We start from the raw sequence: 57,508 nt of genomic DNA, 5'->3' as shown, positions 1-57,508 counted from the left end.
CTCCAGCCAAGCCGATTTAGGCGCGCTAGCCATCTGCTTGCCTGAGGGGAAGCCTCATGGCCATCTGAAGATATTTTCAGGTGCATACCCGAAATGATGAAGCGCACAGCCACGGACATATCCGATTATCAAACTAATGAGTTGGTGGGTGTTCGTCATAGAATCCTCAGTCAGATAGCGATCCGAAGATCATCCAATCTTGCCCATCCGCTCACAACTCAATAGCGTGTCTTTTCTGATGCTGCCTGGCTCATACAGCCTTACTCGATGCTGACGGCGCACGCCCTCCGGGGCGACATTGTGGGCTGTGCGTGAACCACTGCTATGCTCTGATCTCCAAGCGAATGGAGTCGATAACATGGTCGAGCAATATTCACTTCCCGACATGCTGGCAAGACTGTACGAAAATCAACTTGCCATCGAAGCAGCGCTGATGGAGCTCGTCCTGCTGGAAGAGCAACGCGGGTTATTAGAGGCGTGCGAAAATGCACGCGGGGCACTTCAAAAAATTGGTGAAAATGCCGGGTACATCAAGCAGGGGCTAGCAAGGCTTGGGGGAGTGGCAGGTGGTGCAGAATCCTAAACATTAGAACCATCGACCATCGTTAAACCGACCTGGATTTGCGCTCATCCGCTAATGCCTTCCCGGCTACTCCACGTGTAGGCATGCGAGTGAGCTTTGCCGCATGGCCATGAGACGAAAGCGCACCGTTTAGCCAGTTTCTATCAATTTTCCGCCTGACCATAATGACGGGAGATCAAGGCCAACATTTTCTCCTGATGACGCTCAATCGCTGACTCATCCCATTCACGATCAGCCTTGGCATTGAACATATGTGCGAGCTTGAGCGAGTCGTATCGACCTTTGCCTTTGAAGTCCTCTCGCTTTTTCCCGACACTCTGGTTGCTATAAGAGGAATTTTCACCAGGGCTCAAAAGCACTAGGTTACCGAAACTGTCCAAATGCTTCAGATCCATGAGGCGGCCGAACTCCTCCTTCCGAGGGTGAACATGCTCTACGGAATTCTTGGAGGTCACTCGATAGGTACCCAATTTCTTTGAGTCGTAGAAATTGAACTGGCCACGTTCACGCCAGAGTATGTATTCGAGTTTCTGGAACCAGTAGTGCTCAAAGCGTGTTCCCTGAGGCACCTTCAAGTCTTCCAGGACACCACCGATGTCACGCATGGCAGGACGATTGCCAGACAGCAAAGCAAAGCTCGCTTCTTTCTGGCTTTCTTCAGCTAGAGAAAGTTCGTTGTCGATACGCTCCAAGAGCGCTAGCACGCGCGCAGGCGTTTTGGCCTTGCCTGCCACCAAATCACCCAGGAAAGGTGTCAACCAATACTGCGCACTGCGCTCACCCGTGAAGTTGCGCACACTTTGCAGTTGACTCAGATCGCTGCTCTCTAGAGAGGTGCGAGCGAGCCTGTATCCTAGTTCGGTTTTACTAAATTGAACGTTTGTAAGACGCAGGTGCCAGGTTTCACTGTCGGGCTCTGGCAGCCACTTTACTACCCAGCGATCAAACTGATATCGCACCTGCCATAAGCATTCGATGAAGACCTTGGCCTCTTTCTCACCTGCGTGAGCTATGAAGTCTTCAAAATACTCGTTCAGGCGACTGTCATGCAGTCGCACCTCGACATCTTCATTACCATTCTGTTGCTGGTAGATACGATAGGTGTGCATCAACAGCAAGCTGAAACTAATGATTGGGCGACAGTATCGGACGCGTTCTGGCTTCTCTCCCGTCTCATCATTTTCCGGTACAGTCTGTTTAGCCAGTTGGGCAATGCTTACCCCCTGCTCCACCTGTGCGGCCGTATTCCGGAGAGGGAAACTCGCGGCGCTATACCGAGTGAGGTCATCATTTTTGAGATGTTTCCAGTCAGCGGAGGGGAAAACCCGCCGGAGATTGCGCTCGAAGAAGTCCTCCATGTTCTCACAGGCTTGCCAAATCGCATCGTAGCGAAGCTTGTGTTTTTCTATGACTCCCAGCAGCCGTGCCTTCAGAATATCGCTTTGTTCCAGCTGCACGCCGCTGTTGTTCATGGTCGAAAAAAGCCGATTCAGATCCATGCCAGAGGGCATGATGTTGTTGACCCATCTCACCTTCGAAAAAATATACTCAGCGATCTTGATGACATACTCTTCACCTTCCTGGTCGAGCAACGTATCCAAATGATCGGCGAGGGCTTTCCGGGCTGCAGCTAAATGCTTGAGATAAGCTTCGTCGGCAGGCGATGACCTCCTAGGGCCCTCTGCGGACTCGAGCCCGGCCCAGTCTCCGAACAGCCGCTGAACCTCATCACGAATGGCAAAAACGAGCCGGGGCTTATTGTCCAGAATGATGAATCGTGCGAGAGGATTGCTGGGCGCAACAGCAGAGAATGCGAGGGCCAGGAGCATCAACGTGGTCATGCGCTGCTGCCCATCAATGACTTCGTATGTTGTACGTGCGCCGCGAGGTGAGAGTTGAGTGACTGCGGAGGTCAATATCGTGCCGATGTAATAGTGAGGAGCTTCGGCATCACAAGCAGCAATGATCTGATTTAATAGACCGGTCACATCTTCGCTTGGCCAGACATACGGCCGTTGGTAGCTAGGAATGATCAGAGCAATGTCAGCAGCGCACAGCAGTGAAGGTGCCTGGACGTAGGAAAGTACACTCGCGTTCATTGCGCACCTGCTCGATTCAAGGAAGGAACTTCAAGCATGTGACTGATGGCCTGTTTTAGTTCGTTGTCGAATGTGTCACTCAGCGTCTCACCGGGTGAGATCAAAGGCATAGAAAAATAGCCCTGCACGGCTCGAACAAACCTGAATTTCACACTGTTTTCATCAAGTCGGCTGGCAATCGGGTAATCGAATTTCTTCAACGTCTCTATCAACTCATCGTGAGTGAAGCTGCCGGCAATCCAGTCCAGCACTGGGTACTTTTCGGCAAAACTCTGAGCCGTGCTTTCACGCACTGCTTTTTCGTTTATGAGCCTCGCGGCAAAAACCACTCGAAACAGCCAATACCCAGCTTCCAACAGCCGTTGGCGGCCGAACTGGCTGATGTACAACAACACAGCACTATCAAAAAGCTTTCGTAAAAACTCACTGCCATTCGCCTTAATCACCAAATCATCGTAAAACTGGTGAAAGGAGATAAGGCTGGAGTCATTGCGACTCACAAACACATTTATTCTCAACTGCTGAAAATAATCGAGATAATGAATGACGTTCGCACCAGCGTTCAGCGGCTGACGCATCGCATACCCCCGCCCTACCGCTTGGTGAGTCTCATCTTCAAGATGGTGGCTGATTTTTGCCATGCGGTAGGCCACATCGGCGCCGCGCCCTGTGCTCTCGGCCAATTCAGTGACGATTTCCTCGCGGGCCTTAATAGGTTGGCGATGGCTGGAGAGTCTGCGCCACTTAAGAGTCTGCCAATAGCGCGCTTTCATTACCGCGTCCATCGTGCCACTCAGCTCCCCCCAAGCCTCCCATCGTCTCGCATGCTCGTCCTGATCTGCCTGCGGCACCACGCGTAAATGGTGAGCCTTCAGAATCGCCGCACCGTCGAGCCTAACGCCACCTGTATTCTGCGTCTCAAAGAAACGGTAAGCATCATCCTCACGACGGGTCACGACCAAGGTGACATTCACCTTGGAAAAATCCACCTTGGGTAGAGTCTGTTGTTTGAGCCAATTAAGATTCTGCTGGGCACGCATCTGAGATTCCGGCGAAGCCAGTAACAGCCCGTTGGCCAGAACCCGATCCCCTAGCAAGTGAGCCAGCAATGCCAGGCTGATCAGTCGCTGTTGGCCATCAATGATGTTGAGCTGATCTTTGCGTCTACCCGGTTCGCGGGTCTGGTGCACGATAACGCTGCCCAGGTAGAAATCATGCTTAGGCGGAGTCGACCCTGCAGGAGGAGCAAAATATTCAGTCAGATCTTTCAGCAAGCGCTGAAGGTGCTTTATTTGCCAGCGATAGGGGCGCTGGTATTCGGGAATGTTTAACCGCCCTTCTATCGATCCGCCATCGCTCCCAACGATAGATTCACCACCTAACAACTCCGCGACCGATGTGCTGGCAACAACGATATCCGGTGTTACCAGGCCACTGACCAAGGTCAAAAATTCATCCTTGAGTCGTTCCGTCATTGCACCAACTCCCTAAGGTTGAGCAAGCCTGCCAATGGTGCCGGCTTGAAAATTCTTGACCATCGATAATGGCCAAATGATCTCAATCAACCTGTGCAAAGACAAGGTGCAAGAGCGCAGTTGGGCTACACGCAAGCCATCAACACTGCATACATGGCCGAAAACTGGTGCCACCATCCACTGACTCATGTGCTCCTAGAGCTTAATGCAGGGCTGCTGAACCCCGCCCGCTCTCTGCCTAGCGCCTCCAACCCCGAAAAAATCATGTGCCTCTCATCATAAAAGGTTTGAAAACCATGCCTGATCAGCGCATTATCTCATCACATGATGAGAAGAAAGGTTTTTACCCATGAACATCAATATTGAAGTAAAAAATGACATCCTCGCTGCTCTCCTTTCACGGAGTGCAGAAACCAACAGTTCCGTGGAAACCGTGCTGGATGAATTGCTGCGCGAAGCACTTGAGCAGCCGTCGTTCGTGGGGGTTGTCGTAGCAGACGTTCTCGAGGCATGCCTCAAAAAAGTCCGGCAGCTTAAGGTCGGCGAGATATTTACTCTCGACGATGTGATTTCACCGCAGACGTGGGACTCGATGTCTACCGGCGACAGAAAATCGTTCGGAAAGCGGTTCCGCAAGGAAGCAGAAAGTGCCGGCCTGGCCGAATGGGAAACTCGTAATAGCGCTAACAAAGCGATCTACAAACGCTCCCCTGATCAACCTACCCCTGGAGAAAAACAATGAGTCTTCGCACAGACCTGGTAGATGCCTTCATTGATGGCCTCATCGGAAATGGAACCGACTTCACGCGCCAAGAGGTTATTTCGGCCTTCCCGAATTTGAGTCCAAATTACACGGGGTGCTTCCTTTCAAATTCAGAAATGCGGACTGGGCAACATAGCCCAACCTACAAGCACTTCACGGTACGTGTGGCGCGAGGCGTTTATCGAGTACACCCTGCCGCCCTGCAGACCCGCGTGCAGGAAAGAGCGCTGCTTACTTACGCCACTCGGGCACCCGGCAAATAGTTGCACCCACGTGACAGCATTCGCTATCACCCTACCCGAACGCACCAAAGTTTCGACGTTTGCTGCTCATGAGAGTTACGAGCGGGGTCAATAACCAGGGGCAGATTGGACGAAGCCAGAAACAACAATGCCGACACGCACCTCAAAAAACGACCCGTAGGCCGTTTCGATAACGCGCAGGGCAATCTGTGCAGTACCCACACACTGATCAGGCTGCAGCAGAAGCACCGCACTCGGAGCAGAAGCGAGAAGTGCGAACCATGCTGGCATTACAGTTACCGCACGTTTTTGCACTCAAAGCCATGATCGCTTTTTGGCGCATGTAAGCGAGCTGCACCACACAAGGAACGGTCACACGATAGGCAGGGCTCGCCAGATCAGCAGCTGTCCAGAGCGCGGTGATAGCCCAGCCAATCGGGCCGATCGCGACACTGATTGTCCGCATCATCTGGCCAGTAACGGCAAAGGACAGACCTTTACCCAAGATGGCTTTTGCAATGGCGTTGGCAACGATGGCGGCGAGCTTGTAGGTTGCGAATCCACCCGCTTTCGCAGCGCAGATCGTGGCAATAGCGGCAGCGGGCCCTGCGGTGGAAAAACTGGTAACACCCAACTCATCCAGGATGATCTTGCGCTCTTCTTCAGACATCTGCTCAAACGCGCGGGACAGAATCTTTCCGAGGATTTCCTGCTCAATGACGTTGATAGGGTCTTTGCCAAAATTGACTTTCAGATGCTTGGCAACGTCTTCGACGATTTCCTGATATGGAACGCCGTCCTTGCGGAACAGGTTGAGAATGGAATTGCCACCAAAGAGCCGGACTTCTTTGGCGATCAATTCACGATCCCCCGCCGAGTACCGACCGGTATCACGCGCAGCAACCAGGCGCTTACAGACATCACCATCAAGTGCCAGGCGACCGGCGCCGTTGTCGGTCAGGTAGTTCACCAATGCGCTGATGTCGTCTACATCGGAAACAGCTAGAAGCTTTTCAATATCGGTGGTCGAGATAACGTCTTGCAGGTTCATGCTTGATCTCCTTGGTCGATAATACGAGCGCCCATGACGATGCAGAGCGGCAGTAACTGGGCATAGATTCCGTCTTGGAATTTGGGATGCATGGGTAACGCAGCGGTGGTCAAAATGCCTTGCTTCACCTTGCGTTGGGTTGGTGTTTCCACCTCGAACTCATGACGCTGTTTGACGCCGATGTGCTCCGCCATCTTCAGGACAGCATCGGCTCGATTAAGAGGATTTCTCTGGGAAGCCTGCCCAAGTTCACGGGCAATCGAGTCAAACTGCTCGTTATTGAGTGTCTGAGCTACCGTCACCAACCCATGTGCCAGGTGTAGCCAGTCGTCCTCAGTCATCAGCAAAAGCGCTGGTGAGATGTTCAGCGTGGCCGCGAGTCGGCAAAGAGTCTCCAAGTCTGGATTCGCTTCGGACTCTTGTGTCAGGTATTTGCTGATCGTGGAGCGAGCTACTCCGGACGTATCGGATAGTAGTTGTTGACTGAGCTTCTTAGGCTTGCCGTCATCTCGGCTGCCGGCGACCTGCATCGCTCGAAGCAAATTGGCGCTCAGGCCCTTCTGCGCCTTTTTGCGAATCTCAGTCCCGTGAGTAGATACTGCGAGCGATGTCATATAGCCACTTCCTGCCTAGTGGCGCAATGATATCGAGCGACTGATTGAAGTCCAGTCTTAACTGTCCTCCCACGCGGTCAATCTGACGTGATATTGAGAAACAGCCTTCGTGGGAGGGCAATTTAGTAGGAATGACAGAGCTCGGGAGTCGAGAAAGACACGTCTCAAGTGAAATCTCCCATAAGGGGCACAAAGTGCCCCAGGGCGTTGGAATCAGGATAAGCAACATTTCTTGTACTTCTTCCCGCTCCCGCAGAGGCACGGATCGTTGCGACCTGGCTTTTCGACTCGCAAGCTCCTCTCTAGGGTTTTGATCACAGACTCCATCCGCATGGGACTTTTCATGCCTTTGGTCAGCTCATCCAGCGCGGCGGAGCGAACCCAAGGTGCATCGTAGGTCATGCCGAACTGAATATCACCCGCCGGGCTTAGCGAGACTCCAAACCACACGTTCGCCCTCTGAACGTACTTACGCTTCTCACAGTGCAACTGCAGGTCGTTGATCGCTGACGAATCGGGATTTGGATTGCAGTGAAACGTGATGCCGGTCTTGCCCTCATCAACGACCAGCGTGAAATCATGACGTTTGCCGTCCTTCGCTGCCAGGGCCGTGATGCCGGCCAGGCCTTCGTGAATGTTCCGGCACGACCGATCGTTCATAGACAACAGCTCAAAGCCAAGCTCCAGCACACCGACATCAGCACGGCGCTCGATCTGCATGATCAACCGCTCGTAGAGCGTTCCCTGCATGTGCGTCAGGATGCCGGGCGGTATCCGCTTGCCAGGCACCCCTTCTCGCCTGACCGTCATGGCGACATCCAAGTCACCCGCGATGGAGTCATGCAGCGAGATCATGCTGAGGTCTGGGTCTAGCCAGAGGTTTTGATGCAGGTGGTAAGCCAGCGCCGTCAACTCGTGACTCGTCATCACCGATTTGACCGCCTTCGCCCGAAGCCGCACATAACTGAGCAAACGCAGCTGTGTATCAAGCATTTCCGTCAGAACGTCCAGCAGGAAGACGTCCATAACCAAGGGAGGTTGAACGATCTCGGTTGTCTGGTACTTGAGGTACTGGCTGACTTGGAACGCCAGCGCGGGGTAGTGATCAGAGACGACACAGAACGGGTAGATCTCCTTAATCGACTGGGGTGGAGTTATCTCCCTCCCCTTGTCATCGACCAGGCGGCATGTGCCGGAGAGGATGGCGGTGGCGCACTCCCAAGCTTGATCAGACGCCTTTTGGATTGCAGCTGCGAAATCGATCTTGAGTTGGCCGTCGTGGCCCTTACGAGCGGCCAGAGTGAGTTTTTTCGCCTTGGCCTGAACGATGATCATTCGATCGCCGAAGATGACCAAAACGTCTGCCTCTGCGACGACATCTTTTTTTATGAGATTGACGTTTGTGAAAACGTTGTCGGCGCCGAAGACTGCCGCCAATCGTCTGTAAGCAAACTGTTCGACAAATCCCCCCCTATTGTCGGACGCCTGTTGCCGGTAAAGGGGGTCAACGTTCATCCAGAAGAAAGGAGACTCGTAGAGCGCTTCGTAGATTGCGTAATGCATGAAGAGCAGCACTGACCCGCGACCAGTAGGAAGCAACGGTGTAGCGGCCACGCTGTTGAAATCACCAAGTTCCTGGAACGCAGCGTTGTCACCATTGAATGTCAGGGCATCAAACACGGCCTGGACGATGCCAATGTCCAATCCGGTTTTCTGACTGACTTGCTCTGCCGTGAACTCGAAATGAGCCAGAAGGCCATCGGCAGCTTGCTTAGCGACCTTGTCACCCAGGTACAGCTTGGAAGCACGCGAGTCCATGCTCGAACACATCGCCTGGGCAACCTGCTGTGCCTGACGGCTCGTGAAACCCTTGTTCTGTCGAAGCCAGTCATCATCGCAGCTGTGTTTTTCCAAGAAGAAGTCGCGGTATTGAAAACTGTAGGCGGACTCAGAGCCGTAGAAGATGGGCTCCCGCATCATGGCGCCCTTCCAAACGTTTTCGTGATCTGCGCCGCTTGCTGCATTGCCTATCAGCGTATCGAACATTGAGCCGCTCATGGCATCGTGCAACTCGGCCATCAACTCATCGCTGCGCGCGACATACGCTTTGATTTGGCTTGGCTCAGGCAGAGTGAGGTCGAGCGGCTGACGCATCATCAGTCCCAGCAACGTATTGATCTCCGTCCGGATCAGGCGCTCGGGGTCGTACAGGTCGCTCAGGTCATCGGCTGTGTACTCATTCCGGTAGGTGACTAGGGTGTCTCGATGGCAGATCTGCGCAATCGCGTAAACGTATCCAGGTTGCGCCGTGAGCGTGACAAGATCAGCAAAAACCTCAGACTCGTTACGATTCGTTAACCCCATGCTTAGAACTCCTTCAGTGACAAATCGGCGCTTTCACTACGAGCACCCTTGTCCGTAATCGGAACATTAAATCAGTCAAGCCCTCAAGAGCCTCAAGGGGTGAAACCAGCAGTTCACAATTAAGCACGATGCCAATCGATGAATCAGCGATACACAGTCACCGTTCGTAGTCGACAGCGGCTTCAAACTGACCATCCGGGAAAGATTTACCGACATGACTGTAAGCCACACGCTAAATCGCGTGATGTACCAGGTTGTCATTCACATACTCAATGTACGGCTTGCCGGAGGACTTGGGGTCGTTGATACCGTGGACTCCATTCAGCTCCCAGATGACCGACTTGGCAGGACACACCACGTGCGAGAACAATACGATGTTGCTTCCAGATTTGTTATGCACCGACTTGATGACCACGCCATCAATACGTGGCTTGCAGTGGCTAGCCAGGAAGCCGGTGATATGTATTGTCAGGTACTCCCGCTCAGAACCCGGGAGCATCGGGGCAGTGATGATGTTGTGAGTATATCGAAGGAATTCACGCCTCACGCTCTTGGAGAAATGCTTCGGGTCAAAGAAGCTGATCGAGAACCTCTCTCCTTTTGACTACCTGAGTCAGCTGGGCCACTTGTTGCTAGACTCAGTGCTTTTCTATCCCCGATCTGCTTGATCTTTGCTTTTCCAAAAGCTGATTGATATTAGAAGGGACGTCCTCTTCCGCGCTTTCGAACCTTGGGGAACTCCACCAACTGGGTCTTGCCCGCACCTGTGATCAGTAAGATCGTTACGGTTTTCGCAGAAGCGATAATGGCCCAACGAGGCATAGAGTTCCGCACGTTGAATCCCGCTTAAGCCTGGATAGTTAGCGCCAACAGTAATCTTCTCAAGGAGTTCGCTTCGCATCCAGCACCTTAAACGTCATATCGCCCGACTCAATCAAACGGTTAAACCGAGAAACCATATGCTCTATAAGCCTGATAAGCAGTTCAGGACTGACAACCCTGAAATTATCAAGCTGACTTAAAAAATCATTAGACCAATCGTAAAAAAAGTGCCCCAACAACACGTCAACCCTATGCCAGTCATATGTCGTGGGTTTTGCACAGTGTCTTTGATCAGTCAACGACAGCGTAGCGTAATCAGTATCCAACTTACGCTTAGCCAAGCTCAGATCACCCGCAGCACTGCGAAACATGTAATTTGAGCCTCCTGAGCGTGCACGCTTCTCACGAAGCGCAAGCATTCCAAGGCCGAGTAAGTCTGTACGAGCTAATCCATAGCTGAATGCATGCGATACAATACGTCCGGACTCCCAATCTATCGCAAAGCAAATAGGCGTGATCGCATAAAAATTTGAAGAGGAAGTTCGCACGCGCAGACTGGGAACCCAGTAAAGAGGGAAAATATATTTAAACATCAAAATACTCCCAACCAGCTATCATTGACACCCCTAGTAGTTCCGTACTGTACAGCTGCAGTATAGTTTTAATTCGAGTCGAATTTTTAACAGGACGCCAGAGGGTAGTGGCTGAGGTTGCCAGATAGATGTCATCGCTTGGCCTGGCATTTCCAGCTTGCTCCTCATCAATCCAACCTAACAGCAGCCCTATCAGATAGAATGACCGAGCACGCACCATGCCAGTTACACGCAGCGGTAGCTGATAGAACATCGGTATCTCTTCCATGCTCTCAAAATTTTCTCCGGCCTGGACTGTAAACTTTATGATCGACGAATAGTTACCCCAGAGTTTCGGCATGAGAGTTATGCGCAAAAGCGTCATTATAAAATTCTGTACTTTGTCGTGTATTACAACGTCTTCAGCTTGGCTCAGTAGAAAATCAATACGACTGACGACCGCCCTGCTCAATTTTTGAACTTCAGGATCTTTCGCTAGCCACTTTCTTTCCCGCTCTAACTGGTGTGGGTTAGAACAGCCATGCTCAAAAACACCCATGCCAAAATCGATCGAACCATATAAATATGCATTGGTACTTTGAAGTACACACTCATGCTTCTGGCAAAAAGGATTAAGCAACAAACGCCAACTTTTCAAATAGACTGGAAAACCGACTTCAGCGATCGACTCTTCCATACATTGCAAGCAATAATCTGAGCGAAACGATATTGGAATGGTTTTAGCACTAGCCGGTGAGAAGACACTCTTGATCCAATCCAGAGATATATCATAGGCTTGTGTAAACGCAAGAATCTCTGGACGCTCAAATCTGAAGTCCAAGTCTGCGCCCAGACTTCCTTGCACTTTCAGGTAAGGCGTCACCAAAGGAGAGCTCTCGCGGTCATGATCACTGATACCGCTCAGCGCCCGGATTGCCGGCTCTGGGATCATTTCCCGGACTCGATACATCCATGACGACAAAGCTTCATCAGGATAGGGCTCAGGAAGAGAAGATTGATTGAACATAGGACTCATACTCTTCAAGGTCGTTGAAATCATTCAAAATCTCCAGAACTCCTTGCTGCAGCAGGAAACACTCTACAAAATGCAATCGAAGTGTTCTGTTTACGCTTTGGATATCCAACCCATAGCTAGGCTTGAAGGATTCCAGGCTTATTTTCACCACATCGAGTGAGTGGTTTTCATTCAGGCCGTCCCACAAACGGTTTTCGATATCTCGATACTCTTCAACCGAGATCCTTTGTCGTATGCCATGGCTCCACCAGTTCGGTTGTGCATACTTGAAGTATAGATTTGCAAGTCGTTCGTTCCGCGTTGAGAGCACAAACGTCAAACCAGGCACTCCAGATGACAGCGTTCTGATTGTTCTAAACACCTGATCTACTTCGCCCTCATTAGCGATATAAATATCCAGGTCGTCGATCAGTATCGCCTTGCACTTAATAATCGAAAGCACCCTGAACAAGTACGGTGGAAGATTTTTTCTACTGTAGTTTCCGCGGCGTACATTTAACGCATCACATAGATGATCAACAAAATCCCAATTGCCGATATAAACATCTCCTTTTAATAGCTCTGTAACTGTAGGGTGCAGCGCCTCGAGCCTACTGAGCAAAGTGGTAATGCCGCAACCTGGGCTTCCTTGCAGTAGTACCACTTCACTTTTAGGTGAAAGAATGGATTCCTCTAGGCGCTGCATGAGGTTCAAATGTTCACTGGTAAAATAATGAAGGGCAAAATCGCCCTCCAATATTTCTCGAGCCACTTTTATGGCTTGAGATGGGTTCATTAATTGCGTTCCCTGTCCAACCCCACTTGCTCCAAACCTTGAAGGCTAGTGCCCAGCTCCTGAGCCATAATGTCTTCCACGTCAAGGATATGGTTCAGCGTGATACATTCCGTGCCGTCCGCAATAGCAGCCCAAGCAGAAGCTTGAAGAATCTTCACGATGTTATCGGTGATACCCAAAGACTTTTTCATGATCGCCAAGCACAGATTTTGATCACGAAAATCCGTAGGCTTTTTCAGCGGCAGCCGATGGATGTAACTGAAAACGAAGTTCCGAAAATCTTCACCATTCTCCCAAGACTCCAAGTTATGTACCGCATAGCGCCTTGCAAGTTGCGGATCTTCCCTCAAGAAACGGGCCGCATCTGGAACACCAAAGGCAAACACTGATAGGCCATAGGTCGCGCCAGAAAGGTTCTTCAGAAGAGAAAGATTGATCTTACGTTGGAACGGAGAAAGCGTGAGAGCATCATGTACTTCGTCGATCACAATAGCTTTGATGTTCTCGGACTTGATGATGTGTTGGAGCTCCGGGGTGATCCGCCTGCTCTGTCGAGCCCTACGACTCGTATCCAACCCCATCTCCGCAAGGATCAGCTCCTTCAGCCCCAAGTTGTCTGCGTTCTGGTGCATCGTGACGAATACGATTCGGTTCGAGGACGTCGCGTTCCTATGCTGAAGCTCCTCAACCGTAGTCGTTTTTCCTGCCCCTCCTTGCCCCAAACACAACAAACAGGGCGCAACCACTTTTCGCGGCATGGACATGATCATGTCCATCTTCTTGAACAGGCGCTCCGCAGAAGGATGGTGAATGAAAAAGTCTTTCAGGCAAGCTCGTGCTCGCTCCTGATCACTCAATTGAAATAGATGGTGGCAACTGCTGTGTGCATGAGAAAGATCCATCATTGTCTCCAAAATTAGTTTACGAAATTCTCATTTTGTCTTTCTATAGGCGCACAAAGGCCTCAGCTCATAAACTCTCGAGCCGAGTTATTAAGTTCTATGTGCGCAGTTTTACTTTCAGCGAATGCCGAAACAAATACCTTTCACGTGATAACCACCGTTGCTGACTTTCAAAATGCCAGCGTCAGTTATTCAACTGGCGCCAAAATAGCATTCAGTAAATTGTTGGCGGCGCATCGAAATCGATTTGCTCAGCCGTATTGCTCTTCGAAAACCCCCGCCAGCCCTGCTCGGTCACCGCTCGCGCTCCGTCAATGCTTTTCAAGCGAGCGCGCCCCTGTCGGCTCGAATTTCCCTGAGCTTTTCTTGGTTTAGCTGGCTTTTTATCAGTCGCTTGTTTCGCCTCTGAGCCGAGATGTTCCATTTGATCGACCAGAACCACTTCGTTCTGGTTCGCATACTGAGACTGCGCAGCCAAAGATTCGGTATATTGCTTTTGATCACGCTTACCAGCCTCTTTAGCCGCTTGCCGCTTACTTTTTGCTGTCTTGCGGTATTCTTCCTCTGCGATTGCCTCACCAAGCGCTAATGATGCAGTTGCTTCAGAAGAATAGGTTCCATCCCGCTCACCTTTTTGTTGCCTCTCTACCCTGTAATAGGCATAGTCTCGGCTTCGATTCGCCTCGTTCCGATGCTCCGGTATCCTTACATATTTCCCATCCTTCTCAAGGTCTACCAAAACATATGAGAGATCGTTGGGGTCAAACTTTACAATCAGCTCATCACGAATTTTATGCTGCAGGCATGGGGCATAATAAAACCTACCATGCATTTCGATCCCGCCGGCGCGAATCAGCTTCGGCTTTTCGGGATAGAGCACATACCTGAAGTGTTGATGAAGAGACTCGTCGATCTGCGATGGTGGGGCGTGATGCGCAAAATGCTCCTTCCACTTCGTGCTAGGAAACATTTTGATAGCACTATGCTGACGGTCGTTATACGCATGTATAGCGCATACGAAAAACTTCCTCAGCGCTGAAACAGTAAAAGATGCTCTACCTTCACTATCCTCATCACCGCGTTGCTGTGTGTTCGAATAGGTCGTCCCCCTCAGAAAATGAATATGTGAACTCATCATCGTGCCAATAAGGCGCTCGATGTGTCCCCCCTGATGCTTCTTGCCAACGTCTCGGTGTTCGACCTTGACGCCAAATCGCTTGAGGTTCGCCTTTAACGCCTCAGAGCGAAACTCCGCCGCGTTGTCTGCATGGATGACCTCGGGTACGCCATACATCGGCCACGTGCTTTCATCCAGCCCAAGGCTTGCCAGCATGCTGGTTTTCGGGAGAACGATGTTCTCGATCAGCATCGCTACCGTGACCCCGTTGGGTGGAAGCAAGGAGAGGTAGAAACCCACGATCGCCCGCGTATGGATGCAAATCGCGAAACTCACCCAGGGACGGTCGATCACCTTACGGTCTGTCTCGTCAACGACGATCAGATCAACACGCGTGTGGTCGATCTGTACCCACTCAAGCGGGCGCGTTGTAAGTTTGTAGCCTGGCCGCGCTTCGAAGATATCAGCTGCATCGACGTTACCAATACGCAACTTGGTCAAGAATCGCTTACCCTTTAGCAGCAGTCTTCGCCGTACAGCATGGTAGCTGGGCCGTTTGAGCCCTCTTTCATCGGCAAGAATTTGCGCTGTCACCCAAACCTTTTCGATCGTTGCGGCTTTTCCTTGGTAGGCCACTAGCGCGTCCACGATCAGCTGCTCCATCTCGGCGTGGAACTCCAACGGCGTATTTCGTCGCCCGGGGGCGGCTGCCGTCACCGCGCTTAGATCACCGCCATGTGCGCGTACCCTCCGGATGATTTTGTGAAACCCGGAAGGTTTAATACCAATAACCTGAGCCGCTTCTACGGCGGTGAGATCACCCTTGAGATACTGCTTGATAGTCGGCATCCGCTCACTTGCAAGTTCGTATCGAGCCACACTGCTCTGCGAGCTCTTCACGTTCAGTTTTGTCGCCGTCATGGTAGTTGGGCTCAACGGTGCGCTACCAAGCGACGACGATGGTTTACTCTTGTCTCTTGAAGGTTTGTTCTTGTTACTCATTCCGCCTACCTTTTTCATCGGACAGCCAATAGCCGAGGTTACCCTCAATCTATTCGCACCCTTTCCGTTAGTTGTAGGTGGTGGTTATCACTGACTGGCTTTTAAAGAGCGGCGTTGCGAAAGTCGAGCTAGTTTTACTTCCAAGACGGGTTGGGTCAAGAGTCTCGATCCAGGTGAAAAAGTGTTATTTATACATATATTGACAGACAATTTGTTTAAATTAATTTCGTAAAAATAAACCGCCCACGAAGAGGTGGAGCCTTACATGATGGGAGTTTTGCGGGTATAAAAATAACAACACACAAAAGTGCAGCGACATTAAACATGCAATAATAAACTATATATTGACACGTTTTTTATGCTCACCAACCAATAAGTCGCGCGATCTTTATTCCTAATCGTTCTAAAAAGTTTCCGTATTTTTTGGGATTCGGGGTTTTTCAGTGCCAGAAACTTACACTTATTTTGGACGCCTTTCCTAAAACATTGATGTTTTGCACTTATTTTGGACACTTCCTGAAAATTTGCAGAATATCTGGACACTTTCCGAGAGAAAGTTTCAAATATTCAGGACACCTTCCGAGAAAAAGTGTCCTGAGCGCAAATGGAGGCGCTAGAGACCACGGGTTTCGGGGGTTGCGGGAAGTGTCCGTAATTCGCGACGCTCACAACTAACCTCCGGTCACGTTTGCACAAAACCCCGTTTCTCAAAAAATCAGCAATTTGAAGGCTTATCCTCATCCCCTTTCCAATCTTTCCATCGTACGACCATTGGCAGCCCAACCAAGTAAAACGGTTCCCGGTCAATGCTTACGTCTCAGCCCGCCTGAACGAAGTTGACGAGTCGTGCCATCCATTCATCAATGCTTGGTACGCCGATAGGTACTTGAACTGGATTGCTCATAGTTGGAGTCCACAGACGCCACACCTTCAGTATTACAAGACCATCAACGGTCTGGAAAAGATGCTCAACTGGAGTTTCGCGAACAACCTCTCGTTGCTGGACTGGACAGACGCCGACTTCAGAGACTATGTGGGCTTTATCCAAAGCCCTGGCAGTGACTGGGCCAGTCCTAGCATTCAGCCGCGGTTCCTGGTCAGCCCCGGCAAGGATTACCACGATTACCCTATAAATCCTGAATGGAAACTATTCCATTCCACCCGTGCCTCGAAGTCCAGCGACGCCATAGACAGGAATGTTTGGAAGCGTGAGATCACGCTGACTATTGGCTGGAAGACTCCGTCGGCCCTCACCCACTCCTCTGGACGGTTGCGCTTGCGCGTCAGCTTCAACTTAAAGGAACTGTGGTTCCAGACGTTGTTGCCAATGTATTTTTCATTGATCAATACTTGGTGAACCGCACCTCGCGACCACAATGCGGATCGGTCATTAAGTACGCCCTGAGTATTGAGCCAATCAGCTATTTCGCGTTCGCTCCTGCCCTCTTCCACGAACAGCTGGTAAATGTGCTGCACCGTCGCGATTTCACTTGCAGGGCCAGGTATCAGGATGACTCTGTCTGTCTGAATACTTTTATGCTCGCCCAGACCCAATTCATTTTTGGGTTGTCCGGTTGCATCCACCAATTGACGTCTAAGCCCAAAACCCGCCGGCCCTCCCTGGCGATAGCCCATCTCGATCAATCGCGATTGCCCAGCAAAGACCTTCACCGACAACTCTCGACTGTATTCACCAGCCATCATGCGCTTAACGCTTTTGACGATATTCGAGACGGGGGAGCCATCGTTGGTGAATTGTTCTGCGCAATATTGGACGGAAACGCCCGCTTGGCGACATCGAACTTCATAGCTTGCGCTGACATCAGGATCCTGGAACCGACCCCAACGACTCACGTCATAGACCAGCACCGTGGAGTAATGCGCACAACCAGTCTCGACATCGGAAAAAAGCTGTTTGAGTGCATCACGGCCTTCCAGACGCAGGCCGCTTTTTCCGGCGTCCTTATAAACCTTGATAATCTCCAAGCTGTGCGTGACCGCGTACAGCCGAATGGTGTCCAGCTGATTTTCAGTCGAGTACTGCTGATGCTCCGTAGACATGCGGACGTATGCCGCAGCCAAGGCTACAGTCGATTCAATGTGATCCACACCCTCACCAATGAGCGTCCGCACTGGCATTACCCTCGTCCTGATCCACGGTCGACGTAACACGTCACAGGCCGCGAACAGTCACTGCGTTTCTTCGAAATAGCCCTTAAGAAGGTAGAAGACCGGGGAGCGAAAAATGTTCACTAAAACGGGCAATTCTTTTCTGACCCAAAAAAAGTATGCCGCTGAGATCGCCCGAGCTCTGCAAATGGAGCTTGGAGAAACCCATCAGGCGACCAAGACACTGATGCGCTGGACAAATGCGGACGAGAGAACAGTGAAAAACTGGATGGCGGGGAGCAACGGCCCCCGAGGTGAGCACCTAGTGGCCTTGGTTAAGCACTCCGACTTTGCTCTCGCTGCCCTTCTTGGCATGGCAGAAAGGCCTCATGCATTGACCGCTTCTGAACTGCCTCTACTCAGACAAAACCTTCAGATGGCCATAGATAGAATCGATTCATGCATGTGCCGAGCACAGACCTAACACCACCGAAAAAGCCAGTGACACACTTGCATCCCACCTCGGCAGGCCGTGGGTGATAGACCGCGTGACGCACCGGGCCAGCGGTGTCCGTCGTCCCCCAGCGCAACAACAACGACCAGACCTTGTCGGTGTATTGCAGGTCTTCGATGGTTTCTTGGGGAAGGTGAATGACTTCCCTGCGGCGATAACCAGGGCGGCCAGCAGCTGGTTGCGGGGCACCGGCGACAGCAACTGGCCCCGCCCAAAACTACTTCAATCGCCCCGCTCCATCCAGCCAACCTAGAGCTCCTTTTTACAACCATTCAGTGGCCGCGGGATTGTGTTTAATGCGGCTATCCAGAAACGCCGCACCAATTGCTGAATCGCAGCAACTTACTTGGGATCGGGGCCGGCTCGCCCACCACAGGGCTATAGACATCGCCGCCTAATTTGGCATTGCGCTTGTGCCCTCTACCTTTGAGAGCATCGCCGAACGAATCGCTACCCTTACGCCGTCACGCTGTTCGTGTACTTCTGATGCTTCTGGACTGGACATGTACTGGTGATCCGGCACTGGCTATTTCCCAGGCATCCCGGGGTTCGTCCAGGTCGCGATTGAGGGTTTCCGGGGTCTTGAATGTGGTGTACAGGGTGATCAGTGTGAGCAGAGTCAGGTAGCAGGCAATTGGCAGCCAGGCGCCGATACCTGCGCTGGCGTCGCCGTCATGGCTCGCCACCACCAGGGCAATGATGCCGGCACCGATCATCGGTGCAATGCCACCTGCGATCACTGCCGACGCTTCCCGGGCAATGGACACACCCATGTAGCGGTGACGCGAGCCGAACAATTCAGACATCAGCGCCGCTTGGGTACCGAACATGCCCCATGTACCGATACCCAGCGCGATGGAGATGGCAATGACGCTAGCTACGACATTGCCCAGGCTGAGTACCCACCACACAGGGAAGGCCAGAGCTAGTTGCACCAGCGCGAAGGCCCGGTAGACCACAACACGACCAAACCGGTCGCTGAGCTTGCCGGCAATCGGCACGGTAATCGCTCCAAGGCTGGCCGCGCAGATAAGGGTCAGCACGCCCACTGGCCCCTGAAGACCCACCACGCCAACGATGTAGCTCACCGCCAGGGCCTGGTAAATCGACGAACCACCGTTTTCTCCCAGGCGCAGCCCGATGCCGATCAACAACGTGGGTTTGGAGTGTTTCATCGCACTCTTCAACGGGTTCTCGCATACGCGCTTGAGCGCCTTGAGGCGGATGAAAGTCGGCGATTCCTTGAGTGACAGACGCATGTACAGGCCCAACGCAACGATCACCACGCTGCTGAAGAACGGCAACCGCCATAGCCCGCTTTCGATCACGTTGTCATTGCCGCTGACCACCAGGAAATACACCAGCGCTGCGAGGATGGTGCCCAATTGGATGCCAAGGAACGGCAGCGCAGCGTAGAAACCGCGCCGGCCCTCGGGGGCGTATTCGGTCATCATTACCGCCGCTCCGGCCTGTTCGGCACCCGCGCCCAGCCCTTGGAGAAGACGCAGGATCACCAGCAGCACAGGTGCCAGGTAGCCGACTTGATGGAAGCTTGGCAGTGCACCGATGAGCGTGCTGGAAATGCCCATCAGCAGCACGGTCGATGCGAGCACGAACTTACGCCCGACGCGATCCCCGATCATGCCGAACAGTACCCCGCCCAGCGGCCGTATCGCAAAGCCCAGGAAGTAGGTACCAAAACTGGCGATCAGGCTCATGGCGCGGGTCTGTTCAGGAAAGAACAGCGGCCCGAAAATCAGTGCCGAAGCCAGGGTGTAAAGCGCAAAGTCGTAGTACTCCAGGGCACTGCCCAGAGAGCAAGCCCAAGCCGCGCGGTGCAAGTCTTTCTTGTGCTCTTTCGCGTCGCTGATCGTGGCGATGTCGGATGCTGGATGATCATGAGTCATGGGGTAACTCCAGGTGCCTTTATGGCATCTTGTTATTGACAGGTAGTTGGATTGCTTACAATTTCAACCGCTGTATTTCCTGGAGCATGGCCTGCTCCATGATGTCGATGGGCGCCTCTTTCCCGGTGTACAACTCGATTTGCCGACACGCCTGGTGCACTAACATGCGGGTGCCGGCCACAGTGCGGCACTCCAGCGCTGTGGCTTGCAGCAGCAGCGCGGTTTGCACCGGCATGAACGCCACATCCATGACGATCAGGTGACTGGCCAGACGGCCGTCCAGCGGGTTGCTGTCCGGCTGCTTGAAGCCAACAGAGGTGGCATTGATGACGATATCGAAATTCCTGGCCGTGAACGCCTCGACGCTGCCGCCCCACCGGGCACCCAGATCCTCGGCCAGGACGGCACCGCGCTCGACACTGCGGTTGAATACGGTGACCTCGGCGGCCGCTTGCAAACATCCGTAAACCACCGCACGAGCAGCGCCGCCTGCACCGATCACGGCGATGCGTTTGTCTTTCAGTTCAGTGACTTCCTGCAGGGCGCGTATCGCGCCCAGGTAGTCGGTGTTATAGCCGGTCAGTACGCCGTCGACGTTGTTGATGGTGTTGACCGCGCCAATCACTTGGGCCGACTCGTCGATCTTGTCCAGGTGAGGCATTACTGCAGTTTTATAGGGCATGGAAACGTTCATGCCGCGCACGCCCAGAGCGCGAATAGCCGCTACAGCGGCAACAGGATCTTCGACGCCAAAACAGACAAAAGTATAGTCCAGGCCCAAGGCCGCGTAAGCGGCATTGTGGATCTTTGCCGAGAGCGAAAACGGCGAGCCCATGATGGAGCCGCAGAGGGTTGGCAGGGATTGAGGCATCTTGGAATCCTTTGCGAGAGTTAGACGACGCTGGTCAAGCCGCCATCGACGAAAAGGGTCTGACCGTTAACGAAGTTGGATGCTGATGAGGCGAGGAAAACTGCCGCGCCGCAGAGTTCTTCTACATTGCCCCAACGCCCGGCGGGGGTGCGCTGCACCAGCCATTCGGAGAAAGCCGGATCGTCGACCAGCGCCTGATTCAATTCGGTCTGGAAGTAACCGGGGGCTAGAGCATTGATCTGAAGACCATGACCGGCCCAGTCGGCACACATGCCACGGGTGAGCATGCGCACGGCGCCTTTGCTGGCGGCGTAAGGCGCGATGGAGCGTCGGGCCAGCTCGCTTTGCACCGAGCCGATGTTGATGATCTTGCCGCGTCGGCGCGCGATCATATGGCGGGCGACAGCTTTGGACACATTGAACACGCCATCGAGGTTGGTGCCCATCAGCTGGCGCCAATCTTCGGCACTGACATCTTCGAGCGCCTGCCGATGCTGCAACCCGGCGTTGTTGATCAGAATGTCTATTGGGCCCAAGTGGTTTTCCAGAGCATCTACCGCCGATGCGACGGCCTGGTGGTCGGTCACGTCGAACACCGAGTAATCGACGTCCAGCCCTTCATCGCGCAACTGCGCGCAAGCACCTTGGGCGCGCTCGGCATCGCGGCCATTAAGCACCACCTGGGCACCCGCTTGTGCCAACCCACGGGCCAAGGCCAGGCCAATGCCGCGTACCGAGCCGGTGATCAGCGCTCGACGCCCGTTCAGACGAAAGCTGTCGATCATGTAAGTCTCCCTGCGCTGAATTTTTGAGTGGGCTATGACGCCACTTTCAACCGCTATCGCGCTGGCGTTCCAATCGTTTATGGTGATGTCGTGATCACCCTTCGTGATCACCAAGCGGCTGTACTGCATCGGGAGAAGTTGTGGAACTCAAGCATCTGAAAGCGTTTGCAACCCTGGCCGAAGAGCTCCATTTCGGTCGTGCGGCGGTGCGCCTGCACATTGTCCAGCCGGCCTTGAGTGCGCAAATACGTGCTCTGGAAGACGATGTCGGAGCGCAGTTGTTCGAGCGTGACCGGCACCGAGTCGAGTTGACAGAGGAGGGAATGCTGTTTCTGCCCGAGGCCCTGGCGACCTTGCGCCAGGCTGGACGCGCCCTTGAGGTGTTACAGCAAGCGGCGGCCGGAGAGGTTGGGATCTTGCGTCTGGCATTTGTGTCTTCAACGTTGTCGCACTTATTGCCGCTACTCGTGCGTACGCTGGAGCAGCGCTACCCGCGTATCGAACTGGAACTCAAGGACATGCCTTCGCTACCACAGGCTCGGGCCTTGCTGGACAATGCCCTAGATTTTGGCTTGGTACGCCTGCCCTTGAACGTGTCTGGCGTGCACACACGAATGCTCTTCGAAGAATCATTGGTGGTAGCGCTGCCGCAAGAAAACCCGCTGTGCACTCAACGTCGTATAAAACCTCAGGACTTGGCCGGGTGTCCGGTACTAGTGCTGGCGCGTAAGTTCGCTCCGGGTTTGTATGACCAAATGCTGGCAGGTTTTCACAGACGCAAAGTTACCCTGACCATTGCACGGGAAATGGGCGAGTTCACCACCCAGTTGGCGTTAGTGGCCGCCGGTCTAGGTATCGGAATCTTGCCAAGCGGCGCCGCATCGGCACTGCCAGTCGGTGTAGTGACTCGACCACTGACTCTGCCCATGAGCGGAGCTGGTATCGGTGTGGCTTGGCTCGGTCTGGAAAACCCGCGCAAGCGGGCGCTGATGATGGTGCTAGACGAACTTTATCCCGCGTCGAGTCCTGAGCTAACTTAGGGGCTGTAGGGAGAAACCTCGACTCACCAGATCAAATACCTGGAAAGAGAGCCTAGGACTGTTGATTCTCACCGCCGGCCACAATTAGCAAAAAGCGTCGTTTGCTAGCTTGAAGCATCGCCGTCCAGCACTACCAGAATTCAGATAAAGCTGTTCATCGTGCGACCTAGTGCGTGGTTTAGGCGGATGAGCTTAAAAGTGGTGGGCTCGGGTCAGGCGAGCTTGATGGCTCCGCCTTGGATATCGTCCCGTGCTGTTCGCAAGTCATTGGCATCTTGGTTGAGCCGATGAATCAGGTTGAGCAATCGTTGCCGCAGCACCTCATCTTGGAGCTGCTCGGCAGCACGCATCACATCAAGCGCCGCGACCTCATTGTTGGTGGCTACGGAGTCAAGCAGTTTGCGCATGCTTCTTGATGGCCGATTCATCTCCAACCCTCCTAGGTTTCGGTGTCGCGAATCATATGGCCGGAATGTTTCATCAGTGTTTCAGTTGCACTAAATGGTTTTGAGTCACCGGTTCGGGCTGATTTTACGCAGCTGGAGGGGCGCCCAATGAGGGGGCGATTACGCTTGTAGCGCCGACCCGTGATGAATCTAAAGCGCTACCATCAAGCCGGGCCTAGCCCGAATGAGCGATTACAACAATCAACATCAGGTGCTACCGCTGAGTGAGGTACGTGACGAAGCTTAAGCGAGCCCTCCCCTCTCCAGTCGACCAATAGGTCGATAACACTCCCCCTAGTTCCAAACATGTCGAGTGGGCGCTTCGACCCCAGCATCGACCTCGACCGCAAACTAAAACCGAACGGACGTCGGCAATCCTCACGAGAGCCAGAAATGAATTACGTTGGGTTGATTCAGCATCAAGCCGAGCAGCTCTTTGGCAACAAAGCGAAAGCCGCCACATGGTTGACCCAACCGAAAACCACCTTCAGTGGACGCACACCATTGCAGCTGGCTTTCACTGAAGCGGGATATGAACTCGTGAAAGCGGAACTTGAAAGAATCGGCCATGGGTACGCCTGTTAGCGCCTCCCATCCTCCCACCGAACTCAACATGATCGTTTTTGATCTCAACACCAACGACAGCGAAGCCTTGATCCGGCATGTCGAAGAATTCAGACCTGCGTGGGGGGACGCGCGCGAAGACTCTCGACTGCGTGACGCGTTGCTCGAATTGAGAGAAGCTTTGGTGTCGCACCTTAAAGATTCAGCTTGCTAAGCTACGTCCCTTACCTCGTTTGTTTCGCAGTCGACCGAAACAAGGCTCCAGCCAAATCTTCATTTCGCGTGATGTTGTCGGTTGAAACGATTCCAGCAGCGAAACTCGCCTGTCGAAAAAAGCCCCGTATGACGGGGCTTTTTGGAGTACTCAGGCCACTTTTTTCTGCAGCGATACCTGATTGTAGTAGCTGATTAGATCGACCGTTTGTGCACCGGCCATGGCTGTCTGAACCTGATCCGACGACATGCCGTATTGGAGGTTGGCGTTGTTGACCTGCAAATCTAGCTGCAACGAACCCGCTTGCGCATAAGAGTCGTTCCATTCACTAATGGCTTCATTGACGTCGTTGAGTACTGCTGAGAAGTTGCTCGCGCTGGCGTCAGATATAGCGGATCGGATGTCGGTTACTGCCGCGTTGACATCATTTTCAAGAGTTTGCCACTCGGCCAGCACCGCCTGCAGGCTGGCCTCGATGGCCACCGACTGAGTAGCAAGGTCGGCAAAACTGTGCGCCAACACATGCAATGTAGCGACATCGGCAGTGATCCCTTGGATGGTGGCAAGGGTCGCAGTAATCGTCGCCTTGTCAGCTTCAATTTGCTTGGCGTCCAGCGCAATGTAGGTGCTTGCAACAGCAATGGCTGGGCCGAGCATAAACCAAACAAGCGCACCAACAGGCCACAGCGCGATCGTCGCCACTACACCCAACGTCAATGCCACACCATCAGCAATACCGAGTGCGATAATGGCAGCAGTGAGGCTCTTTATATCCGCCTTAAGCTGATCGATTTGTGCGTTGAGCGTGTCGATTTGGGTTTGGTCAGCATTGGCATCGACCGTCGATTTATCAGCGATGCTTTGAAGCTGAGCGGCCATATCAGGCAGCGTATCGCTCGACTTTTGTAAGGCGCTAATCGCCCCACTGATGAACGAGGTCACCAGTCCCAGCTGCCTAGTGAGCGTGGTCAGATCTTGGTTGAGTGTCGCCAAAGCTACCTGATTACTGGGTTGAGCGATGAGTGCCTCGCTCTGATTTTTAGCGTCTTGAAGAACCTGACTGATCACTGCGTTGTAGCCAATGACGTCCTGAGGAACATTCAGCAAGCGGGCCATAACCGTGTTGACCCAATTCAAGGCGTCGCCGTTGGCAGCTTCAAAAGCGCTAACAAACGCAGGCCAATCGGGAGGCACTTGGTTGAGGGTAGGCAGGCTGGATCCCAGCACGCTGGTCATAACAGTGTTAACCGCCACTACATTTTGTTTGTAGTCAGATTGCACTTGGGTGAGTGAAACGGAGTTTTTGCGGATTGCATGGGCGAGAGACAGCATGAGATGTTACTCCTTTTAATTGCTGCGGCTGGGTGATCCATCAACTGCAACCTAGAGTAGCGATACCGAAATGGGGCGTAGGAATAATTGGATTTATGGATGAGAACGAAAGGAAATGAAGCAGAGAAGTCTGCCAGCCAACACCCCCCAATGATTCCGAACTGAAGGCAAATCAAAAAAGCTTTAGCAGACACTGTAGTGGTCAACTAATCCCGGACACGACGTTAAGTTTTTCCTCGGCCCGAGCTGGCGTCAGCCCACCGTTGAATTGGTGAGGCCGAATCCAGTTGTACCGATGCATCAAAAAATGGCTGATGTCGCGCTGTGCTTCCTGCACAGTTGTTAGGCCCTGGCGCCATATTCAGGGCAAAGCAGGCGGGCAGGAATAACGCTAGCGTCGCAAGGTTCATATGGATATCCATAACCATTTTTCGTCAATCCTATTGAACTGCCGCATGTGCCACCGTCCTTAGGGTCATGAGCGGAGCACGTGCAGTCAGCACGCCGGCGCATTCAGAAAGGTGTGTCCCCCGGACGCTTACCGTTCTGCTTCGTATTGAAGCGGTACTGATTGGCCTCAGCGGTTGGCGGTCATAAGCCCAAATACCGTATCAACCTTGCTGGGGTAAAACCCTCGCAGGGAATGCTTCCTCTTTGAGCTTCTCCATTACCAATCCAATGAATGCTGATACCGCCAACGGCAAATGCTCCCGGCTTGGGTAGGCATACGGATCATGCCCATTCATGCGTGCTGACTGGATCAGAACTCATGATCGTCGCTATGCGCTCCCCATCGTTTTGGAGGCTGCAATCTCGACCATTGGTAATGGACGATCCTTCGAGCACGAACCGCGTTTACTTCCCAAGCGTCAGCTCAATATTCGCTTACGCTTAAGCGTGCTGTTTGGCGTAGTTCTCAATGGAACAAAAGCCGGAAGCGCTACTGGTGGTTGACCCCGGTAGAGTGGCAACCATGGTTTGAACCGCCATCACACAATGAGTTAGATGGTGACAGCAGCGCTGAAATGGTCGTACCTCACGGCATCCATTTACCCCTGAATACCTGTCATCCCTCCCCCGTGTAAGGCTGAATATTGCTCATCGGAATCTTGGTGAGGAACGAGACTTCAGCATCGTCTTTGGGGCCATGATTGAGCGCAATCACTTGCGAAGTTTCAATACTTGAACCATCCAGCAAGAGTGAGAACTCCATGTTTTTGCTCCTGCCTTCAGGCAGCGGCTCGAGACCATCTCGACCGATTTTAAATTCATTCAGAACCATGGATATTTCATAGAGCGGCGCACCAGCGCTCTGTCCCCCGGCTTCGGTATTGATGGCGGTAGAGACCCAAACCGTAGACTTGTCTTTTGTGTATTTTATGTACGTGGACAAGTCGTTAAGCTTTGGTTTACCCCCCCATTTACCTATGTTCTCAACAATATGTTTAGGCAAGCCAGAGGTGTCCTTGCCGCCTACGAAAATACTCGCAAATTTTCGTGCCTGCTCTGTATTCAATGGAACCCAGGCGGTGAAGCCCCCTGGTGAGGATTGTTGTAGGTTTTCGTATGTTCGCTTGTCGGCTCGATATAACGTGAACTTCGTTCCAGACTGAATTGAAGAGGTCGTCACAGCCTCCGTGGATGGCGCTTGCAGCGAAGGCGCTGATGGAGGAGGCGCACAGGGGCCTTGGTGATATGTTCCGCACGCGGAGCAGGTCTTAGGGATTGAAAACGGCACAGGTTTTGAAGCGATGGCGGGCGCGGCTCGATGGGATGGTACCAACCTGCTAGATGAAGACGCCTGGGGGCTTTCGATTGGAGGAAAAATCTTGCTGCTCCTGAGTTTTTGACTCGCAGGCGGCGTGTTGGGTCTTGCAGGCGATGGGAGGCTGGGCATGGGGCCTTTGCCTGCATTCGATCCAGAATTTTTCAGCACAGTAGTCAGTCCCTTGTAATAGACGGTGTTAAAACCGTCTTGATGCGATTGCTCACGTTTATAATCGAAGTCGGTATGAGAGTTGCTCGAGGAATTGTTAGAGGGTATTTCCTATACTGAGGAGTTCTTTGTATTGTCAGTATCCGCCGAACCGGTGAGTGCACCATCATTGAGATGCTCATGAAAAGGGAGGCTGGCATCGGCGATATGGTGTTCAAGATCTTCCCGGAGATGACACGGGAAGCTGCAACAGACTGCTTAAGCTTCACTTGGACGCAGACGCACTTCGCCGGCGAGCCTACCGCTGAAAGTCATGTCGTGGCTTTGGGAGCAAGGCATCAAGGCTGGAAACCCCACCAGCGTGGATGAGCCAAAGTGTTGCTACTTTTCAGCCATAGAGGCGTCTTACCAGCCAGTAGGCTCGGGGGAGCAAAAAGTGTTGTGTAAGGCACAAGCTCTCCACCAAGCGCCCGACTGAAAGCCACGCTCGGGAGCAATAAAGCCAAATAAAAGCCAGAAATTCAGCTGACGACGGCGCCTTTAGGGCCGCTGGCAATCAGTGCCGCCCCGCAGGCGGTTTTCATCCCGTCCAGAGCGATGGGGGTTCCATCAACGGTGTAGGTGCTGCTGCCCTCGGCAATAGGGAAAATCCCTTTGCACAACGGGCAGCTGACCTTGTGACCGACCCCGGCAATCGGCTTGCCGTTGAGATCGGTTCGGGAGAAGGCTTCGAGCACCTTGCCACCGTGTGTGGTGGAGTCGCCCAAACGGATTGCGTCTTTCATGTCGTCACTCCTTTGACTAAGTTACTCAGCCATCCAAACGTCTTCGTCAGCTTGGGTACCTAGTGCAACTCAAATGATCGGTATCGCGCCTGGCGTGGCGAGTCGCACCGGCTCACCGCCCTTACGGCCAAATATCAGGTTTTCCATCGCTTGAATAAAGTTCAGTCCCTGTATCCAAAGCCCGTCGTGAATGAGGCTCAAGACGTAGCAGCAACCCTGTTCGTCCATCAACAGCGCGCCATGGCCGTGTTGGACTTCGGCAATGCTCACCAAGGTACTGCTTAGGCGTTGCTGCCACTCAAGGAACTCCTCGCTATCATGCAGATATTCAAATGTACCAAAGGCGACATCGCTCGTAGCACACTCCTCCCCTGCGCTGCAGATGCCCACCTGCACCCCGACCAGCTGCTCAAGTAGAGCAGCGGCAGGATGTTCCGGTGGGACGTAACACGCTACTGGTTCGGTGCAAGGGGTGGGCCAGCCTGCGGCGAGAAACAGTGGGCGCAGGCTCTCAGGAAGCTCGATCATTGGGAGCACGTTCAGCGTCCGGTCACGATTTCACCAAGCAATTATTGAGTGCTATAAAGTCCACATTCGCTTCATAGTCGAAGTCTTCCACGATATCTTGAAGGTGCATATGCTCAAGACCATGCGCTGACATCTCATATGATGCGTTAATAAGAAAAACACCAAGTTCTCTAATCGTTTGTGGATCAGCAAGAATCGAAACCTCATCCAGCTGAATATTTTTATCACTCCCGACAGCGGTTCCGTGCACACTGAATTTATTTAACTTTTTCATAGATTGAAACCTTGTTCCCGAAGGTAATCTTTTTCTTTTCGCGTGAGTTCAGAGACGCTACCCCGCGTACCATGACTCTGAGATCCATCCTTATTCACTACAACTTCAGCCTTCCTTGACTTGCATTGACAGTGAGCATGAACCTGTTGGTTCGTATTTTCCACATGCGGTGGGTCTATTCGAATCCGGCCATTGCCAACCGGCTCCCAACGACCAGATTTTGCTAACCCAAGCGGGTCAATCCAATTTACTGGGTTTGGTGCATAAGCATATAAGTTCAACCCACCCGCAAAGCCAATAGGGTCTTGGCTAACGAAGCGACCATTCGCAGGATCATAATAACGGTGCCGATTGTAATGTAGACCAGTCTCATGATCATGATACTGCCCCTGGAATCGAATTGGGTTCGCAATACCTTGCTGCCGCGCCCATTCAGAACGCTGCTCCCGCACCTCCCCCCAAGCCTTGTACTGCGCACTCCACGCCACCTCACCGTTCTGATCCGTTAGCTCTTGCGGCGTACCCAGGTGGTCGCACTGATACCACGTCAGGACATCAACTGGCGGGGATACCGGTGAGTGATTCCACAGCGGATCCTGATCAAGGCTGTAGTCCTCGTCATAGCTTGGCAATCCCATCAATTTGATGGCGCTGTGCGTCAGTGCTTGGGCCACGGGATTGAATGTGCCCGGTTCAAAGAAGTAATGAACCGTTTTCCCCGCCTCGCCATCCTTCTGTGCAAGACTACTTTCCCATGCCAGGTTGTCACCATCCCAACCGTAAAGGGTAAAGCCGCAGCCATGTTCACGCTGCGCCCGTGCGTGTTCATTTCTGTTCCACAGCGAGCCGGCCTCTGGTCGCTGTTTGTAGTGCACGTTCGAGTGCTTGAACAGGCGCCGCCCCAAGGCGTCGTAGGCGTATTCCACCGACAACCGGGCATCATTGAAATGCACCAGACGATCAAACAGATCCCAGCGCATCTCGCAGTTTGCTCCGCTATGCCAGCGTTTGACCTGATTGCCGCGATCGTCGTATTCGTAATGGGTGCCGGCGAATTCGCGCAGCAGGTTATCTAGCAATTTGCTGCGCGGTGGTGTCAGCTCCAGCGGACGGCGGCTCTCGGCAGCTCTCTCGTCCAGCAAATTGCCCGCAGGATCGAAGTCGAAGGTTTCTACACCCAAACGGCTCGCGGCACTGAGCAATCTGCCGACCGGATCATAACGATAAGACAGCGAACCCCGACGACTGTCGTTGATATCGGTCAGTTGGCCGGCACCGTCGTAGGTGTACTCACGCTTGAGCAGTACGGATTTGTCATCACTTCTTCCGAGCAATTGCTCCTGCAATCGTCCTACCGGATCCCACTTCTGAGTCTGTACCAGTCGGTTGCCTTGATGGCGCACCACCTCCCGATGCATGTCATCTCGCTCGTAGCCAAGCAACTCATGTTCGTTGAGACGCAATGCCAGGAGATGGCCGCTGCCATAGGTCAGCCAACTGACCCGATGACCATCCGGGCGCGTGGTCGCAATACGCTGGTTGAGTACGTCGTACTCATGCTGCCAGACCGCAACCAAGGGTTTTTCCAGCCCCAGATAATGCTGATGCTCGCGCACCAGGTTGCCCGCCGGATCGTGGAACCACTGCACGCGACTGTCAGTGTTACCAGCGAGGATCAGATTACCGTTGCCGTCATAAGCGAACGTCTCAGTCTGGGACATCTCTTCCTTGCTGGCACGACGCTCGGTGACACGGCCCATCTCGTCGAGACTGATGCCAATAACTCGGTCACCATTGATGATTGAGGCCAGGCGCCCTGTTTCAGGTTCATATTGATAGCGGGTTATGCGCGAGTCGAAACCGGTTTCGGCCAACAAGCGCCCCATCGGGTCGTATTGGAATTGCGCCGAACGATCGTTCTCGTTTTCCAGTGCCTGCAATCGACCCAGTCGATCCCAGCGATAACGCAGCGTCTGCTCGGCTGCATCCACACGCTCGGCGATAAACCCGGCAGCGGTATAACTCCAGGTAGTGCAGCGATCCAATCCATCGACATGTGTCAGCAATCGGCCTTCGGCATCGCGCTCAAAATGCTCTTCGGTTTTATCGGGATGTTTGATCAAAACGACCTGTCCAGCCGTGTACTCGTACTCGGTGGCGCTCCCCGCAGCGTCGGTGAAGCAGATCATCTGCCCCCGTTCGTCATACTCCCAAGCGCTAGCCTTGCCTGAGCAATCGACGTACTCGACCAACTGACCGGCATCGTTGTAGTCCAGCGTCTTCTCGTTGCCATTGGCATCCTTGATAGCCGTGGGTTGACCGGCCTTGTTGTAGGCGTACTCCGTCTTGTTCCCCAGCGGATCGGTGGTTTCTATCAGGTTGCCGACATCGTCATAAGCGCGTAGCCAGAGACCGCCCTCCGCATCCATAATTTTGATCACTTGGTCATGATCGTCATAGGCGAAGTGCACAACGGTATTGTCCGCGCGAATGTGTTCGATCAGGTTGCTACGCTCGTCGTAGCTATAACGATCTGTCGTGCCGTCCGGGTGCACATGGCGCACAACATTCTTGGCTTCATCTCGGAACAGCCATTCCGATAGTCCATCGGCTTGACGAATCCGATAGGTATAGCCAAGGATGTCGTAGTAGTGCCAGGTCTCGTTGCCGTGAGCATCGGTCACGTAGGTCAGACGGATGTTTTCGTCCCACTCCAGACGCGTGTCGAAGCTTCCGTCATCGGCCCATTCACGCACGGCTTTGGCATGTGCGCCGGTTCCTTGCCATTCCAGGTTCATGCCGCGGCCAGTACGGTCGGTATAACGAGTGATCAGGTGATGCTTGTACTGATACGACCAAACTGCGCCGTTCTCATCCTGAGCCTGAATCAGATCGCCGCAAGCATCGTACTGGTAGGCACAGAGTTGTCGCTGCGGTTCGCCGTCGCGGATTTCCCAGAGGCCGGTCAGTCGGCCATGCCCGTCGATCATCGTGCCGAGGTGCAGGTGAACCTTGGTGAAGTCGTTTTCCTGATACGTGATCAGATCCGAAAGCACCGACTGTTCGCAGTGGCGATGCTCGTAGTGCAGCATGATCCCGGCGCCGTTGCGCAGCGAGATGTTGGTCAGCACAAAACGCTGGCCACGACGGACGTAGGTTTCCTTGCGTTCGAAACCATGGCACAGCAATAGCTGATCTTCGCTAGCACGAACGAGGGTGATGTTTTCGATGGTGTCGTAGTGAAACAGACCGACTTTGGGCAACGGATAGCTGTGGTCACGGCCGTCAGCGCCGTAGAAGGTCAGGCCATCATCCACGCAGTCGAAACGTGTGGTGAACTCGCTGATCCAACGGGCGCCGAGTTCGCCCTGATCGTAGGCGTCGAGGCGTGAGTTGTAAGTGCGTGTCCATTCGATCGGGAATGGGCCGGGCAAGCTGAAATCGGTATGGCTGAGGCTTTCCGAACCCAAGGCGAAATTGATGCTAAAGTCCGTGGCGCATTCGCAGGGGCCTTTCTTTGGATTGGGCGCGCCTTTCGCCGGAGCTTGCTTTTGGTTAACACCCAACTGGCCCTCTGAAGCCGTGTGCGTGGCTTGATTGGTCTTCTCCGTATGGACTGCGGCGCTCTGGCCATGGGCATTGCGCTTGCGCCACAGTGTGACGGCGCTGGAGAGGATCAGCAGCAACCAGCCGATGGAGTTCTGGACGGACTCATCATCCAGCTTGCTCAACTGAGTACGCAGTTCCGGGCCCATCGCCCGCAGTTTTGCGGTTTCCGTGGCAACCCGCTTCTTCACATCATCGGGAAGCAGGTGATCGGCCGCGCTGTTGGCCAAGCCCTTGCCAGCAGCCTTGTACGCGCTGGCAGCGGCTCCGAATATATTGTCGATCGCCGCAAGTGGATCGTTCAGGAGCTGGTTGCCAGCAGCGCTGATTTTTTGGCTGGCCGCCTGCGCATCACCCTTGGCATCGAGCTTGCCATTGGCAACCGTGTCGAGGCCTTTGGCAATCTCGTTGATAACGTCTTCACCCAGCTTGCCGGCATCCGCCAGAATGCCCGGCAGCTTGCCTTTGGCCTGGTCAACGAAATCGTCGAGCGTGCCGATGATGGACTCGTTCAAATGCCCGATCAGGATCTCGATGACCGACGAACTGATCAGCATTTTACTGCTGGCCCTCATCTCCTGACGTACCAGAAACAGTGTTGGGCGCAACGTCATACGGGCTGCTGCCATCGCCGGTGGCAGCGGCAAAACACCGATCAGGTTGATACCGAGACTGGCCCAAGCGAGCAGATCACGTTTCTGCGCGTTCGACAGCGTGACGATGTCACCCAGCGCATCGACCAACGCCATGATGTTGCCCACCACGGGTAAGGCGCCGGCGACGTTCTTGATCCGGTCAAGAGTGACCACCCCGCCACTAGCGGATTGAAGCCAGGCATCGAAAGTCGCTGCACCGCTGGCGACATCCTGAATGTCGATGGCATTCAGGGGAACAATGGCAACCTGAGGTTCACGTTTTACAGCAGCACTTTCAGTGGTCATGACAGCATCTCACCCGCCAACAGGCCCGGGGTTTTCAAGGAAGGTTTGGGAAGCGTCGGTGCGGGAAGCGCCGGTAACTGGCCACTCTTGCTCGCGGCGCCTAGGATGTTCGATGCGCTCGGCATTGCCGCACTCGCCAGCTTCGGAAGCCCGGCCACCCCGCCCTGCACCACGCCTTTCACTTGGTGCGCCGTTTGCATCGCACTCATCCCTGTTTGCACCATGTCCTTGCCCTTCTCCAAAACATCCCAGTTCTTGCTCGGCAACACCTGCGCGACCATCGCCTGCACCTGACTCGGCACGTCTTCGGCCCCTGGTGGACTCAACGGCCATTCCGGTTTACCGATATAGCTGCCCTCACTCCAGGTGTCCGCCGGATCCTTGCCGAACAACACACGCGCGGGCCCCGGTGCGGCGCTGGCGACGCTGGCGAAGCCCTTGGCGTCAAGCTTGCCCTTGATGCTTTTGCCGAGGGCGTCGATGACTTCGTAGTCGCCTTCCTTAATCCCCTGGCGACCGGCGTACTGGTTGAACAACTCCAGATTACCCTTGCCTGGCTTCGGCGGTTCCGGGAACACGCCCGCCAGGCTCTTGGCCCCGGTGTAGGCGAAGTTCGCCGCGTGCGCCGTGTACGGGCCGCTGGTGGCGTGGGTGATGCCGCCGGCGTTGTAGGTCGTGGCGCTGCCGCCGCCCTGGATCACCAGTTCGGTCTTGGCGGTGATGGTGATGCGGTCGGCGTTGGCGGTGATGTTGAGCTTGGCCAGCAGGTTGATGCTGTCCTTGAGCGCCTTGACGTCGATGTCGCCGGACGCCGCCACCAGCCGCCAGCCCATGCTCTGCACGAACAGGCGCATGCCACGACTGGCACTGGCCAGCAGGCGTTTGCCGATGGAAAAACTGGTGTGCCCGGTGCTGCTCAGCGCCAAGTGTTCGCCGGTGGCGATGTGGCTTGAGCGCGGTGTGGTCAGGGCGATGCCTGCCGGACTGGCGAGCACCAGGTGCGGTTCTGTGAACTCGGGAAATTCGTTAGCGGTGAGGTTCGCTGGGCCACTGCCGAGCAGGCCCTGATGCTGCGCGTGCAACGCCTTGGCCACGTCGTCCTGATCGCCCGCTTCCTGTGCTTGCAGTTCTTTGGCCTGCGTGGCGAAACCGTCCTGCTGATCGCTGGCCGTGGCCAGGCGTTCGGCGGTCTCCGGCAGATCCTTGTGGTGCTTGGATTCGTTCGGACGCGGCTCGGTAGTGATCAGCAGACCGGCACCGGCACGCACCGCGCCGTGGCGGTCGGTGCGCAGCTCGAAACCTTCACCGCGTGGCTGTCCACCTGAAGGACGCGGATGAGTCAGGTAGCCGAGGTTGATCGCACTCGCACCGTGGTCACTGCGCAGCGCGATGCTGATCTCGCTGGTGGTGTCGTCGATGCGCAGTTCGTTGGCGCGGCTGCCCTTGTATTCCTTGCTCTTGACCGTGGCCAGGGTCTTGAAGTCCGGCAGTTTGTACGGTGGCAGGTTCGCACCGTGGTACAGGCAACCGGTAATCAACGGCTGATCGGGATCACCTTCGAGAAACGACACCAGCACTTCCATGCCAACGCGCGGAATGTTGATCGAGCCAAACGTCTCGGCAGCCCAACTGGAGGCCACGCGCATCCAGCAGGTGGTCTTGTCGTCGTGCTCACCTTCGCGATCCCAGAAGAACTGCACCTTCACACGGCCATACTGGTCGCAGAAAATCTCCTCGCCTTCCGGGCCGGTGACCACGGCACTCTGCGAGCCGAGCACTTTCGGTTTCGGATGATCCAACGGCGGGCGGTACGGCACGTCCCACGGGATTGCGCTGAAGCGGTTGCGATAGCCCTGGTGGAAATCGTCTTTGTGATCGGTGGTATCGCTGGTCACCGACTCTTCTAGCACTTGCGGCTGCTTGCCTTCGTGGAAGATCTCGGTCAGCAACCACAAGTCGTTCCAGGTAGGGTTGGCGTGGCCAGTCAGCGCCAGGAAGTGGCCGGTGACCAGTATCGGTTGGTCACTGTTGCCCTCGGCCAGGCGGTAGTCGCTGCGGTGGCGTTCCAGCGCACGGTTGGCCAGGTGGCGGCCACGGTCGCGATCCACGAAACGGCCGGGATAGTCGTAATCCTCCAGATCCGGCGAGGCCGAGCTTTTGGCATCGCTCTCAAGCTCGATCTTCGGCTTGATGAAGTCGTAATCCCGGCGCGTCGTGCGGCTGGTGCGCGTGGTCAGGCGCAAGCCGAATCGCTTGATGACCGATACGTCGGCCACCAGACCGGAGTCCTGCTGATAAGCCACGGGCGCCAGTTTCGGGAACACGGTCTGGTCGTCACCGAACGTCAAATTGTGTCCGCTGGCCGTGTGCTGGAAGTGGTAGTGAATCCCCTCCTCCTCGCACAGACGCTGGACGAAGTGCAGATCCGACTCGTCGTACTGCACGCAGTAGATTCGTTCCGGATACACCGCGCTCAGTTGAAAGTGGTAATCACTGGCCAGGATGCCGTGCTCTTCGAGCACCTGGCTGATGATTTGCTGCACGGTCATCTGCTGGAAAATGCGCTGGTTGACCCGATGCGCGAGATACGCCATTTGCGGGCGCAAGGAAATCCGGTAACGGGTCAGACGCTTGCCCGCCTCGCCTTGGGCGATGCTGTAGACCAGTCCGTGAATGCCCGTTCCACTCGGCGAGAGCTGAAGGAACGCCAGTTTGTGCAGCAGGCTTTCGAGGTTGATCGAGGCCTTTTCGCTAACCAGTTCCAGCTCGAACTCGAAGGGTGTGTTGAGTGCCTCGCGACCGGTGAACGACAGCACCTGGAAGTCGCTGTCCACGCCATTGACGGTCAGGTTGAAATGAGGCTGATTGGCCGGTGAGAACATCCCTTGTTCCTCGCGCAATGCTGCAACGCGCGCCGATCCCACAAAGCGTGGCGCACGCAAAAAAAATTCAGTAGGTCAAAGCCGCCTCTACCAGCCGCGCTGGCCGAGGCGGTACAACAATCAGCCGTAATTAAACGACTGGAGAACGCCAGTCATCAGAACCCGAAGTACCAGAGACTTCGTGAGTCCAAGTGATTTTGCGGTAGGTGAACTGCACTTCTTCCAGGTGCGTGAAGTGGGAGTTCGACGGATCCTGGCAGTTGTGCATTTTGTTGTTGATGGCGACGATGATCGCGTCTTCCAGTTTGGTGGTGTAGTAGTGCTCTTGGGTACCTTGAGCCGAAGTGCGGTACCACTGGATAACGATTTCGCTCATGCGCTCGCCGGAGGTCAGCGCGGCTTGCAGCAGTGGCGAAGCCTTGTCGTAGACCTTGGTAATCACAACTGGTTTGTGAACGCGCTGACCGGTTGGTTGGCCGGACTGTGGGTCACGCGGGATGATCACGTCGTGGCTGAACGCCTGAACCATGACCTGGTCTTCGTGACCTTCCTGGTAGGTGTTGCCAACCGAGTCGGCAGTGAACGCGCCGGCAGTGATCAGACCTTGTTTCTCGCCAGTAACAGACATGTACGCTGGTGTTGCCATAAGTGCTCTCCTTGCTGATGGATGGGGGCGCTGGTAAGTGAAATTACCTGACAGGCGGCCAATTGCTATCAAAAAGTGCGCCAACTTTTATCGAACCCTTATAAACCAAGGGTTTGGTGATATTTTTCCGAACAACCGGCGAAATTGGCGAAGGAATCTATCGAAAAGTGCGCAAGAAGTTGCGCAGTGGTGTGCAAGAAGTTGCGCACTTGGCTGGAAGCCTTGAAATACTTGGGGTGTAGAGATTTATTGAGGGAAAATGACGGGGCAAGTGCGCAAGAAGTTGCGCACTTCCGAAATGACCTGTCGACTCTTCTCGCGGATGACAAAAATCCTAACGAAAAGATGGTCAATGGTTTCCGGCAGAAGCTACTTTTTGTTGTGACTACAATACCAAGGGCGATTCAGCCAGGACTCGACCGTGTCTGTCCGATTTATCTGATCTCATGCTGCTACGCCGTCCTCATCCACCGAGGAATCGCAATGCCAAATTCAGACCTACGTAAGCGTCCGACCAACACCCCGTCCTGACCCCAACGCTTAGGGCGATGGTGTCCAGTTAAATTGATCGCCATGCGCCAATGAACCTCTTATCCCAAGCCCTTCAAAGCCCAAGTCGTCCAGGAGTGCCTACAACCGGGCGCCTCTGTTGCCAGCCTCGCGATGAATCACGGCATCAACGCCAACGTCGTGCGCAAATGGTTGCCGCTTTACCGCAATCAACAGATCCCTGACTTGCCCGCTTTCTTACCGGTGAAGCTGGAACCAAAAATTCAGAACGAGAAGTCCGTCAGCATCGAGTTGCCATGTGGGCAATGAATGATGACCGTGAAATGGCCGGCCTCCGACTCTGATGGCTGTGCCGATTTGTTCGTGGACTGACGCAATGATCCGCATCGATTCCATCTGGCTCGCCACCGAGCTCATGGACATGCGCGCCGGCACTGAAACCGCGCTGGCGCGGGTCGTGGCGGTGTTCGGTGCGGCGAAGTCGCACTGTGCTTATCTGTTTGCCAACCGCCGCGCCAATCGGCTGGGCGCCCATTTAATCACCCAAGGTGTGATGGGCGCACGCTTACACTTTTTTGACCGGTCTGGTGATAGGGTCGAGGAGGCTAGCTTTGTCATATCGAAAAACACTTGTTTTTCGACAGGTTTGATTCTGTTGTTTTCAGGAGAACTCGATGATCAGACGACCGATCATAAATCGGCTTCTCATAGCAGTAACCATTCTGGTGAGCGCACCCGGTATGGCGGCACCTTGGTGCGTGAACGCAAAAGCCGAACGGCTTCTGCCGTTGCGCAATGAGGTTAAGAAAAACTTGTCGCCTGAATCCCGGGCCGTCGAACGCGTTCATACCGAAGGGACATTGCCACATCAGGGCATCTGGGATCAGAGCGTCGAGGCCAAGAAAGACTGGCCCGTCATGCGCGACTTGGCTCTGTTGTGGCAAGAGCAGCGCAAGCTAGAAGACTTGGCAGCACTCTCGCGCTTACTCACCGACTGGGGCACACGGTACCAACCCAGCTTCAATCCGATCGACGAGACCGATCTGGATGCCTACATCGATGCCTATGCGGTTACCCGCGACGCATTGGCGCCGCCAGTGCGTCGCATTGCGCAGCGGTTCATCCGGCAGCTTGGCGAAGGCTACCTCTACCGGATGGAACACGACTTCAAGCCTAACGATGGTCGCTGGATCAACAATTGGAACTCACATCGCGTGAAGCTGGCGACGCTGGCGGCTGTGGCGTTGGACGACGAGGCGATGTTGGCACGGGCACGTACGCAATTCATTTCGCATCTCGGTCGCAATCTCCGCAAGGATGGCTCGACCGTGGATTTTGAAGACCGCGATGCCCTCCACTATGTGGCATACGACTTGGAGCCGCTAACACGAGCTGCCTTGGCGGCGCGTCTACACGGGGAGAATTGGCTTGACCTCAAGGGTTCGACAGGCGTGAGTGTATCGGATGCGCTGGACTGGCTCGCCCCCTACGCGAAAGGCGATAAGACACACGAGGAATTCGTGCATTCACGCGTCAAATTCGATTATCAGCGCCGAGATGCGGGGTTAGCCGGGTATTCAGGTGTCTGGAATACCGAGCTATCGTCCAACCTCTATGCGATGGCTACAATTCTGGATCCTAAATATGCCGCTATATCCCAACGGTTGAGCCCATTAGGCGGTTGGATGGCAGCCTGCTGGGGCCGTTAGCGCTGCGGTAACGGAGGTGGGACACAGCGCCGTTGCTGACCCTTCTGCCTGCCGTTTGGGTGTAGCTCTCAACGGAACGAAAGCCGGCAACGCCACTGGCGGCTGATCTCGGTAAAGCGGTAGCCACTTGCGGATCACAGATAAACGGGCCATTCAAATACGAGCCACGGAAGCGGGTGAAGAGCTGTATCAGAAAATCCGAATCGACCTGGTAGCCGAAGAGAGCGTGATGATCGCGAATCTCTCACCGGAGGTCAGAAAAGCCTCCGTAGCACTTATCAAACAGCTCACCAGGGCGGTGGAAATCAGCAGTGGTCTAGTAAAAAGCTGCTGCCCCACTCCATCGAAGGTCAGCTGCTCATAGCGCGATCATTGCAGGGTTTGCTCCCACTCAGGTTTCGCTATCGAGCACGTGCGCAAGGAGGTAGAGGCCGGAACCCACACTCAATCATGCTGCGTAGCTCAAGAACGAAGTCATGACATTCGTCCCGGTTGCCTCCCCCTCCGATTCAATCCATCGATACCCCTTCGTGTTTTCCTGCTGATACGCTACCCCTTTCCATGGAGGAATCGAGATGCCTAATTCAGACCTACTCCCTTCACTGCTATTCAAATCAACGAAAACCAGCTCGCGCTTGAAGCCGCAATTATGGAACTCTCAAACTGGGTCGAGCAGCGTGGATCAGCCGATTCCCATTACCGTTGGCGCTCCGACCTCGCTGCCATCAGCGCGTTCGAACCTATCCAGGCGTTCGGTGAGCACCTTGCTACCGTCAGCGTCGATGGCAAGCATTTCAAAGCGCACCGTAGCGATGCCCGAAGCCTTCTCAAGCGCATCAATGAACGCAATCGCTTCATCGATCCCGGTAGTGGTGGCCACACCTTCATTGACCCAAACCGTGCTGGGCGTGAACCAACGCCGTATGGCAACCCTACCGCCATCTTCAGGATAAGCAGCAAAAAAAGCGGTGACACTCTCAATTGGTGTTGGCATTGAGGTGTCCTCTATCAAATGAAATGAGGTATAGCGGCGACAACGCTTTCCTGCAGTGGATCTCCGGAGTATCTGAGATCCTATCTACTCAAGCCTGCCACAAGGTCGTTACGTATCGAACCTGAAAGCAGTGCCTGCTGGTTAACGAGATGCTGCTGGAGTCGATTGGCGTAATCGTCTTCCACGGCAGACATGACACTTGGCCTGTCTGCCAATGAAGATCGCCACGCCGATACGCGGGGAAGATCGTTGAAGATCGGCTGGGAGACGACTGGGCTCAGCAAGTCGAAGTATCGAAAAATAGGCGCAAACACCGCATCGACCATACTGAACGCTGATCCTGAAAAATAGGGTTCTTGATCAAGCTTACCCTCAAGCTGATGCAATTTATATCGAAGGGCGGCCCTCCTGATACCAGCTATAGCGAGATCCTGGGCATTGAGGAACTGCCAAGCATCGGCGAGCACCGCCACACCGAACTCCACCCATGCACGCTGTTGTGCGCGGGCGAGCGCGTCGTCGGAATACAGGCTGACACTACCCTTCGTTTCGTTGAGATACTCGCAAATGGCCGTGCTCTCGAACAGTATCGTGTCTGCCCTATCTTGCAGCTCCACCTTGAGTAAAGGCACCTTTCCCATTGGCGAAAGCGCCAGAAACCAGTCTGGCTTGGCAGAGAGGTCGACGTTGATCCTCTCAAAGGGCACATGTTTTTCCAGGAGCACGATAGCTGCTCGTTGAACGAACGGGCACAGAGGATGGCTGATGAGTGTAAGTTGAGCATGCGGCATGGGGGGGCTCTCGAAAGGGCAGCGACGGGATAGAGTGAATCCGGCTGTGGCTACAGCAATTGCCCGCCCGAGATATCAAAAGTCGTCCCGTTAGCCCAGGCCATGTCATCGGAAAGGATGGCGGCTACCGCACCGCCGATGTCGTCCGGCAGGCCCACACGCCCCAGCGCGATGCCCTGTGCAACGTAGGCGTTCACATCCTTGTTGTCGCGCACTGCACCACCGCCAAAATCGGTTGCGATGGCGCCCGGTGCAATTGCATTCACCCGAATTTGGCGCGAACCCAGTTCTACGGCCATGTAACGGGTGAGCACTTCAACTGCGGCCTTCACCGCCGCGTAAAGGCTGTACCCCGGTAATGTAAAACGCACGAAGCCGGAGGAAACGTTCAGGATGCGACCGCCGTCTTCCAGGAGCGGTAACAGCTTCTGAGTCAGGAAAATCGGGCCGCGAAGGTGCGTGGCGACCAATGAGGCAAACTGCTCCTCGGTCGCGTCAATGAAGTTCGAAAACAGACCATTGCCGGCATTGTTGACGAGGAAGTCGAAGCGCTCGCGACCGAAGTCGGCCTTCAGGACATTAGCCACTGCGCTCGAAAAATCCTTGTAGCTGGCGGTATCGGTGATGTCGAGCGCAAGCATAGCCGCCTTGCCGCCCTGCGCTTCGATTTCCCGGATAAGCGATTCCGCTTCTGCTGCGCCGCTGCGATACGTGCCAATGATGTATATGCCGCGTTTGGCGAGGTGAATAGCCATATTGCGGCCAAGGCCACGGCTGGCGCCTGTAATGAGTGCGATTTGATTGGTCATGGGTTGTCTCTGCTGATTTAGGCACGCCTTTTGGCGCTTTGTTGACCTACCCAAGATAAGCAATAACCGGTTTGCACCCCACGCCCAATAATCTCAATTTATTGCCTGATTGTATCAATCAGCTTGCGTGGTGAATTGCCGTCGGCATAATCACTCCATGACCAAAGATCTAGCTCCGCACCTTGATATAGCTCTGCGCACTTCGCCACCGGGCTTGACTGCCACACGGATCCCGCGTGTAGACATCTGTGTCGGACAAGGCTCTACAGATAAGGCACCGTGCCTATATCGCTCGATGATCTGCTTCATCCTGCAAGGCTCGAAGCGCGTCGCGCTTAACGACCGTCTTCTGAGCTACGACAGTGAACAGTATCTCATCAGCGCTCTGGATCTGCCTCTGATCGGCCAGATTCTTGACGCTGAAGACGGACAGCCCTACGTTGCGGTATCGCTCGTGCTGGATCCGGCCATACTGGCGGAGCTGGCGGCGAACATGCCGCCGGTTCGCGAGAGTTTACATACAGGAATTGGCATCACGATTAATCCGATGACCGCTTCGCTTCGCGATACGTTACTGCGCCTATTGTCATTGCTCGACACGCCTGCCGATATCCCTGTTCTCGGCCCCATGGTTGAACGGGAATTGCTTTATCGTCTTCTACTGGGCCCTCAGGGGCGGCTGCTGCGGCAGATTGCGCAACCCGATGGCGCACTTGGCAGTATCCGTCGTGCTGTCGCCTGGATCAGGGACAATTACAACACTCGACTTCGCATCGAGGCGTTGTGTGATGTAAGTGGCATGAGCCGGGCGAGCCTGCATCGCCACTTTCTGTCGATGACAGGCCTCAGTCCAATCAAGTATCAGAAGCAGCTTAGATTGCAGGAAGCCCGCCAGCTATTGCTTGCTGGCGAGCATCGCGCGTCAGATGTGGCATTCGTTGTCGGCTATGAAAGCGCATCACAGTTCAGCCGCGAATACGTACGGCAGTTCGGTGCTTCGCCTGCCCGCGACGTGCGCGCGATACGGCAAGCGATCACTGGCGAGGCTGCTCAAAATGAATTCAAGGCTTGATATCCGTTAGTGAAGCAGGCCACGACTAATTAGCTGGTTATGTTAGGCACGATTAATTCGAAGTCCTATCGCCAACCGGCGTTCCGAGACTCTGTCTACTCGCACATTGAGGTCTAGCTCCAGTCGCAGTCCTTTCACAAAAATTGGAGTGAGTTCCATAGGCGTTACTCAAGAGGCTGAAAAGGTGATTAATCGTATGCGCGCTCGGGTATCAAGCCTTGCGTAAGTAGATAGGTTGCCACCTGTGTGGCAGCAATTGATAGATTTCACTCGCCCGCTGCGTAGGTAGGCTCGTGAGAACATCCTTCAGATACACATACGGATCGTGCCCATTGAGACGCGCAGATTGGATCAAACTCATGATCGCTGCCGCCCGTTTGCCGCCGCGTGACGACCCTGCGAAGAGCCAGTTCTTGCGCCCAAGAGCCCATGGCCGGATCTGGTTTTTGGCCCAATTGTTGTCTACGGGTACAGCCCCGTCATCAAGGTAGCGCGACAGCTTTGTCATAGGGATAACTGCTGGCTGATCAGCTTCGACCGGTAATCACTCACTCAATGCGCATTGGTGAAAGGCAGGGATCGATGAGTACCGTTTCGATTGAATAATCGTCATCGCTGTTCCGCGACGATATTCGCTCGGTGTCTGTTCCTTTTCGATGCGAAAGTGTCTGTTGAAGTTAGAGAGATTTTCATAGCCAACCTCAAAGCAGATTTCTGCAACCGACATTTCTGTTTGCAACAACAGCCTGCAGGCGCGCTGAAGGCGTGTTGGCCGGCGCGTTCAAATATTAAAACCAGGTTTCCATTTGTATACCGTATTGCCATACACCTCCGGCGTTGAAGTCCGTCTTGCCGAAGGAGTCTGAGGTACTGTATCTGTCCAGATCGGAAGACCAATTCATGAAGCTTGCGAACACTCGCAATTCGGGACGTGTGAGAAGGTCTCCAACGTCAAGTTTGAATGTCGGGGCAACCGTGAATTTCCAGAAGTTACCGTCGACCGCATTACGTTGTAGATAGCCCTTGGGGTCGAGGTTCATGGTTTGCCAGCTCATTTCGTAGGCCATCTCGAAGTTGCTGTTGATTGTGTTAGCCAATCGCACGTTCAGGGTCAGCCAGCGGTAGTCGTCACCCTTGACGTATCTATTCTTGCTATGTTCGGCCAGCAAGCTGGGCCCGATACGCCAGTCAGGCGCAAGGGGTGTCTCGCCGTAAAGTGCCAGACGCAGAGCGCGGGCATCGTCAATCAGTTCACCATCCGAGCCGACGTTCTTGACCTCTGCTCCCAGACCTTGCCCATAGAGCAGCGCCGTTTTGAAGAAGCCTTCTCTGCCGAAAAAGTTTTTCTGGTGATTGGCCAGCATGCTGTGCAAGCCGGATTCCGCAGGCGTCAGACCTGCTTCATTGGTGCGGGTACCGAAATCGTTTTTCTTTGCGCCGATGCCATTGAACATCCACTGCCACTGACCATCCTCGAAGAACTGGTTGGAGGTCAGGATGTAGCTCGCCACATCGGCATTAACACCCCCTTGACTGAAATCCCCGTAGCTACGCCCAATCAAGGAGTAATTCGAGCGCCAATTCTTGTTCATCTGCACATCGTAGATTCCCCCGCCGGTGCCGGCCAGAAAGACGACGTCCGAGTCCAGCCAGTGAATATCGAAGTTATCCCGATCAAATCGCTTACCCGCCCACAGGGTAGAGTTCTCGAACACTGAATTGCCCTTGAACGCAGCGACATGGTCGAGCGCTGTGAATACCTGACGCACGTTCAGTTTGCTTTCATCGGCCGTCCAGTCATTGGAGCTTTCCACACCGTCGGCGATGGAGACCGTGAATTTGGAACGGGTGCCATTCTGCGCATAGATTTCTTTCGACAGGTCTATACGCATGTAGGTGTCGTCTTCGTTACCGAGTCGCCCGACGGCACCACCAACCGAGCCGGCCGGAGTTGTATAAGGGCCGCCACGGCCACCACCAAGCCCCTCGTCGATCAGCAATCCAGAGCGGGCATAGCCGTTGAAGCTGAACCCATCAGCGAGGTTTGAAGTGCTGGCCTGTTTTTCCATGCTTTCCTGGCGGGCTTCGAGTTTTGCCAGTCGGGTGTCCAGAACGGGATTCGTTGCCTGGGATACAGTGGATGCAGCGGGCTGCAAAGCGGGAGTGGCGAGTTTGATCTGCTGCAATTCCCTCGCAAGTGCCTGGGTTTGCTGCTCGGCTGCGGCCGCACGCTTTTCCGCTGCGCTGGCACGGGCTTCAAACGCGCTCATGCGTTCCTCCAGAGTGTCAGCCTGAGAGGTTGCCGCCGAGGTGCTGAGCACGCCTGCGAGTAGCCATCTTGATGCTTTCTGCATGTGGATTTCCCTGTTTTGTTTTTATTGTTTTGTTCCAGCGACAGACCGTTTTTTCGTGAGTTGTGAATTGTCCAAATCGACAAAAAAAAGCTGCCTCATCGCAAATACGCTGCTAGATTGAGCGTGTTAACGTTAACTTTTCTAAAAACAAAAATAAAGAGGGCTTTATGAAACGGCTAAAAACTCTCCTTCCAGCAGCGCTACTCACCCTCTGTGCCGGACTTCCATCTGTCTCGAGCGCAGCCGATTTGACGATCTCATGCGGTGCGGTGGGTGCAGAGTTACAACTCTGCAAGGAGGCTGTCGAGGCGTGGTCAAAACAGACCGGCAACAATGTCGAGGTGGTTTCCACGCCTAACTCGGCGACCGAGAGGCTGTCGTTCTACCAACAGATCCTCAGTGCGCAGTCCACCGACATCGACATCATTCAAATCGATATGGTGTGGCCGGGGATGCTGGCCAAACATCTGATGGATCTGCGAGAGGTGCTTCCAGCCAACGCTACCCAAGGCTACTTCCAGTCACAGGTCGATAACGCCACGGTAAACGGACGGCTGGTGACGATGCCGTGGTTCACCGACTCGGGTCTGCTGTATTACCGCAAGGACTTGCTCGAGAAGTACAACAAGCAGGTTCCCCAGACGTGGGAGGAAATGACCGCTACCGCCAGGGATGTTCAACAGGCCGAACGCAACGCCGGTAACCCCAATGTGTGGGGTTACATATTTCAGGGACGCGCCTACGAGGGCCTGACCTGTAATGCGCTGGAGTGGATCAGCAGCCAACCGGAAGGCGGACTGGTCAATCCACGAGGAGACATCGTGGTCAACAGTCAGGCCTCAAGAGCTGCTTTGACCCTGGCGAAAAGCTGGGTGGGAGACATATCCCCGCGTGGCGTGCTCAATTACACCGAGGAAGAAGGACGTGGCGTATTCCAGTCGGGAAATGCGCTGTTCATGCGTAACTGGCCTTATGTCTGGGCCCTGGTGCAAAGCCAGGACAGCGTCGTAAAAGACAAGGTGGGGGTCGCTCCCCTACCCCGAGGCGGCATGACCGGCACCCATGCATCCACCCTCGGTGGATGGGGTCTGGCGGTTTCGCGCTACAGCGCCCATCCAAAACTTGCCGCAGAGCTCGTGAGCTACCTGACCAGTGCCCAACAGCAAAAACATCGTGCTCTGGCAGGCGCCTATAACCCGGTTATCGAGTCGCTGTATCAAGATCCCGAACTGCTTGCGGCTATGCCTTATTACAGTCAGCTCCACAGCATTCTCAACGACGGGGTCATGCGCCCCGCCTCGATAACCGCCGATCGCTATCCACGGGTCTCCAATGCGTTCTTCGATCGAGTGCATGGCGTGCTGGCGGGTGAGTTGCCTGTCGATCAGGCGCTGGCCGAACTGGAAAGTGAACTCACCCGCATCAAACGCCGGAACTGGTAAGCCACAAGGAAGGAAATCACCATGTCTGTCTCTACTACTGCCCCCTGTGACGAGCACCTGCTCACCAGGGAAACGCCCGTACAGCGTCGCCGAGTTCACGCCGCCTGGCTGTTTCTGACACCGATGTTGCTGTGTCTGGCCCTGGTGGCGGCCTGGCCGCTACTGCGCACATTCTGGTTCAGCCTGACCGACGCCAGTCTGGCGGACACGAGTGGCGGCTCCTTCGTAGGCTTGAGCAATTATTTGTTCCACGACGGTTCCAACTGGTCGGGCATTCTGGTCGATCCACAATGGTGGAACGCTGTGCGCAACACGTTGCATTTCACCGTGGTGTCGGTGGGACTGGAAGTCGTGCTAGGGCTGCTGGTGGCGTTGCTGCTGAACATCAAGTTCACCGGCCGTTCCCTGGTGCGTGCGTTGATTCTAATTCCCTGGGCGATTCCTACCATTGTCTCGGCGAAGATCTGGTCATGGATGCTTAACGACCAGTTCGGCATCATCAATCATCTGATGCTGAGCCTCGGCCTGATTGACGCTCCTCTGGCCTGGACGGCAGATGCGGATCTGTCGATGTGGGCGGTCATCATCGTCGACGTCTGGAAGACCGTACCTTTTGTCACGCTGCTGATGCTGGCGGCCTTGCAGATGTTGCCGAGCGATTGCTACGAAGCCGCCAGGGTCGATGGCATTCATCCGCTGCAAGTGTTCTGGCGTGTCACGCTTCCACTGTTGATGCCTGCATTGCTGGTGGCGGCGATCTTCCGCATCCTCGACTCCCTGCGGGTATTCGACGTTATCTATGTGCTGACCTCGAACTCTTCGAGCACCATGAGTATGTCGGTCTATGCCCGCCAGCACCTGGTGGAGTTCCAGGACGTTGGCTATGGCAGCGCGGCCTCAACTCTGCTGTTTCTGATCGTTGCGGTGATCGCCATGCTTTATCTCTACCTCGGACGCCGTCAACTGGAGGTTCGCTCATGAGCCAGCGTCTACTCAAAAAAGCGCTGTTGCGCCTCGGGTTCTGGTGCCTGATCGGGATTTTGCTGCTGTATGCGGTCTTCCCTTTCTACTACGCCATCGTGACTTCGCTGAAGCCATCCAGCGCTTTGTTCGAGGTGAGCTATTGGATCGATAGTCCCGACTTCTCCAATTACGCGGCGGTACTCCACCAATCCTCATTCCTGAGAGCTATCGGTAACTCGTTGGTGGTTGCGCTTTGCGTGGTGACGCTGGCGCTGTTCCTCAGCCTGACCGCCGCCTATGCCTTGGGCAGGGTGAAGTTCCGTGGGCGTGGCACGGTATTGATGATGGTTCTTGGCGTCTCGATGTTTCCCCAGGTCGCTGTACTGTCGGGGCTGTTCGAAGTGATCCGCGCCTTGGGTCTGTACAACACGTCTTGGGCGTTGATCCTGAGCTACACGATTTTCACCCTGCCCTTCACCGTCTGGGTGCTGACCACGTTCATGGGGCAACTGCCCCATGAACTGGAAGAAGCGGCAATCATGGATGGCGCGTCCCCATGGGTCACGCTTACCCGTGTGCTGTTGCCGCTGCTCTGGCCCGCACTGGTCACCACTGGCTTATTGGCCTTTATCGCAGCGTGGAACGAGTTCCTGTTTGCCCTGACCTTCACCCTCACAGATACGCAACGCACGGTGCCGGTCGCCATCGCCTTGATTTCCGGCGGGAGTCCCCATGAGCTGCCTTGGGGGCCGTTGATGGCCGCTTCGGTGCTGGTCACCGTCCCACTGGTGATTCTGGTGCTGATCTTCCAGCGCCGAATCGTTTCCGGTCTCACTGCCGGCGCGTTAAAGGGTTGATGCCCAACAAATACAAGGAACAGCATCGTGATTAAATTGAAGCTAGGCAATGTGAACAAACAATTGGGCGGCGTGCGGATTCTTCGCGACGTCAGCCTGGAGATCGCTGCGGGTGAATTCGTGGTGTTCGTTGGCCCTTCGGGCTGCGGAAAGTCGACCCTGCTGCGACTGATCGCCGGACTGGATTCGATCTGCGGCGGCGACCTGCTGATTGATGGGCGAAGGGTCAACGACCTGGAACCACGCGAGCGTGGCGTCGGCATGGTGTTTCAGTCTTATGCGCTGTACCCGCACATGAGCGTCTACGACAACATCAGCTTTGGCCTCAAACTGGCCAAGACTGAAAAAAGCAGCCTGCGCGAGCGGGTGCTGAAAACTGCACAAATCCTGCAATTGGACAAACTGCTGCAACGCAAGCCAAAAGAACTGTCTGGAGGGCAGCGTCAGCGTGTCGCCATGGGCAGAGCCATGGCGCGGGAGCCGGACATTTTGTTGTTCGATGAGCCGCTCTCCAACCTGGATGCATCCTTGCGGGTGCAGATGCGCAACGAAATCGCCCGGCTGCATGCCAGACTGGGCTCAACCATGATCTACGTTACTCACGATCAGGTGGAAGCGATGACCCTGGCCGACAAAATTGTCGTGCTCAATGGCGGTCGCATAGAGCAGGTTGGCTCGCCGCGCGAACTCTATGAACGCCCCGCCAGCCGGTTTGTCGCCGGTTTTCTGGGCTCGCCCAGAATGAACTTTCTGGCGGCGCGCCTGCATGCCCCAGGCGAAACCAGCCTGGTTGATACCCCGGTTTTGGGTATGACCTCCCTGCCCTTCGACAGCTCAAACCTGGCGGCGGACACTCCGCTGAGCCTCGGGGTTCGCCCGGAGCATGTATCGCTCAACGCGGCGGATGGAACCGTCGGCGTCATCGTGACCGGGGTCGAATACCTGGGCAGCGAAACCTATGTGCACCTCGATACCGGGCAGGACGATCCACTGATCTGTCGTTGTGAGGTCAACGCCGGATGGCAGGTCGGCGATCGGGTCGAGCTGCAGCTGGACATCGGTAATCTGCACCTGTTCGACGCCGACGGCTCGGCCTTGAGGCGCCCCCCACAAGCCATTGAAACCCGGCCAGATGGAGTCTCTCTGCGCCCGGTACGAGCAGGCGCCCTATGACCTTGTCCTTGAATTCCATGAGTGATCCAATGTCTTCTTCCCTTGACCTTGCGCAGCGTGCACTGAGTGACGGCCTGTCTCGCGTCATCCACGATTATCGACCCGGTTATCATATTGCTCCCCCGGCAGGCTGGATGAACGACCCTAACGGGGTGGTGTACTTTCGTGGCGAATATCACGTTTTCTATCAACATTACCCCTTCGAGGCGAAATGGGGGCCGATGTATTGGGGGCATGCCAAGAGTGCCGATCTGGTTCATTGGCAGCATCTGCCCATTGCGCTGGCACCCGGCGATGACTTCGACCGTGACGGTTGTTTTTCCGGTAGCGCGGTGGTGTGTGGAGATACCCTGGCACTGATCTACACCGGGCACACCTGGCTGGGGGACGCGGGTGACGAACGCTCGATCCGTCAAGTCCAGTGCCTGGCCACCAGTATCGATGGTATCCGCTTCGTCAAGCATGGCGCAGTCATCGAGACCGCGCCGCAAGACACGATCATGCACTTTCGTGACCCCAAGGTATGGAAGGAGGATGACTGTTGGTACCTGATTGCCGGCGCACGTCTGGGCGATATACCGCTGCTCCCGTTGTACCGTTCCACGGATCTGCACGCCTGGGAGTTCCTTGACTATGTGTCCGGCGGCAGCGAGGGCGATGGCTATATGTGGGAATGCCCGGATCTGTTTCGACTGAACGGACGCGATGTACTGCTGTACTCCCCCCAAGGCATGCAACCCCAAGGTTACGAACGGCTCAACAAGTACCAGACTGGTTATCGAGTGGGCCGACTCGATAGCGAATGGCACTTCACTGGCGGGCCTTTTATCGAGCTGGATAACGGCCACGATTTCTATGCAGCGCAAACGCTACTGGCCGCCGATGGTCGGCGACTTTTATGGGCGTGGCTCGACATGTGGGAAAGCCCGATGCCGAGCAAGGCCCATCACTGGTGCGGCATGCTCGGTTTACCGCGCGAACTTGAACTGCGCGCAGATCGCCTTTGCGTGTATCCGGCACGGGAGCTCACCGCTCTACGCAAGGCGCCATTGCCGGACACGCCCTGGTGGGATGAGTCGGGAACCCGGTGGGTACCGGAAGTGAAAGGCGATATGCTCGAAATCCATGTGCATCTGGATTTGCTCGGCTGCACCGACGGCCACCTGGGAATCGCCTTGCGCTGCAGCGACGATGGCCATGAAGAAACCCTGCTCTACTACGACGCGTCGCTACAGCGTCTGGTGCTTGACCGTAGCCGCTCGGGTGCGCAAGCCACAGGTCAGCGCAGCGTGTCGATAGACCCAACACAAGGGCGACTCGAACTGCGCGTGTTCCTCGATCGCTCGTCCATCGAGGTGTTCGACGAAAACGGGCGCTTCAGCCTCAGTAGTCGCCTCTATCCGCAGCCCGGCAGTCTGGGCGTGAAGCTCCTTGCAAGCGGGAGTGGCGGGCGTGTCTCCATTCCAAGGGCGTGGCCACTCGCCTCGGGATGGCTATGAGCAGCGTCATTCGAATCGCGAGAAGCGCAGGCCATGTGTCATGATTCTGCCTCAAGCTGACCGGTTTCGCCTCGTATGACTTCAGTGAAAGACGTTGCACAGCTAGCCGGCGTGTCCCTGATGACGGTTTCTCGAGCGCTCAACAATCCGGAAAAATTGAGCCCCGAAACCTATCAACGGGTGCGTCGCGCCATTGACGAATTGCAATTCGTGCCGAGCCTATCGGCGCGAAGGATTCGCGGCGACAACCTCCAGACTCGAACCATCGGTGTGTTCGCGTTGGACACCGCAACAACACCGTTCGCCGTCGAGCTGCTGCTGTCCATCGAACAGACCGCGCAGCAAGCAGGCTGGAATGTATTTATCCTCAACCTGTTAAGCAACCCGCCCACCGACCAGAACATCGACCTGATGTTATCGCACCGTCCCGACGGGTTGATCTTCAGCGCCATGGGGCTGCGCCAGGTGTGCATTCCCGAGCGATTGAAGAGCACCCCCCTAGTACTCGCCAATTGCCTGGCGGATGACAGTCGCCTGGTCAGTTATGTGCCCGACGACGAAATGGGGCAGTATCGAGCCGTACATCACGCACTGAGTCAAGGCTATCGGCGCCCTCTGTTTATCAATCTTCCAAAACAGAGCCTGGCCTGGGGGCTGCGACAAAGAGGCATACAGCGTGCCTGTCAGGCATTCGGGCTGTTACCTGGCGCACTCCTGCAATATGATCTTTCCGATCATGACGCCTATGGTGAAACCGCAGCCATCCTCGAACGGCACATCATTGATAGTCGTCCCCAATTCGATATTCTGATCTGTGGCAACGACCGTATTGCTTTTTGTGCCTATCAGGTGTTGTTGGGCCGCGGGCTGAAAATCCCCAATGATGTCGCCGTGCTCGGCTATGACAACATGATCGGTATCGCTGAACTGTTCATCCCACCGCTGACAACGGTACAACTGCCGTACTACGAGATCGGTCGCAAGGCTGCCCGGCACCTGATCGAAGCCCTCGACGTATCAGGAGCCCAGCCAGTTGGTTGTCCATTGGTTGCCAGGGCATCGCTATAAAGGATTAGTTAATTCGGGGAAATCCGCGATCAATTATCCAGCCACCGGTAGCACTACAGGGGGCTAGCATTTTCTGTTGTATTTTGATCAAGAATCAGGCTTGGCCAAGGTATCGTTAGCCGATGCACATTACCCGGACACCACAGGATTTTTCGGTGACGTGGGAATCTTCGATGTCACTGAACAACTCACTCGGCGCGGATGGCCTGTAGAGGAGCGGCCTCTAACCAGGAGCACCTCGGCTTTGCTGTATTTGAAGCCTGGTCGGAAGACCCTATCCACCGCGTCCACCGCAGCTTTTGTCATCAACCGAACGTCGTCCGTTGGATAGGGCAATTCCACCAGAACGCCATTGGCGTACTTCGCTTCCTCGGGATTGAACATCCCGGTTCGAATGCTCACCCGAATTTTCTTACACAACGACTGCTAGGCCCGAAGCTTCTCTGTGGCGTGCATCATGTACGTGGCGATCGCCTCCTAGATCAGTGCAGTTTCGCTCGGCGCCTTCTACAGCCCCAGATCTCGACCCAACTGATCCGCTTTCATTTCTTCGGTGGCCTGCCCCGCCTCCATAAGATGCAATTGCAAATGGCCTCGCAAATGCATATTCAGATGAGACCTGAGCTCAACGTAGCCTGCAGTTGGCCCTGCATAGATACCACGACGTTTCAGCACCTCACGTAGCACCCTGATGCTATCCACGCCAATCCCTGAGGCGTGCAGTCTCAGGAGAGGATCGTACCCAGGATTTCTCCTGAAACTGTCGACCCCCTTTTCAATCAGTCGTACAAACGCCGCCGTTTCACATGACTGCTGCGCCAAGCGCCAAACCTTCAACTCAATCTCATCTTCCATTTGCTCTCTCCAGTTCATACGCGGACTCCGCTCACGCGAAAGTTGTCCGACACGGGTATTTTTTTAAAAAAATGACTCGTTGTTTGAAATCAAACGGGAAAGCAGCGGCTTACGCCGCTAAGGGACGACTTTGCTATGCCCCTAGGGCAGCCATACATCAGCGTCAGCAGGATACATCGCAAGAAAGGGCCAAAAGCAGAAGCGCTGAATAAGCAAAAACCCCACACCGTTTCCTCAGCAGGATCGGCGGTAGGTGGGGCGCTGAGATCGCTGCTTTTTTGTTGTCCTCAAATATAAAGATCCGTCGCTCGAAAATTTTTTCAAGGGGCGAAAAAAAATAAATTTTCGTAAAGCCTGAAAAAAGGAAGGCGATACAGCTGCAGACACGCTTGCGACCGCGTCATTGGGGCCTCCCAACAACGAGATCGCTCGCTATCCATTGTTGTTCAGCTTTTCCGGAATCGATTACATGACAGAAGTGAAACCTCCTACTTTCAAGCAAGCATTGAAAAAAAATCTAAAACGCATCCTCTCCCACTGGCCCCAGTTGACCGTCTTCCTGGGCGGACTCGGCACGTTGCTGGGGATTTACACGATATCGACCTACACGACTGCCATCGGTCGTCCTGACCTGATGGCGGCAGCGCTTGCCGCGAAGTCAGATCTGGTTACGTGGCTAGCTATTGTGGCTCTCGTGGTAACCGCTTACTTCGTGGTACTGATGACCACCGGCATTCTCTTTGGTCTTTCGGTTTCATTGTTCAACGATAGCCCTAATCTCCAACCCGAGATTGTGAAGGTGCTTTTCTGGCCGGTGTTGCTGGGCATAGCAACGCTCATGGCTTTGGTATTTGAAGCGCCACATTTGGACGACAGCGATCGGTTGGCTTTCTTGGTAGCGTTCGTAGTGATCACGATTCCAGCATTGCATCTCAGTCCAAAATTCAGACTCGCTTTGGACTTGTGCGCGACGTCAGCAGCGCCTGGAAAACCGAACAGCAAAGCATCCCGCATCTTCCTGCTAACCATGCTGGCCTTTGTACTTGTCGCTGCCGCTGTATCGGCTGTGCTCCCTGTCAGCCTCATACTTAGGGCCTACACCGGTGAAGACTCGCCCGAGGCGCTCATCAAACTCATGCTCATATCGATATTTTCCGCTGGCCTGACACTGATGCCCGCAATGGTTTTTTATGTCAGTAAGGCCGATCTGTTCAAACGGATATCGCAGTGCATCGCTCTGGCCTTTGCGATCTTCGTGATTGTCATCGGCGTATCACCTGGAGGCACGCAGACCATCGTCTACTCTTCAGCTTCCCTCATGGTCACCATCCTCATAAGCTCGTAACAAACGATCTGCACGGCTTTAGAGTGCATCGAGCAAATGGTCATTCTGCAGTTGTACTGCACTATCACTTCCACTGAATCAGTGCGAAGTTAGCAGAACGGCCCTTTTTCTTATGAGCTCCGTTTGATGAGCACTAGAGCAGCTTGCAACCTGAATATATTCATATTTATCAGTGAATTGCCGCTCTTGTGTACATATCACATCGCCCATAAGTTAAATCTTGTATCTGGGTGGAGCTTCTCACATAGGTGTCCATTTCCCTACCGTCTCCGAGCACTCCGAACTAAATCTTTGTTTTTTCGGGAAGTAAAACGTGGAATTTAAAACCCTGCCCTAGAAATGAATAATCGGATGGGCCTATCGCGCCTACGTCGCCAACCTTTAGTGCGGCGAGGCTCGCCGACGACCCCGTCGCCTGGTTGCGCTAGTCGCCCAAAATCATAGTTTTGTCGGGTGCTGTGGCCAGGACGGCAATTGATTCGGGCGACGCCAGAATCAGTTTCCCTACACGCTCCCCGTCCATCTACCCCTTCCTTTACCCGTTTCTGGTAGACCTATCGTCGCCACTTTCTGGTCACGGTCAATCCAGTTAACTGTAACGAACCTAACCGGTGACAAATAAATCTTCGACCATTATAATTTGATTAACATTGATCGTTTTAGGGTACAGACAATTCCATGGAAAATAAGACTGCACGATTAACTGTGCTCATTGATCCCGTCAAGAAAAAGGCCCTTGAGGAGCTCTGCGCGTCTCAGGATCTGACGCCCTCTCAGGTCGTTCGTCAGCTTATTCGGGACTATCTGGAGACGCACGGCGTGTCCTACGCCACCAAAAGCAGAACTGCGTCCAATGGTAAGTGATTCATCTGCGCATGAGCGGGTACGACGAATGCCTGCTCATCGCTCCTTCTACTCTCTGCACCTCATCTCTAGCCCTGGGGCTTGTCGACCTCAGCGTAGCTGCCCAGTGCACCACTGAAGTCAGCATGATAATGCTGTGAGCCGAGTGCCTGAAGTACCCCTGCCTTGTCGAGCTTGCCAAGGACTTTTTCGTTGGCTTCACACAACTTCACGACGATGCTGCGTTTGCGCAACTGCTCAATAACTTCGAGCAGCGTTTGTAAGCCCGTGATATCCATGAACGGCACCCGTTTCAGGCGAATAATCAACGTCCCAGGATCGGTGTGCGTCTGAGCCAAAACGCGCTCAAAGGTTTCTGCTGCGCCAAAGAACAGAGGCCCCTCAATGGTGTAAACCAAAACACCAGGTGGAAGATGTACATGCCCATTTATGCGCAACTCCGCCTCCAGCTCTTTTTCGACCATTAACTGCACCTCTACAGATGAAGCCATCCGACGCATAAACTGCAGCATGGCGAGGATGACCCCGATATTCACTGCAATCGCCAGATCGCTGAAAACGGTCAGGCTGAAGGTGATTAAAAGGATCGCAACGTCCGCTTTTGGGGCTCGTTTGACCATGCGTTTGAAGTGCTTCAGTTCGCTCATGTTGTAAGCGACCACAAATAAGATCGCGGCCAACGCGCACAGCGGGATATCCGAAGCCAGAGGTGCCAGGAAGAGGATCAATAAAATCAACGTGACGGCGTGCGCAAAACCCGCAATGGGGCTATTGCCACCATTTCGGATGTTGGTCGCTGTTCGAGCGATCGCGCCTGTCGCAGCAAAGCCACCAAACAGAGGAGTGACCAGGTTGGCAATGCCTTGTCCGATTAACTCCTGATTGGAGTCATGTTTGGTGCCGGCCATCCCGTCGGCGACAACAGCAGACAACAGCGACTCGATCGCCCCCAGCATCGCAATCGCGAACGCAGGACCAATCAATTCAATGATCTGCGGCAGCGTTATTTCAGGAAGGCCCATTTTTGGCAGTCCTTGAGGAATCCCTCCGAATGCACTCCCGATCGTTGCCACGCCATCGAATTGAAAACAGGAATTCAACGCCGTCACAACGGCCATGGCAATCAGAGGACCAGGAACACGCCTTACGCCTGGTACTTTAGGCGCGAGTATCACCAACAGCAGGCTCAAGAGGGCTAACAGGGTCGTGGGTACATGGAGGCCGGGCAGCGCCTGGATGAGGTGCCAAAGCCGCTCATGAAAATGGTCGCCACTAATTTTCGGCAACCCCAAAAAGTCTTTCCACTGCCCGACCCAAATGATCACACCGATGCCGGCGGTGAACCCAACGATCACGGGATCAGGAATGAACTTGATAAGTGCACCAAGCTTGGTGATGCCGAGCAGTAACAATATTGCGCCCGCCATCATTGTCGCGATCTGCAAGCCATCAACGCCGTACTTGGCCGTTACGCTGGCCAGAATGACGATGAACGCCCCGGTAGGGCCGGCGATCTGTAGTCGACTCCCGCCGAACAGCGAAACCAATAGACCACCCACAATCGCCGTGTAGATCCCCTGCTCCGGCTTGACGCCCGATGCGATGGCAAATGCCATGGCCAAGGGTAGCGCCACAACGCCGACGATGACCCCTGAGACGATATTTCGAAGCCAATGCTTGGGCCCTAACAAGCCTGCTTTCCAAGCTTCCCGTATCGCAATCATGACTAGCCTCGCTTTGGTACCATGTGCATACTATTCACACGTAGTGATAATAGCAAAGCAATTGGCCTAGCCTCTTACGACACCAGCGACACTGTAGATACGGTGTCGAGAGCGCATAAACATATGCCCGGAGCCCCCCGAATGAAACGCGAAGACGTCAAAACCAAACACGGTGAAGGCATGCACTTTGACACGCATGTGATAGCCAACCCGGCCAACACACACGAATGGATCATTCTTTTCAAAAAGGAAGCAGGAAGAAGCTATTTTCTGGTCAATGACAACGAGGAAATTGAGTCATTTGGACGCCTCGATGAACTGATCCATGAGCTTCGAGAGCTGGGTATCAAGTCCGCCGAAGTTCATTTCTGATGGTTCCACTCAGGGCGTTTGATCATGTCAATAAAGGTTGCGTAGTTGTCCGGCCAGAGCGAAGCGCTTTGGTCTGTTTGTTTCGGCAGCCGCAACATCCAATTTCGTACTGAGCAGGGGGTAAAGGCCCATGCCGCCACTTTGAAAGAAAGAATCGACACGCTCCATCCCTTCCCGCGAACTCACCACGCCTCTCACAGCCAGGACCGCTGACCAATGCTGATCCGGGGCATTTCCCTCCATTGGACAGGCTAGACGTTTGGCTAACAGGAACAGAACACCAAGCCTGCTCCCCTTTCGCTCCCTGCTA

General features: G+C 54.5%; 48 protein-coding genes and 7 pseudogenes (1 of these 55 only partly in view). 21 read left to right on the top strand and 34 right to left on the bottom strand.

Annotated elements, in window-relative coordinates:
- Positions 1–20: the 3' portion of a helix-turn-helix domain-containing protein gene (locus AC1MEW_RS19495; RefSeq protein WP_480423223.1), read on the top strand. Its footprint begins 355 nt before the window's first position; only the last 20 of its 375 coding nucleotides appear in the window; its start codon lies off the left edge, out of view; the stop codon is at positions 18–20.
- Positions 21–358: 338 nt separating this feature from the next.
- The gene (locus AC1MEW_RS19490; RefSeq protein ID WP_480423222.1) at positions 359–583 is read left to right on the top strand and encodes a hypothetical protein; all 225 of its coding nucleotides are present in this window, start codon (positions 359–361) and stop codon (positions 581–583) included.
- 143 nt (positions 584–726) lie between these two features.
- Here the strand turns inward: AC1MEW_RS19490 and AC1MEW_RS19485 are convergent, their stop codons facing one another.
- Together AC1MEW_RS19485 and AC1MEW_RS19480 are read right to left on the bottom strand one after the other, a co-directional pair.
- Positions 727–2,682: a DUF262 domain-containing protein gene (locus tag AC1MEW_RS19485; RefSeq protein WP_480423221.1), complete on the bottom strand. Its 1,956-nt coding sequence runs from the start codon at positions 2,680–2,682 to the stop codon at positions 727–729.
- On the bottom strand, positions 2,679–4,157 hold the full coding sequence (locus tag AC1MEW_RS19480) for a DUF262 domain-containing protein (protein ID WP_480423219.1): 1,479 nt from the start codon (positions 4,155–4,157) through the stop codon (positions 2,679–2,681). The genes AC1MEW_RS19485 and AC1MEW_RS19480 overlap by 4 nt, the downstream gene beginning before the upstream one ends.
- Positions 4,158–4,506: 349 nt before the next feature.
- On the opposite strand from AC1MEW_RS19480, the gene AC1MEW_RS19475 reads away from it, so the two are divergent.
- On the top strand, positions 4,507–4,899 hold the full coding sequence (locus tag AC1MEW_RS19475; protein WP_480423218.1) for a DUF1413 domain-containing protein: 393 nt from the start codon (positions 4,507–4,509) through the stop codon (positions 4,897–4,899).
- Between the two features lie 492 nt (positions 4,900–5,391).
- On the opposite strand, the gene AC1MEW_RS19470 is transcribed toward AC1MEW_RS19475, so the two are convergent.
- The 9 genes and pseudogenes from AC1MEW_RS19470 to AC1MEW_RS19430 all read right to left on the bottom strand — a co-directional run.
- On the bottom strand, positions 5,392–6,213 hold the full coding sequence (locus AC1MEW_RS19470) for a YaaW family protein (RefSeq protein ID WP_480423217.1): 822 nt from the start codon (positions 6,211–6,213) through the stop codon (positions 5,392–5,394).
- On the bottom strand, positions 6,210–6,827 hold the full coding sequence (locus AC1MEW_RS19465) for a helix-turn-helix domain-containing protein (RefSeq protein WP_167362870.1): 618 nt from the start codon (positions 6,825–6,827) through the stop codon (positions 6,210–6,212). The genes AC1MEW_RS19470 and AC1MEW_RS19465 overlap by 4 nt, the downstream gene beginning before the upstream one ends.
- A 213-nt stretch (positions 6,828–7,040) precedes the next feature.
- Positions 7,041–9,191, bottom strand: coding sequence for a nuclease-related domain-containing protein (locus tag AC1MEW_RS19460; RefSeq protein WP_480423215.1), 2,151 nt, complete (start codon positions 9,189–9,191; stop codon positions 7,041–7,043).
- An 881-nt stretch (positions 9,192–10,072) separates the two neighbouring features.
- Positions 10,073–10,606: a hypothetical protein gene (locus AC1MEW_RS19455; protein ID WP_480423214.1), complete on the bottom strand. Its 534-nt coding sequence runs from the start codon at positions 10,604–10,606 to the stop codon at positions 10,073–10,075.
- Complete coding sequence (locus AC1MEW_RS19450) at positions 10,599–11,645, bottom strand: TniQ family protein (RefSeq protein ID WP_480423213.1); 1,047 nt, start codon at positions 11,643–11,645, stop codon at positions 10,599–10,601. The genes AC1MEW_RS19455 and AC1MEW_RS19450 overlap by 8 nt, the downstream gene beginning before the upstream one ends.
- Positions 11,587–12,396, bottom strand: coding sequence for a hypothetical protein (locus AC1MEW_RS19445; protein WP_480423211.1), 810 nt, complete (start codon positions 12,394–12,396; stop codon positions 11,587–11,589). The genes AC1MEW_RS19450 and AC1MEW_RS19445 overlap by 59 nt, the downstream gene beginning before the upstream one ends.
- Positions 12,396–13,298: a TniB family NTP-binding protein gene (locus tag AC1MEW_RS19440; protein WP_480423210.1), complete on the bottom strand. Its 903-nt coding sequence runs from the start codon at positions 13,296–13,298 to the stop codon at positions 12,396–12,398. Before AC1MEW_RS19440 ends, AC1MEW_RS19445 begins: the two co-directional genes overlap by 1 nt.
- Before the next feature lie 214 nt (positions 13,299–13,512).
- Positions 13,513–15,417, bottom strand: a complete 1,905-nt coding sequence (locus AC1MEW_RS19435) for a transposase (RefSeq protein ID WP_480423208.1) — start codon at positions 15,415–15,417, stop codon at positions 13,513–13,515.
- Between the two features lie 1,221 nt (positions 15,418–16,638).
- Positions 16,639–17,478: pseudogene (locus tag AC1MEW_RS19430) on the bottom strand (recombinase family protein); the annotation flags it as partial.
- Positions 17,479–17,662: 184 nt separating this feature from the next.
- On the opposite strand from AC1MEW_RS19430, the gene AC1MEW_RS19425 reads away from it, so the two are divergent.
- Entirely contained in the window at positions 17,663–18,010 is a 348-nt protein-coding gene (locus AC1MEW_RS19425) for a hypothetical protein (protein ID WP_480423207.1), read from the top strand.
- A gap of 494 nt (positions 18,011–18,504) precedes the next feature.
- On the opposite strand, the gene AC1MEW_RS19420 is transcribed toward AC1MEW_RS19425, so the two are convergent.
- Genes AC1MEW_RS19420 through AC1MEW_RS19410 form a run of 3 tightly spaced genes read right to left on the bottom strand, consistent with a single transcriptional unit; the run spans position 18,505 to position 21,603 of the window.
- A complete protein-coding gene (locus tag AC1MEW_RS19420) occupies positions 18,505–19,947 on the bottom strand; it encodes an MFS transporter (protein WP_322268579.1) in 1,443 nt (480 codons plus the stop codon).
- 55 nt (positions 19,948–20,002) lie between these two features.
- Complete coding sequence (gene aroE, locus AC1MEW_RS19415) at positions 20,003–20,818, bottom strand: shikimate dehydrogenase (protein ID WP_480423206.1); 816 nt, start codon at positions 20,816–20,818, stop codon at positions 20,003–20,005.
- 20 nt (positions 20,819–20,838) lie between these two features.
- Complete coding sequence (locus tag AC1MEW_RS19410) at positions 20,839–21,603, bottom strand: SDR family oxidoreductase (protein WP_322268581.1); 765 nt, start codon at positions 21,601–21,603, stop codon at positions 20,839–20,841.
- A gap of 140 nt (positions 21,604–21,743) precedes the next feature.
- Between AC1MEW_RS19410 and AC1MEW_RS19405 the strand changes: the two genes are divergently transcribed.
- Positions 21,744–22,643 carry a LysR family transcriptional regulator gene (locus AC1MEW_RS19405; RefSeq protein WP_322268582.1) on the top strand — a complete coding sequence of 300 codons (900 nt, stop codon included), beginning with the start codon at positions 21,744–21,746 and terminating at the stop codon, positions 22,641–22,643.
- Positions 22,644–22,855: 212 nt separating this feature from the next.
- On the opposite strand, the gene AC1MEW_RS19400 is transcribed toward AC1MEW_RS19405, so the two are convergent.
- Positions 22,856–23,071 (bottom strand): hypothetical protein, encoded by a 216-nt coding sequence (locus AC1MEW_RS19400; RefSeq protein ID WP_322268583.1) that lies wholly within the window; start codon positions 23,069–23,071, stop codon positions 22,856–22,858.
- 324 nt (positions 23,072–23,395) lie between these two features.
- On the opposite strand from AC1MEW_RS19400, the gene AC1MEW_RS19395 reads away from it, so the two are divergent.
- Positions 23,396–23,674: an antitoxin Xre/MbcA/ParS toxin-binding domain-containing protein gene (locus AC1MEW_RS19395; RefSeq protein WP_480423205.1), complete on the top strand. Its 279-nt coding sequence runs from the start codon at positions 23,396–23,398 to the stop codon at positions 23,672–23,674.
- Positions 23,658–23,867, top strand: coding sequence for a hypothetical protein (locus AC1MEW_RS19390; RefSeq protein WP_322268586.1), 210 nt, complete (start codon positions 23,658–23,660; stop codon positions 23,865–23,867). The genes AC1MEW_RS19395 and AC1MEW_RS19390 overlap by 17 nt, the downstream gene beginning before the upstream one ends.
- A 150-nt stretch (positions 23,868–24,017) precedes the next feature.
- Here AC1MEW_RS19390 and AC1MEW_RS19385 read toward each other — a convergent pair whose 3' ends face one another.
- The 3 genes and pseudogenes from AC1MEW_RS19385 to AC1MEW_RS19375 form a co-directional block, all read right to left on the bottom strand.
- Positions 24,018–25,199: a hypothetical protein gene (locus tag AC1MEW_RS19385; RefSeq protein WP_322268587.1), complete on the bottom strand. Its 1,182-nt coding sequence runs from the start codon at positions 25,197–25,199 to the stop codon at positions 24,018–24,020.
- A 202-nt stretch (positions 25,200–25,401) separates the two neighbouring features.
- Positions 25,402–25,548 (bottom strand): annotated as a pseudogene (locus AC1MEW_RS19380) (IS3 family transposase); the annotation flags it as partial.
- Positions 25,538–25,609 (bottom strand): annotated as a pseudogene (locus tag AC1MEW_RS19375) (LysE family translocator); the annotation flags it as partial. The pseudogenes AC1MEW_RS19375 and AC1MEW_RS19380, both read right to left, overlap by 11 nt.
- A 334-nt stretch (positions 25,610–25,943) precedes the next feature.
- Here AC1MEW_RS19375 and AC1MEW_RS19370 point away from each other — a divergent pair.
- Positions 25,944–26,153 (top strand): hypothetical protein, encoded by a 210-nt coding sequence (locus tag AC1MEW_RS19370; protein ID WP_322268588.1) that lies wholly within the window; start codon positions 25,944–25,946, stop codon positions 26,151–26,153.
- A gap of 112 nt (positions 26,154–26,265) precedes the next feature.
- On the opposite strand, the gene AC1MEW_RS19365 is transcribed toward AC1MEW_RS19370, so the two are convergent.
- The 7 genes from AC1MEW_RS19365 to AC1MEW_RS19335 all read right to left on the bottom strand — a co-directional run bounded on the left by AC1MEW_RS19365 (position 26,266) and on the right by AC1MEW_RS19335 (position 36,797).
- Positions 26,266–26,829, bottom strand: coding sequence for a hypothetical protein (locus AC1MEW_RS19365; RefSeq protein WP_323570010.1), 564 nt, complete (start codon positions 26,827–26,829; stop codon positions 26,266–26,268).
- An 827-nt stretch (positions 26,830–27,656) separates the two neighbouring features.
- Positions 27,657–27,920: a PAAR domain-containing protein gene (locus AC1MEW_RS19360; protein WP_011333757.1), complete on the bottom strand. Its 264-nt coding sequence runs from the start codon at positions 27,918–27,920 to the stop codon at positions 27,657–27,659.
- A 69-nt stretch (positions 27,921–27,989) separates the two neighbouring features.
- On the bottom strand, positions 27,990–28,448 hold the full coding sequence (locus AC1MEW_RS19355; protein WP_322268590.1) for an SUKH-3 domain-containing protein: 459 nt from the start codon (positions 28,446–28,448) through the stop codon (positions 27,990–27,992).
- Between the two features lie 22 nt (positions 28,449–28,470).
- Entirely contained in the window at positions 28,471–28,722 is a 252-nt protein-coding gene (locus tag AC1MEW_RS19350) for an Imm32 family immunity protein (protein WP_322268591.1), read from the bottom strand.
- Positions 28,719–33,269 (bottom strand): RHS repeat-associated core domain-containing protein, encoded by a 4,551-nt coding sequence (locus AC1MEW_RS19345; RefSeq protein ID WP_323570011.1) that lies wholly within the window; start codon positions 33,267–33,269, stop codon positions 28,719–28,721. Before AC1MEW_RS19345 ends, AC1MEW_RS19350 begins: the two co-directional genes overlap by 4 nt.
- Positions 33,266–36,151: a type VI secretion system Vgr family protein gene (locus AC1MEW_RS19340; RefSeq protein ID WP_480423203.1), complete on the bottom strand. Its 2,886-nt coding sequence runs from the start codon at positions 36,149–36,151 to the stop codon at positions 33,266–33,268. The genes AC1MEW_RS19345 and AC1MEW_RS19340 overlap by 4 nt, the downstream gene beginning before the upstream one ends.
- Positions 36,152–36,281: 130 nt before the next feature.
- Complete coding sequence (locus AC1MEW_RS19335) at positions 36,282–36,797, bottom strand: Hcp family type VI secretion system effector (protein WP_322268594.1); 516 nt, start codon at positions 36,795–36,797, stop codon at positions 36,282–36,284.
- A gap of 648 nt (positions 36,798–37,445) precedes the next feature.
- Between AC1MEW_RS19335 and AC1MEW_RS19330 the strand changes: the two are divergent.
- From AC1MEW_RS19330 to AC1MEW_RS19320, 3 genes and pseudogenes are all read left to right on the top strand, one after another.
- Positions 37,446–37,616, top strand: a pseudogene (locus tag AC1MEW_RS19330) (hypothetical protein); the annotation flags it as partial.
- Between the two features lie 67 nt (positions 37,617–37,683).
- Positions 37,684–38,106, top strand: a complete 423-nt coding sequence (tnpB, locus tag AC1MEW_RS19325; RefSeq protein WP_480423202.1) for an IS66 family insertion sequence element accessory protein TnpB — start codon at positions 37,684–37,686, stop codon at positions 38,104–38,106.
- Entirely contained in the window at positions 38,066–39,016 is a 951-nt protein-coding gene (locus AC1MEW_RS19320; protein WP_480423201.1) for an alginate lyase family protein, read from the top strand. Before tnpB ends, AC1MEW_RS19320 begins: the two co-directional genes overlap by 41 nt.
- A 682-nt stretch (positions 39,017–39,698) precedes the next feature.
- On the opposite strand, the gene AC1MEW_RS19315 is transcribed toward AC1MEW_RS19320, so the two are convergent.
- From AC1MEW_RS19315 to AC1MEW_RS19305, 3 genes are all read right to left on the bottom strand, one after another.
- Positions 39,699–40,010, bottom strand: a complete 312-nt coding sequence (locus AC1MEW_RS19315; protein WP_480427393.1) for a nuclear transport factor 2 family protein — start codon at positions 40,008–40,010, stop codon at positions 39,699–39,701.
- A gap of 80 nt (positions 40,011–40,090) precedes the next feature.
- A complete protein-coding gene (locus tag AC1MEW_RS19310; protein WP_322268596.1) occupies positions 40,091–40,801 on the bottom strand; it encodes a glutathione S-transferase family protein in 711 nt (236 codons plus the stop codon).
- Positions 40,802–40,851: 50 nt separating this feature from the next.
- A complete protein-coding gene (locus AC1MEW_RS19305; protein WP_322268597.1) occupies positions 40,852–41,610 on the bottom strand; it encodes an SDR family NAD(P)-dependent oxidoreductase in 759 nt (252 codons plus the stop codon).
- 157 nt (positions 41,611–41,767) lie between these two features.
- On the opposite strand from AC1MEW_RS19305, the gene AC1MEW_RS19300 reads away from it, so the two are divergent.
- Entirely contained in the window at positions 41,768–42,682 is a 915-nt protein-coding gene (locus tag AC1MEW_RS19300) for an AraC family transcriptional regulator (RefSeq protein WP_322268598.1), read from the top strand.
- Positions 42,683–42,893: 211 nt separating this feature from the next.
- Here AC1MEW_RS19300 and AC1MEW_RS19295 read toward each other — a convergent pair.
- From AC1MEW_RS19295 to AC1MEW_RS19285, 3 genes and pseudogenes are all read right to left on the bottom strand, one after another.
- Positions 42,894–43,181 (bottom strand): annotated as a pseudogene (locus AC1MEW_RS19295) (transposase domain-containing protein); the annotation flags it as partial.
- 53 nt (positions 43,182–43,234) lie between these two features.
- A pseudogene (locus tag AC1MEW_RS19290) lies at positions 43,235–43,457 on the bottom strand (helix-turn-helix domain-containing protein); the annotation flags it as partial.
- A gap of 13 nt (positions 43,458–43,470) precedes the next feature.
- Positions 43,471–45,036 (bottom strand): carbohydrate porin, encoded by a 1,566-nt coding sequence (locus AC1MEW_RS19285; RefSeq protein WP_480423200.1) that lies wholly within the window; start codon positions 45,034–45,036, stop codon positions 43,471–43,473.
- A gap of 167 nt (positions 45,037–45,203) precedes the next feature.
- Between AC1MEW_RS19285 and AC1MEW_RS19280 the strand changes: the two genes are divergently transcribed.
- From AC1MEW_RS19280 to AC1MEW_RS19255, 6 genes are all read left to right on the top strand, one after another.
- Positions 45,204–46,478 carry an ABC transporter substrate-binding protein gene (locus tag AC1MEW_RS19280; RefSeq protein ID WP_322270904.1) on the top strand — a complete coding sequence of 425 codons (1,275 nt, stop codon included), beginning with the start codon at positions 45,204–45,206 and terminating at the stop codon, positions 46,476–46,478.
- Between the two features lie 21 nt (positions 46,479–46,499).
- Positions 46,500–47,459, top strand: coding sequence for a carbohydrate ABC transporter permease (locus AC1MEW_RS19275; RefSeq protein WP_480423198.1), 960 nt, complete (start codon positions 46,500–46,502; stop codon positions 47,457–47,459).
- The gene (locus AC1MEW_RS19270) at positions 47,456–48,298 is read left to right on the top strand and encodes a carbohydrate ABC transporter permease (protein ID WP_322268600.1); all 843 of its coding nucleotides are present in this window, start codon (positions 47,456–47,458) and stop codon (positions 48,296–48,298) included. Before AC1MEW_RS19275 ends, AC1MEW_RS19270 begins: the two co-directional genes overlap by 4 nt.
- 27 nt (positions 48,299–48,325) lie before the next feature.
- Entirely contained in the window at positions 48,326–49,471 is a 1,146-nt protein-coding gene (locus tag AC1MEW_RS19265) for an ABC transporter ATP-binding protein (RefSeq protein ID WP_480423196.1), read from the top strand.
- Positions 49,468–50,970 (top strand): glycoside hydrolase family 32 protein, encoded by a 1,503-nt coding sequence (locus AC1MEW_RS19260; RefSeq protein ID WP_480423195.1) that lies wholly within the window; start codon positions 49,468–49,470, stop codon positions 50,968–50,970. Before AC1MEW_RS19265 ends, AC1MEW_RS19260 begins: the two co-directional genes overlap by 4 nt.
- Before the next feature lie 75 nt (positions 50,971–51,045).
- Entirely contained in the window at positions 51,046–52,038 is a 993-nt protein-coding gene (locus AC1MEW_RS19255) for a LacI family DNA-binding transcriptional regulator (protein WP_323570015.1), read from the top strand.
- A gap of 225 nt (positions 52,039–52,263) precedes the next feature.
- On the opposite strand, the pseudogene AC1MEW_RS19250 reads toward AC1MEW_RS19255, so the two are convergent.
- Both AC1MEW_RS19250 and AC1MEW_RS19245 read right to left on the bottom strand, forming a co-directional pair.
- Positions 52,264–52,515 (bottom strand): annotated as a pseudogene (locus tag AC1MEW_RS19250) (DinB/UmuC family translesion DNA polymerase); the annotation flags it as partial.
- Positions 52,516–52,545: 30 nt separating this feature from the next.
- On the bottom strand, positions 52,546–52,893 hold the full coding sequence (locus AC1MEW_RS19245) for a hypothetical protein (RefSeq protein ID WP_480423193.1): 348 nt from the start codon (positions 52,891–52,893) through the stop codon (positions 52,546–52,548).
- A 469-nt stretch (positions 52,894–53,362) separates the two neighbouring features.
- Here AC1MEW_RS19245 and AC1MEW_RS19240 point away from each other — a divergent pair, with 469 nt between their 5' ends.
- Positions 53,363–54,238, top strand: a complete 876-nt coding sequence (locus AC1MEW_RS19240) for a hypothetical protein (RefSeq protein ID WP_480423192.1) — start codon at positions 53,363–53,365, stop codon at positions 54,236–54,238.
- A 678-nt stretch (positions 54,239–54,916) separates the two neighbouring features.
- Positions 54,917–55,102 carry a ribbon-helix-helix protein, CopG family gene (locus AC1MEW_RS19235; protein ID WP_201257468.1) on the top strand — a complete coding sequence of 62 codons (186 nt, stop codon included), beginning with the start codon at positions 54,917–54,919 and terminating at the stop codon, positions 55,100–55,102.
- 68 nt (positions 55,103–55,170) lie between these two features.
- Here AC1MEW_RS19235 and AC1MEW_RS19230 read toward each other — a convergent pair whose 3' ends face one another.
- Positions 55,171–56,826: a SulP family inorganic anion transporter gene (locus tag AC1MEW_RS19230; protein ID WP_201257467.1), complete on the bottom strand. Its 1,656-nt coding sequence runs from the start codon at positions 56,824–56,826 to the stop codon at positions 55,171–55,173.
- A gap of 141 nt (positions 56,827–56,967) precedes the next feature.
- Here AC1MEW_RS19230 and AC1MEW_RS19225 point away from each other — a divergent pair, with 141 nt between their 5' ends.
- Positions 56,968–57,198, top strand: coding sequence for a hypothetical protein (locus AC1MEW_RS19225; RefSeq protein WP_140893163.1), 231 nt, complete (start codon positions 56,968–56,970; stop codon positions 57,196–57,198).
- Positions 57,199–57,508 lie beyond the last annotated feature (310 nt).

Source organism: Pseudomonas sp. ASL4 (assembly GCF_056680395.1).
Note: the sequence above shows the minus strand (reverse complement) of the source record. Positions and strands in the feature narration are given on the sequence as shown.

Bases quoted from the DNA above. Each gene is read 5' to 3' on its own strand.
- AC1MEW_RS19305 (WP_322268597.1), bottom strand. From the start codon at position 41,610: ATGACCAATCAAATCGCACTCATTACAGGCGCCAGCCGTGGCCTTGGC.
- AC1MEW_RS19275 (WP_480423198.1), top strand. From the start codon at position 46,500: ATGTCTGTCTCTACTACTGCCCCCTGTGACGAGCACCTGCTCACCAGG.
- AC1MEW_RS19455 (WP_480423214.1), bottom strand. From the start codon at position 10,606: ATGTTTAAATATATTTTCCCTCTTTACTGGGTTCCCAGTCTGCGCGTG.
- AC1MEW_RS19420 (WP_322268579.1), bottom strand. From the start codon at position 19,947: ATGACTCATGATCATCCAGCATCCGACATCGCCACGATCAGCGACGCG.
- AC1MEW_RS19255 (WP_323570015.1), top strand. From the start codon at position 51,046: ATGACTTCAGTGAAAGACGTTGCACAGCTAGCCGGCGTGTCCCTGATG.
- AC1MEW_RS19490 (WP_480423222.1), top strand. From the start codon at position 359: ATGGTCGAGCAATATTCACTTCCCGACATGCTGGCAAGACTGTACGAA.
- AC1MEW_RS19445 (WP_480423211.1), bottom strand. From the start codon at position 12,396: ATGAACCCATCTCAAGCCATAAAAGTGGCTCGAGAAATATTGGAGGGC.
- AC1MEW_RS19285 (WP_480423200.1), bottom strand. From the start codon at position 45,036: ATGCAGAAAGCATCAAGATGGCTACTCGCAGGCGTGCTCAGCACCTCG.
- AC1MEW_RS19240 (WP_480423192.1), top strand. From the start codon at position 53,363: ATGACAGAAGTGAAACCTCCTACTTTCAAGCAAGCATTGAAAAAAAAT.
- tnpB (WP_480423202.1), top strand. From the start codon at position 37,684: ATGATCCGCATCGATTCCATCTGGCTCGCCACCGAGCTCATGGACATG.
- AC1MEW_RS19475 (WP_480423218.1), top strand. From the start codon at position 4,507: ATGAACATCAATATTGAAGTAAAAAATGACATCCTCGCTGCTCTCCTT.
- AC1MEW_RS19225 (WP_140893163.1), top strand. From the start codon at position 56,968: ATGAAACGCGAAGACGTCAAAACCAAACACGGTGAAGGCATGCACTTT.
- AC1MEW_RS19470 (WP_480423217.1), bottom strand. From the start codon at position 6,213: ATGAACCTGCAAGACGTTATCTCGACCACCGATATTGAAAAGCTTCTA.
- AC1MEW_RS19245 (WP_480423193.1), bottom strand. From the start codon at position 52,893: ATGGAAGATGAGATTGAGTTGAAGGTTTGGCGCTTGGCGCAGCAGTCA.
- AC1MEW_RS19230 (WP_201257467.1), bottom strand. From the start codon at position 56,826: ATGATTGCGATACGGGAAGCTTGGAAAGCAGGCTTGTTAGGGCCCAAG.
- AC1MEW_RS19355 (WP_322268590.1), bottom strand. From the start codon at position 28,448: ATGATCGAGCTTCCTGAGAGCCTGCGCCCACTGTTTCTCGCCGCAGGC.
- AC1MEW_RS19460 (WP_480423215.1), bottom strand. From the start codon at position 9,191: ATGGGGTTAACGAATCGTAACGAGTCTGAGGTTTTTGCTGATCTTGTC.
- AC1MEW_RS19310 (WP_322268596.1), bottom strand. From the start codon at position 40,801: ATGCCGCATGCTCAACTTACACTCATCAGCCATCCTCTGTGCCCGTTC.
- AC1MEW_RS19410 (WP_322268581.1), bottom strand. From the start codon at position 21,603: ATGATCGACAGCTTTCGTCTGAACGGGCGTCGAGCGCTGATCACCGGC.
- AC1MEW_RS19270 (WP_322268600.1), top strand. From the start codon at position 47,456: ATGAGCCAGCGTCTACTCAAAAAAGCGCTGTTGCGCCTCGGGTTCTGG.
- AC1MEW_RS19235 (WP_201257468.1), top strand. From the start codon at position 54,917: ATGGAAAATAAGACTGCACGATTAACTGTGCTCATTGATCCCGTCAAG.
- AC1MEW_RS19390 (WP_322268586.1), top strand. From the start codon at position 23,658: ATGGGTACGCCTGTTAGCGCCTCCCATCCTCCCACCGAACTCAACATG.
- AC1MEW_RS19350 (WP_322268591.1), bottom strand. From the start codon at position 28,722: ATGAAAAAGTTAAATAAATTCAGTGTGCACGGAACCGCTGTCGGGAGT.
- AC1MEW_RS19300 (WP_322268598.1), top strand. From the start codon at position 41,768: ATGACCAAAGATCTAGCTCCGCACCTTGATATAGCTCTGCGCACTTCG.
- AC1MEW_RS19315 (WP_480427393.1), bottom strand. From the start codon at position 40,010: ATGCCAACACCAATTGAGAGTGTCACCGCTTTTTTTGCTGCTTATCCT.
- AC1MEW_RS19440 (WP_480423210.1), bottom strand. From the start codon at position 13,298: ATGGATCTTTCTCATGCACACAGCAGTTGCCACCATCTATTTCAATTG.
- aroE (WP_480423206.1), bottom strand. From the start codon at position 20,818: ATGCCTCAATCCCTGCCAACCCTCTGCGGCTCCATCATGGGCTCGCCG.
- AC1MEW_RS19395 (WP_480423205.1), top strand. From the start codon at position 23,396: ATGTCGAGTGGGCGCTTCGACCCCAGCATCGACCTCGACCGCAAACTA.
- AC1MEW_RS19280 (WP_322270904.1), top strand. From the start codon at position 45,204: ATGAAACGGCTAAAAACTCTCCTTCCAGCAGCGCTACTCACCCTCTGT.
- AC1MEW_RS19260 (WP_480423195.1), top strand. From the start codon at position 49,468: ATGACCTTGTCCTTGAATTCCATGAGTGATCCAATGTCTTCTTCCCTT.
- AC1MEW_RS19425 (WP_480423207.1), top strand. From the start codon at position 17,663: ATGTTCACTAAAACGGGCAATTCTTTTCTGACCCAAAAAAAGTATGCC.
- AC1MEW_RS19360 (WP_011333757.1), bottom strand. From the start codon at position 27,920: ATGAAAGACGCAATCCGTTTGGGCGACTCCACCACACACGGTGGCAAG.
- AC1MEW_RS19370 (WP_322268588.1), top strand. From the start codon at position 25,944: ATGCGTGCTGACTGGATCAGAACTCATGATCGTCGCTATGCGCTCCCC.
- AC1MEW_RS19345 (WP_323570011.1), bottom strand. From the start codon at position 33,269: ATGACCACTGAAAGTGCTGCTGTAAAACGTGAACCTCAGGTTGCCATT.
- AC1MEW_RS19450 (WP_480423213.1), bottom strand. From the start codon at position 11,645: ATGATTTCAACGACCTTGAAGAGTATGAGTCCTATGTTCAATCAATCT.
- AC1MEW_RS19385 (WP_322268587.1), bottom strand. From the start codon at position 25,199: ATGCTGTCTCTCGCCCATGCAATCCGCAAAAACTCCGTTTCACTCACC.
- AC1MEW_RS19435 (WP_480423208.1), bottom strand. From the start codon at position 15,417: ATGAGTAACAAGAACAAACCTTCAAGAGACAAGAGTAAACCATCGTCG.
- AC1MEW_RS19340 (WP_480423203.1), bottom strand. From the start codon at position 36,151: ATGTTCTCACCGGCCAATCAGCCTCATTTCAACCTGACCGTCAATGGC.
- AC1MEW_RS19480 (WP_480423219.1), bottom strand. From the start codon at position 4,157: ATGACGGAACGACTCAAGGATGAATTTTTGACCTTGGTCAGTGGCCTG.
- AC1MEW_RS19485 (WP_480423221.1), bottom strand. From the start codon at position 2,682: ATGAACGCGAGTGTACTTTCCTACGTCCAGGCACCTTCACTGCTGTGC.
- AC1MEW_RS19400 (WP_322268583.1), bottom strand. From the start codon at position 23,071: ATGAATCGGCCATCAAGAAGCATGCGCAAACTGCTTGACTCCGTAGCC.
- AC1MEW_RS19335 (WP_322268594.1), bottom strand. From the start codon at position 36,797: ATGGCAACACCAGCGTACATGTCTGTTACTGGCGAGAAACAAGGTCTG.
- AC1MEW_RS19465 (WP_167362870.1), bottom strand. From the start codon at position 6,827: ATGACATCGCTCGCAGTATCTACTCACGGGACTGAGATTCGCAAAAAG.